Consider the following 55852-nt stretch of genomic DNA (forward strand, 5'->3'; position numbering starts at 1 on the left):
GTAGGCCGGGGTCGGCGAGCGGGTTGCGGGTGAGCGCCTGCATCAGGGCGCCGGCCACCCCGAGGGCCGCGCCGGCGAGCAGCCCGAGCAGCGTACGCGGCAGCCGCATCTGCTGCACCACCGCGTACTCGGGGGAGGTGCCGGAGACCAGGCCGTGCCACACCTCGACGAGGGTGAGCTGTTTCGCGCCGACGGCGATGCTGAGCACCGTCACGGCGACGAGCAGCAGCAGGCCCGTGCCGAGCCCGGCGGCCCGGACGCCGACGCGCCGGCGGGTCGGCGCCGTGCCCGGTGCGGCGGCGGGTGGGGAGAGGGTGGCGGACAGGGTCGGCTCCTGGGGGACGAGAGCGGCGCACGCCGGGTTGACAGTGATTTAGGTTAGGTTAACCTAACCGTGCCGTCGCGGATCGTCACGGTCCGGGCCCGATCGAAAGACGTCGCATGTTGCCTTCCTCGTCCTCACCCCGCCTGTCCCGCCGGGGGCTGCTCGCCGCCGGTGGCGGTGCGGCCCTGACCGCGTTCCTCGCCGCCTGCGGCGGGGGCGACGACCCGGCGAAGCCCGCCGGGAACGGCCCGGCCGGTCCGTGGAGTTTCACCGACGACCGTCAGCGCAAGGTCGAGGCGGCCACCGCGCCGACCCGGGTGGTCGCGTTCACCGGGGTGGCCGCCGCGCTCGTCGACTTCGGACTCGACTCCGCGCTCGTCGGGGTGTTCGGCGAGACCACCCGTACCGACGGCTCCCGCGAGCCGCAGGCCGGTGACCTCGACGTCGACAAGGTCACCGTGCTGGGCAACGTCTGGGGCGAGTTCAACGTGGAGAAGTACGCCGCGCTGCGCCCCGAACTGCTGGTCACCCACATGTACGACCCCGACGCCCTCTGGTACGTCCCGGACGAGAGCCGCGACAAGATCCTCCAGCTCGCGCCGAGCGTCGCGATTGCCACCGCGCGGACCCCGATGACCCGCCCGATCGAGCGGTACGCCGAACTGGCCCGCTCGCTCGGCGCGGACCTGTCCGCCGCGAAGGTCACCACGGCCAAGACCCGCTTCGAGGCCGCCGCCGAGCAGGTGCGGGCGGCGGTCAGGGCCAACCCGGGCATCCGGGTGATGGCCTCCTCGGGCAGCCCCGACCTGTTCTACGTCTCCAACCCGAAGGTCAGCACCGACCTGATGTACTTCGCCGAGCTGGGCGTGGACATCGTGGTGCCGACCAAACTGGAGGCCGGCGACTACTTCGAGGCGCTGAGCTGGGAGAACGCCGGCAAGTTCCCGGCCGACCTGATCCTGCTGGACAACCGCTCCACCGCGTTGCAGCCCAAGGACCTCGCGGCCAAGCCCACCTGGGCGCAGCTGCCGGCGGTCAAGGCCAACCAGGTGACCCCGTGGGACGCGGTGCCCCGCTTCTCGTACGCGGGCGCGGCCCCGCTGCTGGAGAACCTGGCCGCCGCGATCCGCTCCGCCAAGCGCCTCGGCTGACCGACCGGCGGCGGACGGCGGTGTCCCGGGGTGCCGGACACCGCCGTCCCCGTCAGGGCTTCAGCAGCCAGCGGTTGCGGTCCGGGGGCGGGACGAGGACCAGGCGCGCCGCGTCCCCCTCACCGGCCCGGTGCGCCAGCCGCCGGGGGCGAGGGGGACGGCGATCGCCGGTTCAGGCCGCTTCGACGGTACGCGCGCGCCGCGCGGGTCGAACGGGCTGCTCCCGTACGGTGCGTCGGTCGTCGACGACGCCGGTCGTCACGTCGCCGGCCATGGTCAACGCCCGGTGGGCGTTGCGCGCGGCGTCGCAGGGCCACTCCTGGTGCTCGCAGAGCAGGTTGTCGCAACGCCCGCCCTGGTCGGGATGGTGCGCGTCGATCACATCGAGGGCCATCCGCCACAGGAGCGGATCGGTCACCCCGGCGGGAACGGCGGCTCGGGTATGTCGCTGCGGGCGGTCGGTGTCGGACACGGTCTCCCCCTTTGTCGGTACCGAAGAAGAGTCTCCACCCCGCAGGCAAGCGAAACCAACCGCCCCGGGCGGGGATGACCACCGCCACGCTGCGGAACTGTCCGACAGCGTGACCGTTCGTGCCCCCATTCCGGGTAAATCCGTGTGCCGCGTTCGCGGGAAAAGACGGTGGTTGCGGGCGGGTCGGCCGGGGGAGGATGCGGGCATGCTGTTGATCGTCCCCGCCGACCCGCTGCGTCCCCGTCGACCGGACCCGCACTTCGCGGCGGAGGCGCAGGCCGCGCGGGAGGCCGGTCACCCGGTCGCCGTCGTCGGCTGAGCCGGGTCGGCGCGGGGCCCGACCCGGGGGCGTCGGCGGCCGGTGGGCGGCCCGCCCAGCCGGTGGTGATCAGCAGCAGGGCGACGAGGTAGGTGGTCATCACCCACAGCCCGTGGCCGGGCAGCCGGACGCCCGTCGCCTCGACCCCGATCAGCAGGTCGGACAGGAGGAACAACGCGCCACCGGCGGCCACCCGCCGGGACACCCCCCAGCCGGCGGCGGCCATCAGGGTCAACGCCAGGCCGTAGCCGAGCACCGGCAGCCGCAGGTCACCCAGCCGGCCCCAGAGCAGCGCGTTCGCCGCCGCCCACAGGGTCAGGTAGCCGGCCACGGCCGGCGCGGGTGGCCGCCGGTGCCGCAGGAACGCGGTCAGGAACGCCAGCTGGGTGCCGAGGAAGCACCCCATCCCGAGCAGGAACGCGGTGGTGCCGGGCACCAGCAGCGCCACGTCACCGGCGGTCGCGCAGACCAGCCCGGTCGCCACCGGGTCCCACCGCCGGCGTACGGCGAGCAGCCAGCCGAGCAGCAGCGGGGCGAGCAGCGGCTTGGCCGCCCACTGCACGGCCGGCGCGTCGAGGGCGACCCCGGTCAGCTCGACGACGGCGGCCAGCCCGAACGCCCCCAGCCACCACCGGCCGGCCCCGCCGGACGCCTGTCGGCCCCGGTCGGATCGCCGGGCGGCGCGGGTGCTGCTCATCGGGCGGGCTGCCAGCCGGGACGGCCGAGCAGGTGCCCGAGCCGGTGCCGCCACGAGCCGGCCCGCCGCACGTCGGCCCAGATCGCGGCGTACTCGTGGGTGGCCACCCGCAGCGGGTTGTAGGTGCCGATGTTCGTCGTCAGCCCGTACCGGACGGCGGTGTCCTCCGGGGCGAAGCTGCCGAAGAGGCGGTCCCAGACGATCAGGATGCCGCCGTAGTTGCGGTCCAGGTACTCGCGGTTCGCGCCGTGGTGCACCCGGTGGTGCGACGGGGTGTTGAACACCCACTCGACCGGCCGGGGCAGCCGGTCGATCCGCTCGGTGTGCAGGAAGAACTGGTACAGCAGGCTGACCGACTGCTGGAGGAAGATCATCCAGGGTGGGATGCCGAGCAGCGCCAGCGGCAGCCAGAACGGCAGCGAGGTCATCGGCGTCCAGCTCTGCCGCAGGGCGGTCGAGAGGTTGAAGTGGGTGCTGGAGTGGTGCACCACGTGGCTGGCCCAGAACAGGCGTACCTCGTGGTGGGTGCGGTGGAACCAGTAGTAGGCCAGGTCGTCGGCGAGGAACAGCAGCACCCAGGTCCCGACGCTGGTGGGGGAGAGCTGCACCGGGGCGACGGTCCACAACGCGACGTAGAGGCCGACGGTGAGCAGTTTCCACGGGAAGCCGATCAGTTGGCTGCCGGCGCCCATGGTGAGGCTGGTGGTGGTGTCCCGCAGCTCGTAGCCGCGTTCGTCGTCGTCCGGCGCGAACCGGTACGACCACGCCTCGACGGCGATGAGCAGCAGGAACGCCGGTACGGCGTAGAGCACGGCGGGGATCATGCGCGACGTTCCCTTCCGGGGGACGGGCGACGGGGGTGGACGCCCGGGACGGGTCGGCGGGTGGGGGTGGTGCGGATCGACCGGTGGGGGACGCCCGACGGTCAACCGGTCGGGCTGGTGAGGGACGCGGTGAGCAGGGTGTGTGCCTCGGTGGCGGCGTCGTCGCCCCGGCCGTCGGCGATCGCGGCGGCCAGCCGGCGGTGCCCGGCGACGTCCAGCAGTTCGGTCGCGCGTCGGGCCGGCGGCACCTCGCCGACGGCCAGCGCCCCGGCCACCAGGCTGTTGAAGGAGAGCAGGTAGGCGGTGTTGCCGCTGCCGGTGACGATGTGCCGCCACAGGATGATGTTCGCCTCGGCCATCGCGGACAGGTCCGGGGCGAGGGCGGCGAACCCCTCCACGGTGTCGACGACGACCCGGCGTACCGCCCCGGTGGCCCGGACGGCGCAGCGCCGGGCCGCGTCGACCCCGACGCAGGCGCGCATCTCCAGCATGTCCCGGACCAGGTTCTCCACCGGCAGCACGTCGCCGGACTGGGCGAGGGACAGGGCCAGGTCGAGGCCGGCGTGCTCCCGCCAGTCCAGCACCCGGGTGACGCCGCCCTGGCTGATCCGCAGCAGTCCGAGTTGTTGCAGCCGGCGTAGCGCCTCCCGGACGGCGTGCCGGTTGACGGCGAACGCGGCGGCGAGTTCGCGTTCGCCGGGCAACGGGTCACCCGGGCGGTGCCGCCCGCTGACGATGCCGTCGCGGAGCTGGCCGAAGACGTGGTCGGAGACGGAGCTGCGGGGCGCCGGGACGAAGGTCACGGCAGCAGTCTGGCGGCGTGCTGGTCAACTCGTCAACTGGTTGGACCAGCCGGATCGAAAGAGACGGCGGCCGGGTCCCGCCGACCTGACCGCCGTCCCGACGAACCTCACCGGTGGTCGTTGCCGGGGTGCCCGGCAACGGCCACGCGGACCTCAGGCCCGGCCGCGCTCCCGGCGGTAGCGGCGGATCAGCGCCGCCGTGGAGGAGTCGACGTCGGACAGGTCCGGCGCGTCCCCGGTCAGCGTCGGGGCGAGCTGGCTGGCCATCACCTTGCCCAGCTCCACCCCCCACTGGTCGAACGGGTTGATGTTCCAGACCGCGCCGCAGGTGAACACGATGTGCTCGTACAGCGCGATGAGCTGGCCCAACGTCGACGGGGTGAGCTTCGGCGCGATGATCGAGGTGGTCGGGTGGTTGCCCGGCATCACCCGGTGCGGCACCACCTCGGCGGCCGTGCCCTCCGCCTCGACCTGCTCCTTCGTCCGGCCGAAGGCCAGCGCGGCGGTCTGCGCGAAGAAGTTCGACATGAACAGGTCGTGCATCTCGCCCAGGTCGTGGTTGGGCTGGCTGAACGCGATGAAGTCCGCCGGGATCAGCACGGTGCCCTGGTGGATGAGCTGGTAGAAGGCGTGCTGGCCGTTGGTGCCCGGCTCGCCCCAGAAGATCTCCCCGGTCGGGTGGTCGACCGGCGTGCCGTCCAGGGTCACCGACTTGCCGTTGCTCTCCATGGTGAGCTGTTGCAGGTACGCCGGGAACCGGTGCAGGTACTGCGAGTACGGCAGCACCGCGTGGGTCTGCGCGCCGAGGAAGTCGACGTACCACACGTTGATCAGCCCCAGCAGCGCCGGCAGGTTCCGCTCCACCGGCGTGGTGCGGAAGTGCTCGTCGACGGCGTGGTAGCCGGCCAGCAGCTCGCGGAACCGGTCCGGCCCGACGGCCAGCATCACCGCCAGCCCGACCGCCGACGGCAGCGAGTACCGGCCACCCACCCAGTCCCAGAAGCCGAACATGTTCTCCGGGTCGATGCCGAAGTCGGCCACCCGGCCCGCGTTGGTGCTCACCGCCACGAAGTGCTTCGCGATCGCCGCGTCGTCGTCGGCGTCCAGGCCCGACAGCAGCCAGGTCTTGGCCTGCTCGGCGTTGGCCAGCGTCTCCTGCGTGGAGAAGGTCTTCGACACCACGACGAACAGGGTGGTCGCCGGGTCGAGGTCGTGGGTCTTGTCGTGGATGTCGGTCGGGTCGATGTTGGAGACGAACCGGCAGGCGATCCCGCCGTCCCGGTACGCCTTGAGCGCCTCGTACGCCATCACCGGCCCGAGGTCGGAGCCGCCGATGCCGATGTTGACCACCGTGCTGATCCGCTCGCCGGTGTGCCCGCGCCACTGCCCGGAGCGGACCCGCTCGCTGAACGCGGCCATCCGGTCCAGCACCCGGTGCACGTCGGCGACCACGTCCTGACCGTCCACGGTCAGCGCGGCGTCGCGCGGCAGCCGCAGCGCGGTGTGCAGCACGGCCCGGTCCTCGGTGGAGTTGATGTGCTCCCCGGCGAACATGGCGGCGATCCGGTCGGTCAGCCCGACCCGCCCGGCCAGCGCGGTGAGCAGCCCGACCGTCTCGTCGGTGACGAGGTTCTTGCTGTAGTCGACGTGCAGGTCGGCGACCTCGCCGGTGAGCCGCTCACCCCGTTGCCGGTCGGCCGCGAACAGCTCCCGCAGGTGGGTGCCGCGCATCGTCTCGGCGTGCTTGCGCAGCGCCTGCCATTCGTCGGTGGTGGTCACACTCGCAGCCATCGGGTCGATCTTCTCCTTCACGACGGTCGTCGGCGCGTGGTGCCGCCGACGGTTCGCGTCCCAGCCTGCCACCCGGGGCGCGGCCACGCGACGCGACCCGGCGCGGCGGGTGGCGCGGCGTGCCCCGCGACACGCCAATGCGACAGGTGTACGACACGCCGCCACGGCGAGACAGCCCGTCGTCGCTGACAGTAGGCTCGCCCGTGCCCCGCCCCCTTTCGGCCCGGGAGGAACCATGGCGACGGTGACCGGACCCCGCCGTGCGGCCGGCGCGGACGAGCCCGACGAGTCGGCCGCCGATGCCGGGCTCGACCTGCCGGAGCTGGCCGACGGCGCCTGGATGCACCACGCCACCGCGTTCGCGCACACCAGCTTCCGTGCGGTGGCCCGCCGGCTGCCCCGGCTGGTGCGCGAGGCCGTCGCGTTGGCCTGGGCCACCAGCCGGCGCGACACCCTCGCCGCGATCGGCCTGAACCTCGCCGCCGGGGTGATGACCACCCTGGGCCTGCTCGCCACCACCGGGGTGCTGCGGGAGTTGTTCGCCGCCGGCCCGACGCCGGACCGGGTCCGGGCCGCGCTGCCCGCGCTGGTGCTGGCCGCGGCGGCGGTGGCCGTCAAGGGCACCCTGACCGTCACCGCAGGCTGGGCGCAGGCCCGGCTGATCCCGCAGATCACCTACGCGGTGGAGCTGCGGCTGTTCGAGACCACCACGGCGGTCGAGCTGGCCGCCTTCGACGACGCCGGCTTCGCCGAGGAGATGGACCGGGTCCGCGACCGGGGCACGGCCGAGGCGGCGTCCATCGTCGACCACACGGTCAACCTGATCACCGGGGTGGTGGGCGTGCTGGCCACCGCCGCCGCGGTGACCGTGATCCAGCCGTTGCTGCTGCCGTGCCTGCTGCTCGCCGCGGTGCCCGAGGCGGTCACCGCGGTCAGGATGGCCCGCCGGCAGTACCTGGACATGCTGGCCCGGATCAACAGGCGTCGCCGGATGTGGATGCTGGCCAACCTGATGGCCAACCGGCACACCGCCGCCGAGGTGCGGGCCTACCAGATGCGCGACTTCCTGCTCGCCGAGTTCCGCCGGATGATGAGCGCCGAGACGGCCGCGCTGCTGCGGTTGGCCCGCGCGCAGAGCCGGACCCGGGCCGTCGGGATGTCCATCGGCGGGATCGCCGCCTTCGCGGTCTACGCCGTGCTCGGCGGGCTGCTGCTCGCCGGCCTGGTCGCGCTGGCCGCGGCGGCGACCGCGTTGCTCGCCCTCCAGTCGGCCCGCAGCAGCCTCGCCCTCGCCGTCTTCGCCACCAACAACCTCTACGAGGACGCCCTCTACTACCAGGACTACCGGGACTTCCTCGACCGCGCCGAGGGCCGGACCGGCACCGGGCCGGGGCGGCCCGCCACCGGCTTCGACACCATCGAGCTGGACCGGGTGAGCCTGCGCTACCCGGACACCGACACCCCGGCCGTCGACGAGGTCAGTCTCACCGTCCGGCGGGGCGAGGTGGTCGCGCTGGTCGGGGAGAACGGCTCCGGCAAGACCACCCTGGCCAAGCTGATCGCCGGTCTCTACCGGCCCACCGGCGGGGTGATCCGGTGGGACGGCGTCGACGTGGCCGACCTGGACCCGGCGTCGACCGCCGCCCAGGTGGCGGTGATGACCCAGGAGTGGTGGAAGTTCCCGTTCACCGCCGCGCAGAACATCCGCATCGGCCGGTACGACCGGTCCCCGGACGCGGCCGGGCCCACCGTCGAGGACGCTGCCCGGTCGGCCGCCGCGCACGACATGATCGCCGGGCTGCCGTTCGGCTACGACACCCTGCTGGCCCGGGAGTTCAAGAACGGCCACGACCTCTCCGGCGGGCAGTGGCAGCGGCTGGTGGCGGCCCGGGGCCTCTACCGGGCCGCCCGGCTGCTGATCTGCGACGAGCCGTCGGCCGCCCTCGACGCCCGCGCCGAACACGCGCTGTTCCAGCATCTGCGGCGGCGGCCCGACCGGACGGTCGTGCTGATCACCCACCGGCTGGCCAACGTCCGGCACGCCGACCAGATCTTCGTGATGGACCGTGGCCGGCTGGTGCAGCAGGGCGACCATGACGCGTTGATGGCCGTCGACGGGCCGTACCGGGAGCTGTTCGCGCTGCAGGCCAGCGGCTACCTCGCGGCGACCGACTGAGCGGCGGCCGGCCACGCCGCCGGGCCACTGCCCGCCGGCCGCTGTCGAAAGGTTTCGAGGCCGTGTCGAGCCATCGGACCGGCCGCGCTGCCTGTGCTGGTCGGGGCCGTCCCGGCCGGGGGCGCACCACGCGCGGCGACGATCGGGGATCGACGTTCGTTGAACTTTCGGAGATGTTTCGATAGCGTCACGCGGGTAACCCCTCGACCTCTGCGGTGACGGTCGAGCGACGGCACAGGCTGGCGTGGCCTCCGGGCGACCATGCCGCCTCCCCGGGCCGGTCACCGCACTCGGGCGACAGGCCGGGGCGGTGCACCCCCTCACCGTTGTGGAAAGGCGTCTGCCATGAACCATGTCTCCGCCCGCGGCAGCGGGCGTCGGACACCAGCACGGCTGCGTGCCGCCCTGGTCTCGATCGCCAGCGGCGTGGTCGCCGTCGGCACCACCGTCGCCCTCGCCTCCAGCGCCAGCGCCGGCACCACCCTCGGTGCCGCCGCCGCCGAGACGGGCCGCTACTTCGGCACCGCGGTGGCGGTGAACAAGCTCTCCGACTCCGTCTACGTCGGCATCCTGAACCGCGAGTTCAACATGGTGACCGCCGAGAACGAGATGAAGTGGGACGCCACCGAGCCGAACCAGAACCAGTTCAACTACTCCAGCGGCGACCGGCTGGTCAGCCACGCCCAGGCCAACGGGATGCGGGTCCGCGGTCACGCGCTGGCCTGGCACCAGCAGCAGCCGGGCTGGGCGCAGAACATGTCCGGCACCGCGCTGCGCAACGCGATGATCAACCACGTCACCCAGGTCGCCACCCACTACCGGGGCAAGATCTATGCCTGGGACGTGGTGAACGAGGCGTTCGCCGACGGTGGCGGCGGTGGGCGTCGTGACTCGAACCTCCAGCGCACCGGTAACGACTGGATCGAGGCGGCGTTCCGGGCCGCCCGGGCCGCCGACCCGGGCGCGAAGCTCTGCTACAACGACTACAACACCGACGGGCAGAACGCGAAGAGCAACGGCGTGTACGCCATGGTCCAGGACTTCAAGGCCCGGGGTGTGCCGATCGACTGCGTCGGCTTCCAGTCGCACTTCAACAGCCAGTCGCCGGTGCCGTCGGACTACCAGGCGAATCTCCAGCGGTTCGTCAACCTCGGCGTCGAGGTGCAGATCACCGAGCTGGACATCGAGGGTTCCGGCAGCTCCCAGGCCGACAGCTACTCCCGCGTCGTCCGCGCCTGCCTGGCGATCTCCCGCTGCACCGGCATCACCGTGTGGGGCATCCGGGACACCGACTCCTGGCGGGCCAGCGGCACGCCGCTGCTCTTCGACGGCAACGGCAACAAGAAGGCCGCGTACACCTCCACGCTGAACGCGCTCAACGCCGGCGGCACCACCGTCCCGCCGACCACGCCGCCGCCGACCACCACCCCGCCGCCGCCCACCACGACCCCGCCGCCCACGACCCCGCCGCCCACGACCCCGCCGCCCACGACCACCCCGCCGCCGACCACGACCCCGCCGCCCGGTGACGGTGACTGCACCGCGTCGGTGTCGTTGAACTCCTGGCCCGGCGGCTTCGTGGCCACCGTCAAGGTCACCGCCGGCCCGGCCGGGCTCAACGGGTGGGTGGTCAACCTGACCCTGCCGTCGGGGGCCACCGTCACCAACGCGTGGAGCGCGCAGAACACCGGCACCTCCGGCGCCGTCAGCTTCCGCAACGTCAGCTACAACAGCACCGTCGGTGCGGGGGCCAGCACCGAGTTCGGTTTCCAGGGCACCGGCAACGGTCCCACCGGCACGGCGACCTGCGCCCGCGCCTGACCGGACCCCGACCCCACCCCGGCGCGGCGGCGGCGACCGTCGCGCCGGGGCGGTCCGGCCGCCCGTCGCACCCGGGCGGCCGACACCCCGGTCAGAGCGCCGTCACCGGATGCCGGACCACCCCGTCGAAGAGGTACCCGAGGTCGTTGACCCCGGCCCGGTCGGGCTGGCCGCGACCGGTCACGTCCACCGCGCGGGCCCGCAACGTCCACCGGCCGGCGGCCGGCGGACACCAACGCGTCGACCACCGCTGCCAGGGTCCGCCCCGGTCCGCCCCGACCAGGGTGGCCGGCCGCCACCCGTCGCCCGTGTCGACCTCCACCCGGTCGATCGGGCCGGCCCCGGACCAGGACCGGCCGGTCAGCGTGGTCTCGACGCCGGCCGGCAGCCGGGCGTCCCAGGGCAACTCGAACGCGCTCTTGACCGACTGCGTGTCGGCCGGCCCACCGTCGGCCGGCTGGCCGGGGCCGAACATCCGGTAGAGGCCGGTGTTCCACGGGGAGAACAGCGGCGTGGTGGAGACCTCGATCGCGCCGACCCACTTCACCGAGGAGATGCCGATCCAGCCGGGCACCACCACCCGGACCGGGAAGCCGTGGTCCGCCGGCAGCGGCACCCCGTTCATCTCGTACGCGAGCAGCACGTCGTCGAGGGCCTTGCCGATCGGCAGCGGGCGACGGACCCGGCCGAGGTCGACACCCCCGGTGACGTACGGCGGGTCCAGGCCCTCCGGCATCACGTCCACCGCGTCGGCGGTCAGCCCCGCGTGCCGCAGCACGGTGGCCAGCGGCACCCCACGCCAGCGGGCCACCCCGACGCCCCCGAGCCGCCACTGCACCCCGGAGACCGGGGTGTCCTGCTGGCTGGCGAAGAAGTGCCGCCCGTTGCCGGCGCACTCGACCAGGGCGGGCAGCTCGACGGCGGGCAGCGCCCGCAGGGTGGCGTAGTCGAGTTCGACCGGGGCGTCGCGGGTCGGCGCATCGCGCAGGCCGTCGCCGTACAGCCGCAGCCGCCACGTGCCGGCGTCGATGCGCGGGGTGTGGGTGTGGTTGCGGACGAAGAACCTGTCGTTCGGCACCACGTAGCCCTGCCCGGCCATCGCCTCCCAGCGCAGCTCGGCGTTGCCGTCCAGCGGGGTGAGCAGCGCGGGGTCGAGCGGCTTGACGATGCCCGGGTCCACCCCGACCGGCTCGGCGGCGAGCGCGACCGGCTCGCGTCCGTCGTCGGCGGCGGCGAGGGCGCTCATCGCCGTGCCCAGCGCGATCAGCTCGGCGCGGGACACCCCGGGGTCCCGGGCCTGGCCGGCCAGCCACTGCCGGGCCCGGCGGGCGTCGTGGTCTGCCTCGTCGTACGACACAACGGTGGACACCGGGGGCTCCTTCGGCTCGGCGGGTAACTCCTATTGAATCAGTAGGAGTTGCCCGCCGGGCAGGGCCACTGGTCGACCCGGGCCGGGGCCATTCGGTCAGATCGCCGCAGCCAGCGTCACCACCCCCGCCGCCACCAGCACCCCGGCCCACAGCCGGTCCACGTTGAACCAGGCCCGACGCAGCACCCCGACGCCCAACACCCCGTACACCACCAGCGCCACGGTCAGCGCGACGCCCAGCATCGCCACGGTGTGCACCCCGGCGGCGGCCAGTCCGGTGAGCGCGCCGGCCGGGGCCGCCGCCAGGTGCCCGGCGTGCCCGCCGGTCGGCGGGTCGGCCAGCAGCACCGGCAGCAGCATCAGCCCGGCACCGTGCGCCGACGACATCAGGAACGACCAGCCGGCGACCTGCGCCGTCGACAGCCGCATCCCGGCCCAGCGGAAGTGCCGCTGCGACAGCAGCCGCCACAGCCCGAACCCGACCAGCACCGCCCCGCCGGCCACCGTCAGCGCGGTGCTGGCGGTGACCGACCGGGTGGCGGTGACCAGCGCGGCGACCACCGCCACCGAGGCCAGGTGACCCGCCGCGACCGGAGGCAGCGCGGCCAGCAGCGCCGCCCGGCGGCGCTCCTGCAACCCCCGGGCCACCGCGAAGAGCCAGCCCATCGCCGGATTCAGCCCGTGGAACGCGCCGAGCGCCGCCACCGCCAGCAGGGTCCGCCCGGTCACGGGAAGCAGTACGAGTCGGAGCTGGCGTCGCCGCCCTGCAACCGGGTCTGGTGCACCCGCAGCCCCCGGAACTGCTCGCCGTGCGGGAAGAACCGCTCGTCCGGGGTGAGGCCGCCGTGTTCCGGGTCGACGTCCAGCTTGGCCAGCCAGGCACCGACCCCGTCGGGATAGAACTGGTCGTCCCAGGAGCCGTAGAGCGAGTTGCTGACGTAGACCCGTCGGCCGTCCCGGCTGACCTCCACCATCTGCGGGCCGCCGGCGAGCGGCTCGTCCGGGGCGGCCGGGTGGGCGGCGCGGGCCACGATGCCGCCGAGCCGCACCGAGCCGACCAGCACCGGGTGGAAGGGGTCGCTGACGTCGTACCGGCGCAGCTCTCCGGTGCCCCAGCAGGAGACGTAGAGGAACCGGTCGTCCACCGACAGGTCGATGTCGGTGACCAGCGGGGGCACCGCGCCGAACGGCTTGAGCAGGTCCGGCAGGTCCGCCGGGTCGGCCGGCTCGGCGGGGATGTCGATCACCCGGGTCACCGCCCACGGGGCGTCCGCGCCGTCGCCGTCGCGGTGCCACAACCAGACCGACGCCGACAGGTCCTCGACGCTGATCACCACCCCGACGAAGCCGTACGACCGGGTCGGGTCGTGCGCCGGGCGCAGCTCCAGCGGCATCTGGTACTGGTCGCCGAGGTCTACCCGCTGCACGTGCCGGCGCTTGGCGAGGTCCCAGAAGTGGATCGCGTGCCCGTACTTCCGGCCCAGCAGCAGCTCGCCGACGATCCCGTCCTCGATCATCGACGGGGTACCCCACTCGCTGGTGACCAGCACGTCCTGGGTGAGGTGCCACCACACGTCGTACGCCAGGAACTGCGGGCCCCGGTCGGCCTCCCAGGCACCACGGACGGCGAAGGTGGTGTGGTCGAGCACGGCGATGCCACCGGGCCCCTCGGCACCGTCGACGCCGCCGAGCGCCGACAGGTAGATGCCGTCCGGGCCGCAGTGCACGGTGTGCGGGCGGGAGTAGCCGGCCTTCTCGGCCAGTTCCTCCGCGCCGATCACCTTGACCAGGTGCGGGGCGCGCGGGTCCGGCCGGGTGTCGAACACGTGGGTGCGCGACGACCGCAGCCCCGGCACGATCAGGTAGCGCCGCTCGACGTGCGGGTGGGGAGCGGTCGGGCAGAGCGCGCTGCTGCACGCGTTCCACCCGAAGTGGTGCAGTTCGTCGCCGGTGTGCGGCAGGTCGGTCCAGCCCACCACCTGGCCGTAGTCGGCGGACTCGGGATCGGTGTCGAGCACGACGATCGCGTCGGGCCGTTGCGCCGTACGGTCGAACGCCGCGACGTAGGCCAGCTTCTCGGCGGGCGCGACGGCCGCCTCGCGCGGGGAGGGGTAGAAACTCGGGTCGGGTGTCCAGCGGGTCATCGTCTTCTCCGGGGTCAGACGGCGGGTACGCCGAGGCGGTCGAGCAGCCGGCGACGCAACGCGCCGAAGGCGGGCTGCTCGGGGGAGCGGGCGGGGCGGTCGGCGGCGCGCCCGGCGGGGTCCAGGTCGACGGTGATCTCCTCGGCGATGACGCCCCCGTCGAGCAGCAGGATGCGGTCGGCGAGCAGCAGCGCCTCCTCGACGTCGTGGGTGACCAGCAGGGCGGCGAAGCCGTGCTCGGCGCGCAGCCGCCGCAGCAGGGACTGCATCCGTAGCCGGGTCAGCGCGTCGAGCGCCCCGAACGGCTCGTCGAGCAGCAGCAGGTCCGGCTCGCGGACGAGCGCGCGGGCCACCGCGACCCGCTGCGCCTGGCCGCCGGAGAGTTCCGCCGGCCAGGCCCGACGGCGGTCGGCCAACCCCACCTCGGTCAGTGCCCGGTCCACCCGGGCGCGCACGTCGGGGCCGGTCAGTCCCAGCGCGACGTTGTCGCCGACCCGTTTCCAGGGCAGCAGCCGGTGTTCCTGGAAGACCACGGCTGCGGTGCCGCGCAGCCGGGTCCCGCCGGTGGCGTCGGCGTCGAGGCCGGCGAGGACCCGCAGCAGGGTGCTCTTGCCGGAGCCGCTGCCGCCGAGCAGCGCCACCACCTCACCGGCGGCGATGCTCAGGTCGACCCCCGCGAGCACCGGCCGGCCGTCGAAGGCCCGCCGTACCGCGTGGGCGGTGAGCACCGCCGTCCCGGCGGTGGCCTCGTCGGTCAGGTCGCGCGCAGGCCGCGTCGCCATGTCAGGGTCCTCCTCTCCAGCATCCGCAGGGCGAGGTCGGACAGCAGCCCGAGCAGCGCGTAGACGACCAGGCCGAGCACCACCACGTCGGTCTGGCTGAACTCGCGGGCCTCCATCATCAGGAAGCCGATGCCGGTCTGGGCGTTGACCTGTTCGCCGACGACGAGGCTGAGCCAGGCCGCCCCGATCGCCAGCCGCAGCCCGAGGAACAGCGACGGCAACGCCCCGGGCAGCACCACGTGCCGCAGTCGGGCGGCGGGCCCGAGGCCGCAGGCGCGGGCCGCCTCGACGAGTCGTTCGTCGATGTCCCGGATGCCGGCGTAGGTGTTGAAGTAGATCGGGAAGAACACGCCGAGCGCGACCAGGGTGATCTTCAACGACTCGCCGATCCCCACCCAGATGATCAGCAGCGGGACGAGCCCCAGGTGGGGCAGCATCCGGGCCATCTGCACCGGCGGGTCGACCAGGTCGTCGCCGAGCCGGAGCAGGCCGGCGGCGGCGCCGAGCACCAGCGCCAGCAGCCCGCCGAGGAGCAGCCCGACGCCGGCCCGGGTGAGCGAGTCGAGCAGGTGGACGCCGAGGGTTCCGTCGGCGGACAGCCGTACGCCGGTGGCGAGCACCCGGCTCGGTGCGGGCAGCTTGTCCGGGGCGAGCAGCCCGGCGCGGGCGGCGGCCTCCCATCCGGCGACCAGCAGGACCGGGCTGACCAGTCGTCGCCAGCGTCCGCCGGTCCGCCGTCGCGGCCCGGCGTCCGGCGGGGCCGCCACGGCGGTCGGCGGCGTGGTGACCACCACGGTGGTGCTCACTGGAACACCGCGCTGAACCGGTCGTCCACCCGGCCGGCGATGTCGACCGGGCCGGGGACGAGGTCGAGGGCGGTGAAGCCGTCCGCGATGGCCTGGAGTTCCGCGCCGACGGCGGGGGTGACCGGGGCCAACGGTCGGGCGCTGCGGGCCAGCGCCCGGGTGGTGACGTCCAGCGGGATCTTCAGTTCGGGGGCGAGCACGGTGGCGCGTTCGGCCGGGTTGGCGATCCCCCAGTCGGTGACCTTCCGGTACGCGGTGAGGAAGTCGCGGACGTCGTCGGTGCGGTCCCGGACCACCTCGGGGGAGGCCAGCACGTACTCCCGGTTGCCGGCCAGGCCGGTGGCGTCGGCGAGTACCCGCACCCCGGGCTGCTCGGCGAGGGCGAAGTACGGGTCCCAGATGATCCAGGCGTCGATCTGGCCGTTGTCGAACGCGGGCCGCCCCTCGGCCGGCTTGAGGTACTTGACGGTGATGTCCTTCAACGTCATGTTGTTCGCCGCCAGCAGCCGGACCAGCAGCCAGTGCACGTTGCTGCCCTTGTTCAGCGCCACCGTCCGGCCGCGCAGGTCGGCGAAGGTCTTCAGGCCGCTGCTCTGCTTGACCAGCACCGCCTCGCCCTGCGGGATCGGGGCCGAGGTGCCGATCACCGAGAAGGGGATCTTCGCGGCGGCGGCGAAGACCGGGGGCGCCTCGCCGACCTGCCCGATGTCGATCGCGCCGGCCTTGAGCGCCTCGGTCAGGGCCGGGCCGCTCTCGAACAGCGACCACTGCGCGTCGGGTGCGGCGTTGCGGGCCTTGACCAGGCTCAGCCCGCCGAAGCGCTGGTAGCCGATGCGCAGTGGGCCGTCGCCGGCCCGCGCGTCGGCGTCGTCGGCGCAGCCGGTGACCCCGCCGACGGCAACCAGGGACAGGGCGGTGAACAGGGCGGTGGTCAGCCGGCGCAGGCTCCTCGGCGGGGTGGGCATGTCGGCTCCTCGGGAGTGGACGATGGGGCTCGCGACGCCGGAGGTCGGCGGCGCGCAGTAACCTACCAAGCCGATAGGATTTATGGGTAGCCTGTCGTGGTCGTCGTCCCATCCCTCAGGAGGACCCCCGATGTCGCTGACCTTCCACTGGTTCCTGCCCACCTACGGCGACAGCCGCGACATCGTCGGCGGCGGCCACGGCGTCGCGGTCGGCACCGCCGGTGGGGCCCGCCCCGCCACCGTCGCCTACCTCGGGCAGATCGCCCGCAGCGCCGAGCAGCTCGGCTTCGTCGGTGCGCTCACCCCGACCGGGGCGTGGTGCGAGGACGCCTGGCTGGCCACCGCGATGCTGGCCGAGGTCACCGAACGGCTGAGGTTCCTGGTCGCGTTCCGCCCCGGGCTGCTCTCACCCACCCTCGCCGCCCAGATGGCCGCCACCTTCCAGCGGCTTTCCGGCGGCCGGCTGCTGCTCAACGTGGTCACCGGCGGTGAGTCCGCCGAGCAGCGCGCCTACGGCGACTTCCTCGACAAGGACGCCCGGTACGCCCGCACCGACGAGTTCCTGCACGTCGTGCGGTCACTGTGGCGGGGCGACACCGTCGACCACGCCGGGGAGCACCTGCGCGTCGAGGGCGCCCGGCTGACCCGGCTGCCCGACCCGGTGCCGCCGGTCTACTTCGGCGGCTCGTCCACCGCCGCCGGCCCGGTCGCCGCCCGGCACGCCGACGTCTACCTGACCTGGGGCGAGCCGCCCGCCCAGGTGGCCGGCAAACTCGACCACATCCGCGCCCTCGCGGCCGACACCGGCCGGACGCCGCGCTTCGGCATCCGGTTGCACGTCATCGCCCGGGACACCGCCGATCAGGCCTGGGCGCAGGCCGGCCGACTGCTCGACGGCATCGACGAGGCCGACATCCGGGCCGCCCAGGAGGGGCTGCGGCGCAGCGAGTCCGAGGGGCAGCGTCGGATGCTGGCCCTGCACGGCGGCAGCCGCGACGGGCTGGAGGTCGCCCCGAACCTCTGGGCCGGGGTGGGGCTGGTCCGGGGCGGGGCCGGCACCGCCCTGGTGGGCAGCCACACCGAGGTCGCCGACCGGATCGCCGAGTACCACGCGCTCGGCATCGACGAGTTCATCCTCTCCGGCCACCCGCACCTGGAGGAGGCGTACTGGTTCGGCGAGGGGGTGCTGCCGATCCTGCGGGCCCGGGGGCTGTGGCGGCACCCCGCTGGTGAGCCGGCCCCCGACCCGACGCCGAGCGTCCCGTTCGCCCCGCAGCCCGCCCGGGTCTGACCCGGCACCTCCGGCGGGCCCGGCGGGTGAGGTCCTCGCCGGCCGGACGTGGCGGGGTCAGTGCCGGCCGGCGAGGAAGTCGGCCAGCACCCGGGTGTGGGTGGAGAAGGCCAGCTCGACCGGCTCGGTGAGGACCAGCCACTCGGTGGCCTCCTCGGTCGGCGTCGACGGGGGGAGCTGCGCGGCCGGCCGCTCCGGCAGCACCCCGAAGATCATCATGGTGCCGCCGTGCGGGGCGCCGTACACCGCGAACAGCCGGGCCCGCTGCGCCTCGTCGACCAGCCCCGTCTCCTCACGCAGCTCCCGCACCAACGCCTCGGACCACTCCTCGCCGTACTCGACGAACCCGCCGGGCAGGGCGAGCTGGCCCCGGGCCGGTTCGATGTCCCGGCGCACCACCACCAGGCCGAGCCCGGCGTCGGTCCGTACCGGCAGCAGCGCCACCGCGACCGGGGTGGGGTTGCGCCACACCGTCTGGCCGCAGGTCGCGCAGAGCCGGGGCCAGCCGGCGTCCGGCGGATAGGCCGCCCCGCAGTAGTGACAGTGCGCGTACGGCAGGACGGTCATGCCGCCGCACGTTACCGCCCCCGGGCCGCCCGGCTCAGGGCAGGTCCGCCGTCGGCCCGGGGCCGGGCGGCCCGCCGTCGCGCAGGATCTCGCGGGCCTCCAACAGGGCGAAGCCGAGCAGGTTGAGCCCACGCCAGCGGGCCGGGTCCTCGGCGCGCGGGTCGTCGGGGGCCAGCCCGACCCCCCACACCCGGTCGACCGGGCTCGCCTCCACCAGCACCCGGTCACCGGTGCCCAGCAGGTACGCCCGCAGGTCGGCGTGCTGGCCGAACTTGGCCAGGCTGCCGGCCAGCACGACGGCGTACCGCTCGGCCTCCCACACCGCCGGGTCGAACCGGCGGACCTGGCGGCCGACCGCCTTGGCCTGCTGCGGGTGACCGGCGGCGAGCACCCGCTCACCGGCCTCGACGTCGTCGAAGAGCAGCGCCTTGCGCCACATCATCCAGTGTTCGGCGGTGGGGAAGTGCCGCCCGTCGACGGTGAACGACGCCGGCCACCACTGGCTCAGGCAGCCGCGGCCGACGGTGCCGTCCCGCTGTGGCCGGTGCCCCCAGAAGCAGAGGTAGCGCACCCGGTGCCCGGCGCGGTGCAGGGCGAGGACGTCTTCGGCGCGGCGCATCGACATGCCGCCCAGTGTCGCTGCCGGCACCGACAACCCGCGCCCGGGTTTCTCGCCGGGCCCGGTGCGGGTGCCGGGGTCAGGCCGGCGACGCGCCGGTGTACGCGGCGATGGTCCGGGCGGCGGCGGCCCGCGCGGCCTGCGGTTCGGTGCCGCCGGCGATGTCGGCCTCGGCCCACGCCTCGCCGCTGAGCGTCATGAAGCGTCGCCCGTCCTCCGAGCCGATCCACTCGGCGGCCTGGTCGGGGGTGACGCCCCCACCGTCGGCGTCGAGGTGGCTGGCCAGGCCGAGCAGGCCCGAGTCCCAGCCGACGCCGACCGCGCCGGGGCCGTACTCGGTCCACCGGACGTCGTCGACGTGGGCGACGTGTTCCAGGGTGAACCGGGTCCGCTCGTCGCCCTCCGGGGTCAGGTGCACCTCGATCCAGCTGATCTCGTCGCCCATCTCCCAGGTGGCGGCGAAGCTCTTCGGCGGGTCGCAGCGTTGCACCACGCCACCGGCGTTGCCCTCGAACTGGTAGCGGCCGTGCAGTCGCAGGTCGCCGGAGACCGGCAGGAACCAGCGCGGGATGCGTTCGATGCTGGTGCAGGCGTCCCAGAGGTCGTCCAGCGTCGTCGGGTACGTCTGGCTGATGGTCAGCACACGTGCCTCACCCGCTTCGAGGGTGCGGCTGCCCACGGTGCGTCGTACGGCGCTGATCTGGTGGCTGGTCTCGATCATGAGGTGCTCCGGTGTTCGGTCGGGTCGTCCGTCGTGGTGTGCGCCCGCCGTTCGCGCCGACCCCGGGCGATCTCGGTGGCCAGGGCGTCCAGGGCCGGCGTCCAGAACCGGCGGAACCCCTCCAGCCACTGGTCGACCTCCCGCAGTGGGGCGGGATCGACCGCGTAGAGCCGACGGGCGCCCTGCGGGCGGACCGTGGCGAACCCGTTGTCCCGCAACACCTTGAGGTGTTGCGAGACGGCGGGCTGGGTGATCCCGAACTCCTCCTGGATGACCGCGCAGACCCCACCGGCGCTCCGCTCGCCCTGCGCGAGCAGTTCGAGGATGCGCCGGCGTACCGGGTCGCCGAGGACGTCGAAGGCGTGCACGGTCCCCTTTGTATCAGGCATCACTTATATAAGCAATCAACCAAGTCGAGCGGCGACGGCGGAGCGTAGTTCGGGCAGCCGGTCGTGCAGCAGGCCGGGGCACTGGGTGCTGGCGAAGTTCTTGTGGCCGTAGATCTGGCTGGCCGGGATGCCGTACTGCTGGCAGGTGAACGCGCAGAACACCACCAGGCTGTCCCAGAGTGCCTGCGGCGGCTGCACGTCGACGTAGATCCCGTCGTTCTCGATCCCGATGGCCTGGCTGTTCTGCCCCACGCAGTGCGCGCCCTGCACCATCGTCTGGCCGTGCAGCAGCGCGTACAGGCTGCCGTGCCGGCCCTCGGTGAGCTGGCCGCCCCGGCTGTTGGTGAAGTGCTGTCCGGAGTCCAGCCAGCCGTTGCCGTCCATGTGCAGGTTCTGGATCGCCCGCGAGTTGGCGTACGCGTGGGCCAGGCTGTAGTCCGTCGAGTTCGGGAACGCCGTGTGGTGCACGATGATCTTGTTGGGTCGGTTCTCGACCACGCTCACCGGCGACGACGGCGGCCGGGCCCCCCAGGTGGCACAGTTGGCGATCACCGGCTGGTCGACCCGGCCGAGGGCGGTGGTCGGGGTGCTGCCGGTGGTCGGTGGGGCGGCGACGGCGGCGGGTCCGCCGAACGGGGTCGGCGCGAGCGCCCCGGCGGTGCCGAGCAGGACCGCGCCGCGCAGCACGCTGCGCCGGGACACGGGTACGGACATGGCGGGCTCCTCGGGTGCTCCGGGGGTGGGCGGGGTCAGCACGGGCCGTTGCAGGCCAGCACCCGGAGCCGGTCGAGGGTGCCGTTCCAGACGTTCTGGTCGCCCGGGAAGGTGCCCGACGACGCCCACTGCCAGAAGGAGTACGTGGCCCAGCCGGCCGGCAGCGTGCCCACCGTGCCGGCGTACCGGGCGAGCCAGAGCGGGTTGGTGGCGGCGAAGCCGCTGTAGTTGCCGGTGCAGGTGGTCCACCAGTCGGTGGTGGTGTAGATCGTCGCCCAGCGCCCGGTGCGGGCGTAGTACTGGTTGACGAAGGAGGCGATCCAGGTGCGCATCGCGCTCTGGCTCAGCCCGTAGCAGGTCGCGCCGTAGGGGTTGTACTCGATGTCGAGCGCGCCGGGCAGCGTCCGGCCGTCCTTCGACCAGCCGCCGCCGTGGTCGACGAAGTAGTTGGCCTGGGTGGCGCCGGTCGTGGTGTCCGGCCGGGCGAAGTGGTACGAACCCCGGATCATCCCGACGGAGTACGACCCGTTGTACTGCTGGGCGAAGTACGGGTTCGTGTAGTAGGTGCCCTCGGTGGCCTTCACGTAGGCGAACCGGGCACCGTTGTTCCAGGCGGCGGACCAGTTGACGTTGCCCTGGTAGCTGGAGACGTCCATGCCGGGCAGACCGGCCGGGGCGGCGGCGGCCGGGGTGACGACGCCGAGGGTGGCGGCGGCGACCATGGTGGCGGTCGCCAGCAGCGTGCCCGTGACCGCACGGAGACGGTTCATCTTTCCTCCCTGGGAGATGCCGCGTGGTTACGGCGGGAGCGACGAAAGGAACTGTCAGGTATTAGGTCACGGCCGGAGATAGTTTTCAATAGATAGAATCAAGATTATCTATCAATGGGTGGGCGGGTGCCGTCAGGCGGCGGGATCGGCGAGGACCTCGGCCGCCGCCCGCTCGCCGGCCAGCACCGCGCCCTCCAGGTAACCGGCCCACCGGGTCGCCGTCTCGGTGCCCGCCCAGTGCACCCGCCCCACCGGTCGGCGCAGCTCGGGACCGTGGTCCCGCCACGAACCGGGGGTCAGCGCCCCGCAGAAGCAGCCCCGGGTCCACTCGTCGGCCGACCAGTCGTGTTCGACGAGGTCGTCGGGCCTGGCGGCGGCCGGACCGACCAGCTCCACCAGCGCGGCCAGCACCTCGGCCCGTCGCCGCCCCGGCGACAGCCGGCGCAGCTCCCGGGCCTGCCGGCCGTAGCTGAACGCGGTCAGCACCCCGCGCGGCGAACCCGGCGTCGAGTTGTCCACCGTCTCGGTCAGCGGCCCGTCGGCCGACGTGGTCACCCCGGAACACCCGTCGGCCCGCCAGAACGGCGTCGGGTAGACCGCGTGCAGCTTCAACGCCGAGCCCATCGGCATCCGCTGGGTCAACGCGTCGCGCAGGGCCGGCAGCGCCGGTGCGTACGCGATCCGGCCCGCCAGCGCCGGGGCCACCGCCACCACCGCGGCCTCCGCCCGGTACGCCCCCTCGTCGGTGTACGCCACCACCCCGTGACCGTCCTGGTGGACCGCCCGTACCGGCGCTGCGGACCGTACCGTCCCCGGAGGCAGCGCCGCCGCCATCCGCTCCGCCAGCAGGGCCGGCCCACCCACCAGCCGATCCTGCTGGGCGCCCCCGGCCATCCCCAGCAGCAATCCGCTCCCGCCGCCGCTGCGCAGGTAGAACAGCACCTGCAACAGCGACACCTCGTCCGGGTCGACCGCCAGCAACCCGCCGGCGATCAGCCGACCCACGTACCGGGCGGTCACCGGATCGGGCGCGGCGGTGCTCAACCAGCCGCCGAGGGTGAGCCGGTCCCACTCGTCCGCCCGCGCCGCCCGCCACGGTGCCGCCGGGTCCACCCCGGCGGCGAGGTCGTCCAGCAGATCCACCGTCTGCCGGACCGACTCCGGCGGTGTCTCTCGCAGCCGCCCGTTCCAGCGCACCACCGGCCGGCCCTGCGCGGCCGACGGGAACGTGGTCAGCCCGTGCTCGGCCACCAGGGCGGCCATCCGGTCCTGGGTGGGGCCGATCCACTGCGCGCCCAGGTCCAGCGCGGTGCCGTCGGCCAACCGCCGGGTCGCCACCCGCCCCCCGACCCGTTCCCGGGCCTCCAGCACCACCACCCGCGCCCCGCCCCGGCACAACGCCGCGGCCGCGGCGAGCCCGGAGAACCCCGCACCGACCACCACCACCCGCACCGACCGCGCATACCCCGCCCCCGACCGCCTACGCCCAGCGCGGTCCCATGATCGAATCGCCGACCGCGCGGGGCCGGTGGGCTGCGCGGATGGTGGGAGTCAGTCGCGCAGGGTGCGCAGGATGCGGGTGAGGTCGGCGTGGTCGGCGGGGGAGAGGTGACCGAAGAAGCGTTCCGCCTCGGCCGCGCGGGCCGTCCGGATGGCCGCGCCGACCCGCGTACCCTCGTCGGTCGGCGCGACCAGGGTCGCCCGCCGGTCGGCCGGGTCGGGGTGGCGCGCGACGAGCCCGCGTTCCTGGAGGCCGTCGACGACCTCGGTGGTGGAGCGGGGCGCGATGTGCAGGTGCTCGGCGAGCGCGCTGAGCCGCATCGCGCCGTGCCGGGTGAGCACCGCGAGGGCGCGGGCGTGCCCGGGGTTGACGTCCCAGGGTTCGAGGGTACGTCGGGACTGGCGTCGCAGTTGCCGGGCCACCGCCCAGAACAGTTCGGCCAGGCTCTCCTCGGCCGGGTCGGCCGGCGGCCCGGCGCAGCGTGCGGACGGATCGGCTGGCGGGTCGGATGGCGCACCGGTCACCGGAATACGGTAGCAGGATTCGCTGTTGCTCCCTCATGATGAGGTAACCTCAGCAAATATCCCCCGAACGGAAGAAGGACCCCCTTGGACACCACGCCAACCCACCGGGAGGGCCGCGGCGGCGCCCCCCGGACCGTCAGTGCCGCCGAGAAGTCCCAGGCCCGTGCCGTCTCGCTGCGCCGCATCGGCCGGCTGTTCACCGCGTACCGTGGGCAGTTGGCCGTGGTCACCGCGATCATCGTGGTGTCGTCGATCGTCGCGATGGCCTCGCCGTTCCTGCTGCGGGCGGTGATCGACCGGGCGTTGCCGGAACGCGACCTGACCCTGCTGGTCTGGCTGGTCGTCGGCATGATCGCCGTCGCTGCGGTGACCGCCGTGCTCGGCGTGGCGCAGACCTGGATCTCCACCCGGGTCGGGCAGCTGGTGATGCACCGGCTGCGCACCGACGTCTTCGCCCACCTGCACCGGCAGTCGATCGGCTTCTTCACCCGCACCCGCACCGGCGAGGTGCAGTCGCGGATCACCAACGACATCGGCGGCATGCAGACCGTCGTCACCTCCACCGCCACCTCGATCGCGTCCAACCTGACCACCGTGGTGGCCACGCTGGTCGCCATGGTGGCGCTGTCCTGGCGGCTCACCCTCGTCTCGCTGGTGGTGCTGCCGCCGGCCATCTGGCTCACCCGCCGGGTCGCCGCGATGCGCCGCGAGATCACCGCCCAGCGCCAGCGGGAACTGGCCGACCTCAACGTCACCATCGAGGAGGGGCTGTCGATCAGCGGCGTACAGCTCAGCAAGACCCTCGGTGCGGGCGGCGCGCTGATCGACCGGTTCACCACCTCGTCGGCCCGCCTGGTCGACCTGGAGCTGCGCTCGGAGCTGGCCGGCCGGTGGCGGATGGCCACCATGACGATCATCTTCGCCGCCATCCCGGCGGTGATCTACCTCGGCGCGGGCCTGCCCGGCACCGCCGGCACCCTCAGCATCGGCACCCTGGTCGCCTTCACCGCCCTCCAGGGCGGCCTGTTCCGGCCGCTGATGGGGCTGCTCAACGTGGGCGTCACCCTGACCGCCTCGCTGGCGCTGTTCGCCCGGATCTTCGAGTACCTCGACCTGCCGGTGGAGGTGGACGACCCGGCCCGGCCGGTGACCATCGACCCGGCCCGGGTGCGCGGGCACCTGCGCGTCGAGGACGTCACCTTCAGCTACCCGGGCAGCGACACCGCTGCCGTCGCCGGCATCACCCTGGACGTCCCGGCCGGCAGCAGCCTCGCCCTGGTCGGCGAGACCGGCTCCGGCAAGAGCACCCTCGCCGCCCTGGTCAGCCGGCTGCACGACCCCGACGCCGGTCGGATCACCATCGACGGCGTCGACCTGCGCGACCTGCGACTGACCGACCTGGCCGCCGTCGTGGGCGTGGTCAGCCAGGAGACCTACCTGCTGCACACCACCATCCGGGAGAACCTGCGGTACGCGCGCCCCGACGCCACCGACGCCCAGCTTGAGGACGCCGCCCGCGCCGCGCAGATCCACGATCTCATCGCCGCCCTCCCGGACGGGTACGACACGGTCGTCGGCTCCCGGGGCCACCGCTTCTCCGGCGGCGAGAAGCAGCGCCTGGCGATCGCCCGTACGCTGCTGCGCGACCCCCGGGTGCTGGTGCTCGACGAGGCGACCAGCGCGCTGGACACCGAGACCGAGCGCGCCGTGCAACGGGCCTTCGACACCCTCGCCGAGGGGCGGACGGTGATCACCATCGCGCACCGGCTCTCCACGGTGCGCCACGCCGACCAGATCGCGGTCCTCGACCACGGCCGGATCGTCGAGTCCGGCACCCACGAGACGCTGCTGGCCCGCGCCGGCCGGTACGCCACCCTGGCCGGCTGACCGGGGCCGACCGGGCGGGCGGAGAACCCCCGATCTGCACAACGTGAATCCCCGATCATCGGTGGCTAGAGTGACGCCGTGCAAAATGGTGTACGGGCGCAGGTGCCGGTGCTGTACGTGGCGGACGCCGACGCGGCCCGACGGTTCTACGAGATCTTCGGCTACACCGAGATCCGGGCCGGCGGCGACGGTGGATCGCGCTGGTCGTACCTGCGGTGCGGGGAGTTGACGCTGCTGCTGGCGGCGGTCACCCCCCGCCTGGTCACCGTCGAGTTGCCCCTGCTCGTCTACCTGTACGTCGACGACCTGACGGCGACCGCCGAGCGGCTCGCCGCCGCCGGGCACCCCGTGCAGAAGGCCGGCTACCCGGAACACGCGCCGGGTGGTGAGTGCCGGGTCACCGACCCCGACGGCAACGTGGTCGCCTTCGGGCAGCGGCGGGCCGTACCCCAGCAGGAGCGCGACCCGCAGGCGGGCGGCGAGGCGCGGTTCTCGCTGATCCGGGAGGCCGCCGAGGCGGTCGGCCGCCGGGGTGGCGCACCCGCCCGCTGCCAGATCGGCGGCCGGCGCGGCGAGCCCTGCACCGAGCCGGCCGAGGTCAAGCTCGCCGACTCGTGGGGCGACACGGCGTGGGGCTGCATGGCGCACGCCGACGAGACGCTGTTGACCGCACGCGGCGCGTTCCTGGCCACCGAGGACGGAATGGGCCTCGGCCCGTTCCTGCGCGCCCGCCGGGGTCAGCCGGAACGGCATCCTGCCGAAGACGCGGCCGACGCCTGACCGCCGGATGCCGCCCGGGGAGCGCCCGCCGGAGACCCGCCCTCACCGACGGGCCCCGTCGGGCCCGGCCGCCTGGCGGTCGGCGCGCCTGTCGACGCCCGGTGGGCCGGCGGTGCGTCGACCGGCGCGGGGCGATGGCGTCGTGGCGGCGGGCCGCAGGCCGGCGAGCCGGACGAAGACCTCCCGCCTGGCGGTCGCCTCGCCGCGCCGGTCGAGCACGTAGCCGGTCAGCCACACCCACCCGTCGTAGGTCGGCCGGTCGGACACCGACACCACCCGCAGCCGCAGGGCACGCTCCCCGGTGAACTGCACCGAGGCGGCCCGGTCGACGATCAGCAGTTCGCCGGGCCGGGGGCGCTCGTTCACCAGTGCCCGCCGTTGGTGGGCGGGCAGTCCCGCGCGTGCCGGGCCTGCCAGTCGCGCAGGGCCCGCGTGAGCCGGTCGTTCTCTTGGGCGAGGGCGTGGATCTCCTGGTGCAGCGTCGCGAGCTGGTCGGCCAGCCGGGACTGGAACCGGCGTACCTCGACGGGGTCGACGCCGCGTCGACGCGGCGCGAACTCGTGGGTGCGTACCTCGTGGGGGGTCAGTAGGGCCGGGTGACCGGTCCCGTAGGGCTGGCTACCGCGATACACCTGGGCCACGGGGGTCCTTTCCGGTGCTGGAGGGCGGAGGGGTCCTTTCGGCGGTGCTGGAGGGCGGGTCGTCCGCCGCCGGCTGCGGACGACCCGCCCGCTCGGCGGTCGCAGCCCACTTCGGCGGTACGACGACAGGGCAGCCGGACGGGGTCGGGGCGGGCGCACACCCGCCCCGACCGGGGGAAACCCCTCTCTCGTTGCCACGCGAGGAGCGGTTCGGTGTCCAACATATCTAGACATGCTGGATGAGTCAACGCTGCTTGTTAGGTGCGTCGCGGTGTGATCGAATCGGGTTGCCACGCGAGGAGTGCCATGCGAGAAGTGCCGGACTACTGGCGCATCGCCGATGATGTGATCGCCGACGTCAGAGCCAAGCGGCTGAAGGCGGGGGACAAGCTGCCCTCGATCGCCGAGCTGCGCCAGAAGTACGAGGTCAGCCACGGCACCGTGCAGATGTCCTACGCCCGGCTGGAAGCGCTGCGGATCATTCGACGGCAGCAGGGCAAGGGCGTCTTCGTCAACGACCCGAAGCTCTGGATGCGCGAACCCTGACCCGCCGCCCTGCTCCGCTCCGCCCGATTCGATCTGCCCGGGTGATCAAGAAGTTTGTGTCAATTTTGATCTCCCTGATGACGCGAACCTCTTGATCACCGGGCGCATGGCGGGTTCGCACGCGCCGTAAGTCGTCCACGCCTCACTTTCGCCTGGCGGCGCTTGCCCGCCTCGGGCGGCGTGCCCGGTGATCAAGAAACTTGCGTCGTTCGGGAGGTCGAGCTTGATCGCACGGCCTCCACGTGTCGCCCCCGTGGACGCCACCCCCTTTGTGGGCGGGCCCCCACGTGCTCCGGGGCTCTGCCACGAAGCGCCAAGATCGTATTGCGATTTGTCGCACCCTGCTCGGCGTGTCGTCTGCATTTCGGCAACTTGATCATGAGTGGGGCTGGTTGAGCTGGGCAGGCGTCTCGATCAGCGGGGCGGAGTCGAGAAGGAGTCGGAAAAGTGGGGGGAGCCGTGGGGGGTCTGGGGGCGTCCAAGGGGTATGACGAGTTTTCGAGGTGTGTGGGTGGCGGTCGTGCCGGTGCTTCTGCTCACTGCTGCCTGTGCGGGGCAGGACGGGGCGGGCATCGCGCCCGATGCGGCACCGACTTCTCTTCCCGCCAACGTGCCGGTGCTGCGGATCGACCAGACGGGCGGCTTCGTGCGGCCCGAGACGAACGTGACCCGGCTGCCGTCCGTCAGCGTCTACGCCGACGGCCGGGTGATCACGCAGGGGCCGACCGTCCTCAGTTATCCGGGACCGGCGCTGCCCAACGTCCAGGTCCGTACGATCAGCAAGGCCGAGGTGGCGAAGCTGGTCGAGCAGGCCCGCGCGGCCGGGGTGGGCAGTGCGGTCGACGTGGGCACGCCGAAGATCACCGACGTGACCACCACCCGGTTCACCATCCGGGGAACGGTCGGCAGCGAGCAGCTGGAGGTCTACGCCCTGGGCGAGGCGACCGGTCCCGAGGCCGGCCTGACCCCCGCCCAGCAGGCCGCCCGGGAGAAACTGCGGACCTTCGCCGACAAGCTGACCGACCCGGGGAACGCGGCGACGCAGCCGTACCAGCCGACCGCCATCGCGGCGGTGGCCGGGCCGTGGGTCGCCACCCCGGAGACCGCGAAGCAGCCCAGGATGGAGTGGCCCGGCCCGGTGCTGCCCGGGGCCAGCCTCGGCGAGGGTCTCGACCTCGGTTGTGTGACGGTCACCGGTGCTGCCGTGCAGCAGTTGATCGCCACCGCCGGCAAGGCCAACGCCGCTACCCCGTGGACCTCCGGCGGGAAGCCCTGGACGGTCACCCTCCGCCCGCTGCTGCCCGACGAGACGGACTGCGCCAGCCTCTCCGCTGGTCGCTGAGCTTGTACCCGGCCGGTCGATCCGATCGTGTCGACCGGCCGGGGGTCCCCGGAGCTGTGGACTGTCAATTCCCGAGATGGCCGTTCGGTTGGTGGCGGCGAGATCATCTTCGGTGAATCCTCTTCGGTGTGAAGGCATTCGTCGGGGTGACGGACGAGAAGTGGTATCGCTACCTGGCTGCGCGTCCGGGCCTGACCGAAGTCAACTTCTGGCGGCCGTCGGGCGGGGGGTTCCGGGCGCTGACCGTAGGTGAGCCGTTCTTCTTCAAGGCTCACTACCCGCTCAACCGGGTGGTCGGCGGAGGCTTCTTCAGCGGATTCACGCAGTTGCGGATCTCGGAGGCGTGGGAACTGTTCGGCGAGGCCAATGGAGTCGCCAGCCTCGATGACATGCGTCGCAGTGTCGGGCGTTACCGACGTCAGCCGATCGGCCTCGACGAAGACCCGGTCATCGGCGGCATCTTCGTCCGGGACGCGGTCTTCTTTCCCGACGACTCGACCGTCGACCCGCCACCCGGTTTCGCCTCCAACGTGGTGCAGGGCAAGACGTACGACCTGGCCGACGCCGCGGTCACCGGATACTTCGAACTGTTGATCCACCGTCTCATCGGCACCACCGTCGAACTCGACCTGGCGGCACCGTGGCACCGGCCTGGCCCGGTGTACGGCGACCCCCGACTGGTGCCGCAACGTTTGGGTCAGCAGTCGTTCAAGGCGGTGGTGCTCGGTGCCTACGAACGACGGTGCGCCATCACCGGTAACCGGGTGCGACCGGTCCTGCAGGCGGCGCACATCCGGCCGCTGCCGGTGGGTGGGGAGCACCGCGTCGACAACGGGCTGTTGCTCAAGTCGGATGTCCACATCCTGTTCGACAGGGGTTACCTCGGCGTGGATCCGAAATACCGACTGCTGGTCAGCCCTCGGCTGCGCAGCGAATTCGGCAACGGCGACCAGTTCTACGCCAGGGCGGGCACGCAGATCGGTGTGCCCGAACGGCGCGGTGACCGACCCCGCGCCGAGTTCCTGGAGTGGCACCTCGACACGGTCTTCAAAGCCGCCTGACCTGCCGGCGGAGAGTGGAGAATATGGGGAAATCGCAGCAGGTGATGGAGGTAGCGTGATTTCTTCGGTGACGGTGTGCAGCAGCTCGAAGTTCTACGATCTGGCACGGCGCGCCGCCGATGCGTTGCAGGCGGTGGGACTCACCGTCTACACCCCGCGATTCGACTACAACGAGGAGCACGTCGTGGTCGGGGAGGCGGACAAGTTCCGGCTGACCCATGAGTTCCTCGCCAAGGTCGCCAGGTCCGATGCGGTCTACGTGATCGCGAGTGGTGGCTATACCGGAGTCAGTGTCTGCATCGAGGTGGGCTACGCGCATGCCCTGGGCAAGGCGGTGCTCTGCTCAGAGCAACCGACCGAGTTTGCCGTGCGCGCTCTGGTGGATGCCGTCGTACCCGTCGACGAGATCAGCGGGAGGGCCCGGTTGATCGGCCACCGGCGCACCTCGACGGTGGACTTGTTTCCATAGGCAACCATCACTACATTGGGTCCGGGTGCCGCTCTGTTGCCGGGCGGCTGTTTGGCCTGAGCCGGGCTGTTGTCCACGTGCCGACACGGCGCGTCGACGCGCGAGCGACGTCACTGCTCCCGCGCCGTCGGTCCACACCGACGGCCAGCCGGAAGGACCCCTGTGAGGATCTCCCGTACCCGTATCACCGCCGCCGTGGCCGCCACCGTCACGGTGGCGGCGGCCGTCACCACCGTGCTCGCCGGCACCGCCTCGGCCGCCCAGGGCTGCCGGATCGACTACCAGCCCAACGAGTGGACCGGCGGCTTCACCGCCAACGTCCGGGTCTCCCCGGGCGACACCGCCCTGAGCAGTTGGACCGTCACCTGGTCCTACCCGGGCGGGCAGCGGATCACCGGCGGCTGGAACGCCACGGTCAGCCAGTCCGGTACGACGGTCACCGCCCGCAACGCCGCCTGGAACGGCAGCGTCCCGGCCGGCGGTTCCACCGAGTTCGGCGTTCAGGGCACCAGCACCTCGGGGGCCGGCGCGCCGACCGGGTTCGCGCTCAACGGCGTACCGTGCAACGGGGCTCCGCCGCCGACCAGCACGCCGCCGCCCACGACCCCGCCGCCGACCACGCCCCCGCCCACCACGCCGCCCCCGACGACCCCGCCGCCGACCACCCCGCCGCCGCCGACCACCCCGCCCCCCACGACGCCGCCGCCGACCACCCCGCCGCCGGCCGGGTGTGCCGGTGCGGTGCTTTGCGACGGTTTCGAGAACCAGACCGGCAGCACGCCGGCCGGCGACTGGAGCGTGGTCAACCCGGACTGCTCGGGGACGGGCCGGGCGGCGGTGGACACGGCGACCGCGCACAGCGGCAGCCGCTCGCTGCGCATCGACGGCGCGCAGGGCTACTGCAACCACGTCTTCGTGCGTTCCACCAAGGATCTCAGTGCGGTGGGCACCGTCCGGTACGGCCGGATCTGGCTGCGCCACACCACCGCCCTGCCGACCCAGCACGTCACCGTGATGGCCATGACCGACGCCGCCGACGGCAACAAGGACCTGCGGATGGGCGGCCAGAACGGCGCGTTGCAGTGGAACCGGGCCTCGGACGACGCGACCCTGCCTGAGCAGAGCCCATCCGGTGTGGCGCTGAGCGTGCCGCTGCCCACCGGCCGTTGGACGTGCCTGGAGTTCATGGTCGACGGCAACCAGGGGCAGTTGCGTACCTGGCTCGACGGCACCGCCGTCACCGGGCTGACCGCCGACGGGGTGCCCACCCACGACATCGACGGACAGTGGTACAACCGCACCTGGCGTCCCCGGCTGACCGACCTGAAGCTGGGTTGGGAGAGCTACGGCGAGGGCGCGGACACCCTCTGGTACGACGACGTCGCCCTGGGCGCCAGCCGGATCGGCTGCTGACCCGACCGGGACCGGGCGGCCGACGGGGCCGCCCGGTCCCGGCTGCGTCCACCGGGCATTTCAGCCGGCGGTGGCGTGCCGATCATGGTGCGTTCATCCACGGTTGCCAGGCTGACCTCTGGTCGGCGGGGTTCGCCTCCCGCCAGAATGTGGCTGATCGGGATAACCATCCTGATCGATGCATTCCTGTCGGCCCCCGCGACCCGGAGGACCCGTTGAGCACTCCCGCGAACCCCGTCACCCCCGCCACCGCCCCGACCTCGCGCCCCCGGCCCCGCCGCCTGCCGGGCATCCTCGCGCTGCTGACCGCCCTGGTCGCGACGCTGCTCGTCGGGCCGTCCGTGGTGACCCCGAGGCTGACCGACTCCGCGTCGGCGGCGGTCTACGGCTCCTGCACGATGTCCCGCTGCGCGGACGCCCGTACCGCCCGCTCCGGCTGGTCGGCCAAGGGATTCCCGACCAGCCGGGGCTGGTACGCCTGGAGCGGCGGCCTGTCGAACTTCGCCGGCGGCCAGTTCCACAACTACGAGGGGCAGCTCCCCGCCGGCGCCACCTACTACGAGTACGACGTCTACCCGCGGGTCTCCGGCGCGGCGCGGGACGCGTACCGCATCGTGGTGAACAAGAGCAGCGGGGCGACCTGGTTCTCCCCCGACCACTACGCGAACTTCTACCGGATCTGACCGAGGACCACCCGGGGCGGGCCGGTCCGCCGGTCCGCCCCGTCGAGCAGGAGGATGCACCATGACCGGACAGCGCCAGCCGGGCTGGCTACGGGTGACCGACGAGGCCCGCCCGTCGGGGCATCCGACGCCGTCGGTCACCGTGGCCGGGGCGGCGGCCCGTACCCGCCCCGCGCTGTTCGACGCGCTCACCGACGCGCTCGACCTGCCCGGCCACTTCGGCCGCAACTGGGACGCGCTCGCCGACGTGCTGGCCGACCGGCTCGACGCCGGCCCGCTCACCCTCGAGGTGACCGACGCCGGACTGCTGCTGGCCGACGAGCCGCCCGGTCAGCTTGGGACGCTGCTCGACGTGGTGGGCGGGGTGGCGGCCGGCGCCCGGGAGCCGGTCTGCCTGCTGCTGCGGGACACCCCGCAGCGGCTGCCCGACCTGCGGCACCGGCTGCACGCCGTCCTCGGTGGCGGCGGGGTGGCCGTCCCGCCCGGCGGCGCGCTGCGCTGAGCGTCCGCGCCGCCAGCGGCGCGGCGGGGGCGGGGTCAGTTGGGGCGGTCGAGGATCGCGCTGAACCGTTCCTCGGCCAGGTCGAGCTGGCCGAAGATGTGCCGCTTCACCGGTGCCGACAGCGGGGTGTCCGGCCGGGCGATCAACTCCCGGTAGACCGGCACCAGCGGCCGGTACTTCGCCGCCGAGCGGGCCACCTTCGGTCCGACGGCGTAGACCACGCCCACACCGTTGTCGGTGAAGTCGGAGACCTTGATGACCCGGGCCCAGGGTTCCCGGTCCAGGCTGGCCGCGACGTGCTCGCGGTACTGCACGTGCGGGTCCCGCTCCGGGTCGTACACCGGGTTGGTGACCGCGGCGACCAGGCGGGCCACCCGGGCGCCGAACCGGTCGGCCAGCGCGGCCAGCGCCGCCGCCGTCGGGTCGGCGGCCCCCGCGCCGGCCAGCTCGCCCGGATGGTCCTCCACCGCGTCGTGCAGCAGCCCGGCGACGATCACGTCGGGGTCGCGCACCTGGTAGTGGTGCATCATCCGGATCGCCACCCGCAGCAGGTGGTTGAGGTACGGCTCGCGGGACCGCCGGTCGTCGCGGTGCAGCTCGGCGGCCAGGTCGAGGGCTTCGGTCAGCCGGTCCCGGTCGGCGGTGGCGAAGGCCGGCAACTCCAGCCGGAACCGGGCCAGCAGGCCCGGTTCGCCGTGCAGCTCGGTGATCGCGTGCATCGGCATGGTGGCGAGGTACGGCGGGAACTCCATCGCCTACTTATAGCCGATCTTCACTGTCGGTCCGACCCCGTCGTCGGGCATGTGACCGCCTCACTGCTGGCCGGGAAAGCTGCTTGACCAGGCGAACCGTTGTCCCGTCGGGGGTGCCGTCGAGCTGTGCCTCGTCCATCAACCGCGCCATGATCAGTCGTCCCCGGCCCCGGTCGCGTCCCTGCGACGGGCCCTCGCGCCAGCCGCCGGTGTCGCGGATCTCGACCTCCAGCCGCTCGGCCCGCAGCCGGGCCGACACCGTGACGCTCGCCCCGGGCGCGAACCGGTAGCCGTGCTCGATGGCGTTGGCGCACGCCTCCCCGACGGCGATCAGCACCACCTCCACGTCCGCCTCGTCGACCCCGGCCCCGGTGAGCCACGCGCGCAGCGCCTCCCGGGCGGGGGAGAGTTGGGCCGGATCGGCGGCCAGCGCGGCCCGGAACGCCGACGGCGCACCGCCCTCGGACGTGCCGCCCCGCGCCGCCGGGTCGACATACGGTGCGGTGCCGGCCGTCGGGTCGGGCCGGTCCGCGTCGACGTCGCGTCCACCGGCCACCCGGGTCCACCTCCCGCTGATCATCGTCGTCCGGGGTCGGCAGCCCGACCGTACCCGGGTCATTGTCCCTGTCCCGGCCCGCCGCCGAGCACCACCCCTGGGTGGGGTGCCCTCAGGGGCGGCCCCCCGGGAGGCGACGGGGCTACGAGGCCAGCCGCTCGCCGGGGTCGGGCACGGCGATCCCGCCGTCGGACTGGTTGATCTCCGACCAGACCGCGTCGAGGGAGAGGCCGAGGACGTCGGCGAGCACCGCGATGGTCGGGAACGCCGGGGTGGCCACCCGACCGGACTCGATCTTCCGCAGGGTCTCCGGGGACAGCCCGGCGGCCAGCGCGGTGCCGAGCATCGACCGTTGTCCCCGGGCGCGGCGCAGCAGGGCGCCGAGGCGTTGCCCGCGGGCGACCTCGGCGGGGGTGAGCGGCAACCTGACCATGGCTGCGATTCTAGTACCGGGATAACATGGCCGGGATACTTATTGGTGGTCGACGGAAGGCGCCGCATGATCGAGATCCTCAACCCCAGCGACGTGCGGCGCGCACGGGACACCGGCGCGCTGGTCGCCGAGATCCTCCAGACGCTCAAGAGCCGCAGCGTGGTCGGCACCAACCTGCTGGAGATCGACGCCTGGGCGCAGCGCATGATCGTCGACGCCGGGGCGACGTCCTGCTACGTCGACTACGCGCCGTCCTTCGGCCGGGGACCCTTCGGCCACTACATCTGCACCTCGGTCAACGACGCGGTGCTGCACGGGCGGCCGTACGACTACCACCTCGCCGACGGCGACCTGCTCTCCCTCGACCTCGCCGTCTCCCTCGGCGGCGTGGTCACCGACTCGGCGATCAGCTTCCTGGTGGGCGACAGCCGCCCCCCGGAGAGCGTCGCGCTGATCGACGCCACCGAGCGGGCGCTGCGCGCCGGGATCGCCGCCGCCGGACCGGGCGCACGCGTCGGCGACCTCTCGCACGCCATCGGCACGGTCCTGCACGCGGCGGGATACCCGATCAACACCGAGTTCGGCGGGCACGGCGTCGGGTCGACCATGCACCAGGACCCGCACGTGTCCAACACCGGCCGGCCCGGTCGCGGCTACCGGCTGCGTCCCGGCCTGCTGCTGGCCCTGGAACCGTGGGTCATGGCCGACACCGCCACCCTCGTCACCGACGCCGACGGCTGGACGCTGCGCAGCGCCACCGGCTGCCGCACGGCACACAGCGAACACACCATCGCCATCACCGCCGAGGGCGCGGAGGTGCTCACCCTGCCGAGGTGACCCCGCCGGGCGGTCGGGCCGCACCCGGGAAGGCACGGCCCGACCGGAGGCGGCTCACAACGGCAGTCGACCGGCCCCGGCGAACGGCCCCACCACGAGCGGCACCAGCGGCGCGGGCACCGCCTGCGGCGCGCGCAGGGTCGGCGTCCACCCGGCGTCGCCGCCCAGGTCCGGGTCGTGGCTCGCGTTGTAGGCGGCCACCAGGTCGACCGGGCGGGGCAGCGCGCGGTCGGCGTCCACCCAGTTGCCCCGGGTGGTGACGGCGGTGCCACCCCAGTCGTACAGCAGGTCACCGGCGGCGATGCCGACGCCGAGGGTGAAGAAGTTGTTCTCCACGTACGCGGCGGACTGCACACCCACCCCGATCGCGTACACGAAGTCGTCGCCGGCCAGCCGGTACCAGTTGTTGTAGACGTCGACCTGGCCGAACCGGACCCGGGGCAGCCGCTGGAGCACCCGGTCGAACAGGTTGTGGTGCAGCGTCACCTTCAACCGGCCCACGTCCGGCCCGACCGTGTTGGACGAGCCGATCAGCATCAGCTTGTCCCTTCCGGTGAACCGGTTGTACGAGGCGGTCACCAGGCTGGCGGTGTGCGTGATGTCCAGCGACCCGTCGTGCACCTGGTAGGGCCGGCCGAAGTACACCGGCTGCCCGCTGTCCGGGTTGTCGCCGTCGGTGAAGGTGTTGTGGTCGACCCAGACGTGCTCGCTGCGGCGTACCGAGACCTGGTCGTACTGGGAGTTCCAGTTGCCGGTCGCGCCGTCGGTGGGCGACCACGCCGGGAAGCAGTCCCGGGCGTCGTCGAAGGTCAGGTTGCGGACGATGACGTTGCTGGCCCCGTCGATCATCAGGGTCAGCCCGGTGAGGACCGCCCCGCGCCGGCCGACGATGGTGGTGTTGGGGCCGACGTTGATCTGCGTCTGCCGGGTCTGGTTGGCCACCGACCGCACCCGGGCGGCCTCCAGCGCCCCGGTCGGCGGCACCATGCCCCACACCACCGGGTCGTACGCGGCCAGGTAGGCGGGCAGGCTGTACTCCGGGTCGGCCAGGTCGGCGCAGCCGAGCAGGTGGCCGTCGTCGGCGGCGAACCCGTCGACGGTGCCGTCCACGACGATCACCTTCGGGGTGGCGTTGCTCCGGTTGGTGGCGTTGTCGCCGCCCAGCGCCCGGACCAGGTCGGCCCGGCTGCGCACCAGGTGGACCTGGTCCGGGCCGGCCGCCGCGCCGCCGGTGGTGCCGGGGCCCTCGGCCGCCCAGCCGTCGCCGGCCGGCAGGGTCTGCCGGGCGAGCCGCTCGACGGCCCGGGACGGCCCGTCGGGCGGCGCGGCGGACGCGGCGGTGCCCGGGGTCAGCAGGAGGGACAGGGCGACCAGGGCCGCCCCGGTGGTGCGTGGACGCATGGGACTCTCCGGAAGGTGGTGGTGGGTGGGTCAGTCGTCCTGCGCCGCCAGGGGGACACGCACCGGCGGCACCGCCCACGGCACCGCCAGCTCCGACAGCAACGCGCCCTGTTCGGCGGCGCGGCGCAACGCGGCGGTGATCCCGGGTACCGTCACCACCCGCTCCGGCCCGCTGCCGGTGACCGTGACCAGGTCGCCGCCGAGCAGGGTCGGTTCGGGGGCCTGCCGCACCTGTTCCAGCACGGCGGTGAACGGCGCGGTGCGGGCCAGCGGGGCGATCAGCGGGATGCCGGCCGGGTCGGCCCGGTGGGCGAGCAGGTTCTCCAGCAGCCCCCGCCGCCCCGGCACCTCCCGGGGTTGCGGGTCGCCGGGCAGCAGCAGCCGGTCGGTGGGGTACTCCAGCACCGCCCGCCCGAGGGTGCCGGTCACGATCACCTCGCCGGCGACGAAGTCCTCCCCGGCCAGCGTCACCGCCGCCACGATCGGCGGTCCGCCCGGGGTGACGATGCGCAGGGTGGCGGTGTCGTCGACCTCGATCGGCCGGACCCGGTAGCGCTCCAGTTCGATCCGCGCCGGCCGGACCGGCGCACCGGTCACCGTCCCGGCGACCGCCAGGCACTGCATCACCGCGTGCGCCAGCGGGTTGGCCAGCGCGCCGTCGAGCACCGGCCGGCCGTGCAGGCTGCGCCGGCCGGCCCACGGGGACCGCGCGTAGTAGCCGTCGGGCCGTTGCCAGCAGGCGACCGTGCCGATGCCGGTGACGGTGCCCAGCCGGCCCTGCCCGAGGGCGGTCGACAGTTCGGCCAGCGCCATCGAGCCGAGCGCCTGGAAGCCGACCTGGCAGGCCCGGCCGGTCGCGGCCAACGCCCCGGCCAGCGTCCGGTGTTCGGCGGTGGACAGCACCGGCGGCTTCTCCAGCAGCAGGTCCGCCCCGGCGGCGAGCACGTCCAGGGCGATCGGCAGGTGGGTGTGCGGCGGGGTGCAGACGATCACCACGTCCGGGCGGGCGGCGGCGAGCATCTCCCGGTGGTCGGTGTGCACGGTCGTCCCGGGCGGCACCGGCGCGGCCGGCTCGTTCTCGATCGGCCGTACGTCCACCAGCGCCACCAGCCGCAGCCGTCCCGCCGCGTGCAGCGGGGCGACGCTGCGCCGGTGCCAGCGGCCGTGCCCGTTCGCGCCGACGATCGCCACCCGGGGCACCGCCGTCGCGTCGGCCCCGGCCGGGGCGCGCGACGGCGTCGCGGCGGGGGCCGCCGGGGCACCCCGGGCGGCGAGCCCACCGGCGGCGGTCGGCGGCACCGGGCCCGTCACGCCGCACCGGCCAGGACCGCCGCCACCCCGTGGCTCCGCAGCGCGCCCAGCCAGCCGGCCACGTCGGTGCGGAACCCGTCGTCCTCGGCGAGCGCGGCCGGGAACACCTCGGACAGGGCGAACACCGCCCCGACCGCGCCGTCGGCGGTGCCGTCGGCGGCGGCGAGCACGGCGGTGATCCGGTCGGCCAGCGGGTCGTCCAGCGGCAGCGCCGTGCCGTCGTCGGCCCGCCCGTCGAGGAACCGCAGCCAGGCCGCCACGACCAGCGCCGACCAGTACGCCGGACGGCCCTGCGCGCGCAGGTCGACGGCGGTGTGCAGGACCCGCTGCGGCAGCTTCTGCGACCCGTCCATCGCCACCTGGAGGGTGCGGTGCCGGATCGCCGGGTTGGCGAACCGGGCCAGCGCCTCGTCGCCGTACCCGGTGACCGTCGTCCCCTCGGGTGGGGTGAAGCTCTCGGCCACGTCGTCGGCGACGAACCGGCGCAGCACGTCGATCAGGCCGGGCAGCGCCAGCGTGTCCGCGATCGTCTCGCGGCCGGCCACCGCCCCCAGGTAGGCCACCGCCGAGTGGACGCCGTTGAGGCCGCGCAGCTTCAGCCGCTCCCACGGGCCGGCGTCGGTGGTCAGCACCGCGCCGGCCTGCTCCCACCGGGGCCGGCCGCCGGGGAAGTCGTCCTCGATGACCCACTGGAGGTACGGCTCGGCGGCCACCGCCGCCAGGTCGGTCACCCCCAGCGCGGCGCGGGCGTTCGCCAGCGTCTCGCCGGTGCTGGCCGGGACGATCCGGTCCACCATCGTGCCGGGGAAGCTCACCTGCCCGGCGAGGGCGTCCTGGACGGCGTCCGGCACCCCGGCCAGCGCCAGCGACTGCCGGACCAGGCCGCGCAGCCGACGCCCGTTGGACGGCAGGTTGTCGCAGCTGACCAGCGCGATCGGCCCCGCCTGGGCGGCGGCGCGGGCGAGCAGCCCACGGACCAGCAGTCCGGGCACGGTGACCGGGGGCCGGTCGGTGGTCAGGTCGAGGGTCAGCTCGTCGTCGCTGCGCAACGCCCCGGAGACCGGGTCGAGCCGGTACGCCTTCTCGGTCACCGTCAGCGTCACCACCCGGATCGCCGGGTCGGCGAGCAGCGCGACCACCGCCGCCGGGTCGCTGGCGGCGTGCCGGACCCCGGCCAGCGCGCCGACCACCCGGGTCGCCGACCGGTCGGCGGCCAGCGTGGTGACGCTGAACAGCGCGTCCTGTGCCGCGAGGGCCTCGACCAGCGTGGTGCTGCGCGGGGCGACCCCGACGATGCCCCAGTCGCCGCCGGCCGCGCCGATCGCCGTCTCGGTGCAGACCGCCTGGTGGGCCCGGTGGAACGCGCCCAGTCCGAGGTGGACGATGCCGGCCGGCACGGTGCCCGGCCGGACCAGCGGTCGGCTCTGCTCGGGCAGCCGGCGCAGGGTGGCCAGGCCCAGCCGGTCGGTGCCCCCGTTCACCGCCACACCGGGCCGTCCGGGAACCGGAACCGCGCGATCGACTCGGGGCGCATGGTGGCGCTGTAGCCGGGGGCGGTGGGCAGCAGGTACCGGCCGCCCCGGGTGCGGACCGGGTCGACGAAGTGCTCGTGCAGGTGGTCGACGTACTCGACCATCCGCCCGTCCAGGCTGGCGCCGACCCGCAGGTAGTCGAAGATCGCCAGGTGCTGCACGTACTCGCAGAGGCCGACGCCGCCGGCGTGCGGGCAGACCGGCACCCCGAACTTCGCCGCGAGCAGGATCTCGGCCAGCACCTCGTTGACCCCGGCGACCCGGCAGGCGTCGATCTGCATCACCCCGATCGCCTCGGCCTGGAGCAGCTGCTTGAAGATGACCCGGTTGGCGGCGACCTCGCCGGTGGCGACCCGGCACCGGCCGTCGGTCAGCCCGGTCACCGCGCGGGCGATCCGGGCGTGGCCGAGGATGTCGTCGGCGTGCGTCGGCTCCTCGATCCAGTACGGGTCGACCTCGGCCAGCGCGGTCATGTTGGTGATCGCCTCGTCGACGTCCCACACCTGGTTGGCGTCCATCATCAGCAGCGCGTCCGGGCCGATCTCGGCCCGGATGATCCGGGCCCGGCGCAGGTCGTCGGCGGGCGGGCCGCCGACCTTCATCTTCATCGCCCGCCACCCCTGGGCGTACGCCTCGCGGGTCAGCGCCCGCACCTTGTCGTCCGGGTACCCCAACCACCCCACGGACGTGGTGTACGACGGGAAACCCTCCTGTTCCAGCACGGCGAGCCGCTCCGCCGCCCCGGCCAGCCCCTTGTCCAGGAGGGTGGCGGCCTCGTCGGGGGTGAGCGCGTCGGTGATGTGGTGGAAGTCGACGTTGGCGACCAGTTCGTCGGTGGGCAGCTCGGCGAGGTAGCGCCACATCGGCTTGCCGGCCAGCTTGGCCCGCAGGTCCCAGACCGCGTTGACCAGCGCGCCGGAGGCCATGTGGATGACCCCCTTCTCCGGCCCCAGCCAGCGCAGCTGCACGTCGGCGGTGAGGGACCGCCAGAACGCCACCGGCTCGGCGGCGATCTCCTCCACGGTGCGGCCCCGGACGTGGTGGGCGAGGGCCTCGATCGCGGCGCAGGTGATCTCGTTGCCCCGGCCGTTGGTGAAGGTGAACCCGGCGCCCGTCGGGCCGCCGTCGGTGCGCAGCTCGACGTAGCTGGCCGAGTAGTCACCCCGGTTGATCGCGTCGGAGCCGTCGCCGGCCGCCGCGGTGGGGAACCGGACGTCGTGCACGTCGACGTCGGTGATCGTGGTGCTCATGCGGACCCCCCGAACTTGAAGACCTTCTTGGGCAGCCGGTACGCCAGGTCGACGACCGTCTCGGCGGCCTCGTCCTCGGTCAGCCGGTGCTCGGCGACGAGGCGGGCCAGGAACCCGGCGTCGATCCGGCGGGCCACGTCGTGGCGGACCGGGATGGAGCAGAACGCGCGGGTGTCGTCGACGAACCCGGCGGTGTTGTAGAACCCGGCGGACTCGGTGACCGCCTCCCGGAACCGGCGCAGCACCTCCGGGGAGTCCAGGAACCACCAGGGCGCGCCGAGGTAGAGCGCGGCGTAGCCGCCGGCCAGCGGGGCCAGCTCCCGGGTGAAGGTGTACTCGTCGAGGGTGTAGAGCACCACCCGCAGCCGCGGGTCGTTGCCGTACGCGTCGAGCAGCGGGGCCAGCGCGTGCACGTACTCGGTGGCGTGCGGGACGTCCCCGCCGACGTCGCGGCCGTGGGTGGCGTACAGCCGGCGGTTGTGGTTGCGCACCGCGCCGGGGTGCAGTTGCAGCACCAGCCCGTCGTCGAGCGACATCCGGGCGAACTCCACCAGCATGTGCGCCCGGAACGCCTCGGCGTCGGCGGCGTCGGCCAGCCCGCGCCGGCCCCGGTCGTAGAGCCGCGCCGCCTCGTCGGCGTCGAGCGCCAGCGTCCGGGCGGTGGGATGGCCGTGGTCGGAGGAGGTCGCGCCGGCCGCGACGAACGCCGCCCGGCGGGCCCGCAGCGCGTCCAGGTAGCCGGCGTAGGTGCCGGTGTCGACGCCGGCCACCTCGCCGAGCCGGGCCACGTTGTCGGCCCAGCCGTCGAACTCCATGTCGACGACGTTGTCCGGGCGGAACGTGGTGACCACCCGGCCGCCCGGCCCGCCCCAGCCGTCGGCGGCGAGCTTGGCGTGCGCGGCGAGGTCGTCCAGCGGGGACTCGGTGGTGGCGAGCACCTCGATGCGGAATCGGGTGAACAGTGCCCGGGGCCGGAACTCCGGCTCGGCCAGCCGGGCGGCCAACTCGTCGTAGACGGCGTCGGCGGTGGCCGGGGTCAGCGCGGTGTCCACCCCGAACACCTCGCTGAAGGTGCGTTCCAGCCACAGCCGCGACGGGGTGCCCCGGAACAGGTGCCAGTGGTCGGCGAAGCGTCGCCAGATGGTCCGGCCGTCGGTCTCCACCGGGCTGCCGTCGACGCTGGGCACCCCCAGCGTGGCCGGGGGCACCCCCTGGCTGAGCAGCATCCGGGTGAGGTAGTGGTCAGGCACGATGAGCAGCCGGGCCGGGTCCGGGAAGGGCCGGTCCTCGGCCAGCAGCGCCGGGTCGACGTGCCCGTGCGGCGAGATGATCGGCTGCGGGCCGGCGAGGGCGTACAGCTCGCGGGCGATGGCCCGGACGCCCGGGTCGGTCGGCAGGAGCAGGTCGGGAGAGGTCGGCACGTCGGGGGACTCCTCGGGTACGGGCGGAGGGTCGGCGGTTCGGGGCGGGCGCGGGGACGGCGGGTGGCCGGCCGCCGGTCAGGGCAGGGTGAGCAGGTCGGCGACGCGGACCGGTTCGCCGGTGTCGAAGGACCGGTTGGCGGCCAGCCCGGTGAGCAGGGCCAGCGCCCCGTCACGGGCGGTGGCGGCCCGGTCCAGCGGGTCCGGTTCGCCGCCGAAGATCACCCGGGTCATCCGGACGTCCGCGCCGCCGTGGCCCTGCCGGGTGTAGCCCTCGACCGGTATCCGGGTGGGCGGGGCCCAGAACGGACGCAGGGTGAGGGTGGCCGCGCCGTGTTCGGCGGCGGCCTCGTCGCCGTGCAGGGCGGCCCCTTTGAGCGCCCCGGCGGCGGCCGGGCTGACGAAGTCGCTCTCGGTCACCTCCAGTTCCAGCCGGCCCCGGCTGCCGTTGACCATCACCCGGTAGCCCTCCCAGGGGGCGTAGGCGGTGAGGTGGTAGGTCATCGTCGCGCCGGTGGAGTAGCGGGCCAGCACCGCCATGTCGTCCTCGATGCTCACCCCGGGGGCGAAGACGTTGCGGTCGCGCCGGTAGCCGTCCTCGCCCTCGGCGTCGAGGTACAGCTCACGCAGCCGGGGATGGTCGGCCAGCCGCAGGGCGAACGGGTCGTCGGCGGCGGCGGGGGAGTCGTGCGCCCGGTCGTAGTCGCGGGCGTAGCCGTGCCGGCGGCCCGTGTCGCCGTAGAAGAACAGCCGGCCGGCGGCGTACACCTCGACCGGGGTGGCGTCGAGCCACCAGTTGACCAGGTCGAAGTGGTGGCTGGCCTTGTGCACCATCAGCCCGCCGGAGCTGGCCTTGTCCCGGTGCCAGCGGCGGAAGTAGTCCGCGCCGTGCCGCACGTCGAGCAGCCACTCGAAGTGCACCGAGCCGATCTCGCCGACCGCGCCGTCGGCGAGCAGCCTCCTGACCTGCTCGTGCAACGGGTTGTAGCGGTAGTTGAAGGCGACGGTGACCTGCCGGCCGGTCTCGGCGACCGCGTCGAGGATGCGCCGGCAGCGGGCCGCGTCGACGGTCATCGGTTTCTCGGTGACCACGTCGCAGCCGGCCCGCAGGGCCGCCACTATGTACTCGTCGTGGGTGACGTCGACGCTGGTCACCAGCACCACGTCGACCCGTTCCTTGGCGAGCATGGCGGTGAAGTCGGCGGCCGGGTACGTCGGCACGGCCGGATGGCCCAGCTCGGTCAGCCACCGGTTGTGGGCGTCCATCCGGGTCTGGTTGACGTCGGCGAAGGCGACCAGCTCGGCGGTGTCGGCGTGCGCGGTGACCAGGGCCCGGACGAACATCTCCGCCCGCGCCCCGGTGCCGACGAGGGCGTGCCGTCGACGCGGCGTGGCTGGTGGTGACATCCGTGGACCTCCCGTGGCTGCAAAGGTTTGCAGTGAAGAAACCACGTCGGTGAAGAGCACGTCAACGATCGATGCCAATCCCGTGGCATAGATCCCGGTTCATGCGCTTAAGGGGGCATGGCAGGAGCGCCCCCGCAATCGACCTGTAACAATCGCCCGTTGACAGTGGAGCAACCGTTTGCATTAATTGGCGGCACCCACGTGACCCCGACCACACCATCGACGAGAGGGCCGCCCGTGCCAGCCACCATCCGCGACGTCGCGCGGGCCTCGGGCGTGCACATCTCCACGGTGTCCCGCACCTTCTCGGCGCCGCACCTGGTCAACCCGGAGACCCGGGGCCGGGTGCTGGCCTGCGCCGAGGACCTCGGCTACCGACCCAACCGGGCCGCCCGCGCCCTGATCACCGGCCGTACCCACAACATCGGCCTGATCATCGCCGACATCGCCAACCCGTTCTTCCCGCCACTGATCAAGGCGGCCGAGGGGCAGGCCCGGCACCGCGACTACCACGTCTTCGTGGCCGACACCAACGAGGACCCGGCCGCCGAGGAGGAACTGGTCCACGCGCTGGCCAAGCAGGTCGACGGGGTGCTGCTGTGCAGCCCCCGGATGAGCAACGGCCTGATCGAGCAGGTCAGCCGGGAGGTGCCGGTGGTGGTGATAAACCGGCAGGTCACCGGCCTGCCCTGCGTGATGATGGACGTCGGTCAGGGGGCGCGCGCCGCGATCGAGCACCTGCTCGGCCTCGGCCACCGGCGGCTCGCCCTGCTCGGCGGGCCGCGCGGCTCCTGGACCAACCAGCAGATGCGTCGGGCGGCCGGCGCCGCCGCCCGCTCCGGCGGGGCCGAGCTGACCGTGCTCGGGCCCAACCCGCCCACCGAGACCGGCGGCGGCGAACTGGCCGCCCAGGTACGCGACAGCGGCGTCACCGCCGTGCTCGCCTACAACGACCTGATGGCGATCGGGCTGATCGAGGGGCTCGACCACCTCGGTATCCGGGTGCCGCAGGACGTCAGCGTGGTCGGCGTCGACGACATCGCGCTGAGCCGACTCACCCGCCCCAAGTTGACGACGGTGGCCACGCCAACCGCGGCCGCCGGCCGGACGGCCGTCGACATGCTGCTGCAACACGACTCCGACCCGCGCCCGCGCGGCGCGGGACGGGCAGCGGCCGTCGGTGACCGTCGTACCACCGCACAGGTAATGCTCCAGACCGAACTGGTCATTCGCGACTCGACCGGACCCGTACCCGGTCGATCCCGTCCCGGTTCCGATCCGGATGGCCCGGGTCCGCATCGCCTTGCGGACCCGGGCGGCCCGACCGTGACCACCGGTGGCGTCGTCGCCTCCTAACCCGAGGAGTGAGCGCATGCACCCCGCAACGTCCCCCACCGCCGGCACGCCGGCCGAACCGCACCACCGTACCCCCGTGCCCCGTCGTCGATTCCTGCGCGGCGTGGTCGCCACCGCCGTCGCCGTGCCGCTGATGTTCGGCGCGGCGGCCTGCGGCGGCGACGACTCCGCCGGTGACGACGGGCAGGTCAAACTCTCCGTCTTCTGGTGGGGCGGTGAGGCGCGCGCCAAGCTCACCGAGGACGCCCTCGCCCTCTACACCAAGAAGCACCCGAACGTGACGTTCGAGAAGACCTGGCAGGCCAACCAGGGCTACTTCGACAAGCTGGCCACCCTCACCGCCGGCGGCAACCCGCCGGACCTGTTCCAGATCGACGACAACTACCTGGCCGAGTACGCCGGCCGCAGCACCGTGCTCGACCTCAAGAGCTACCAGGACTCCGGCAAGCTCGACGTGTCGAAGTTCCCCAAGAGCCTGCTGGAGTACGGCGTCGTCGACGGCAAGCTGGCCGGGGTGGCCTCCGGCGAGAACACCCAGGGGCTGGTCTACAACAAGACCCTGCTGACCAGCAACGGCCTGCCCGAGCCGACCACCGGCCAGAGCTGGGAGGAGCACATCGCCTGGGCCGAGCAGGTGGCCAAGAAGACCAAGATCCCCGGCACCCAGGACCCGAGCGCCGACTACAAGGCGTTCTGGGTCTGGCTGCGCCAGCAGGGCAAGGACCTCTACAACGGCAAGGACCTCGGCTTCACCGCCGAGGACGTGACGAAGTGGTTCACCCTGTGGAAGGGCGCCCGGGACCGGGGGGCCACCCCCACCCCCGACGTGATCCACGAGGGCAACGCCAGCGACGTGACCAAGCAGCTCGTGGTCACCGGCAAGGCCGCCACCTCCTGGGTCTGGGTCAACCAGATGCCGGACCTGAAGAAGAACACCAAGGACGAGCTGGGGGTGGTGGCCTACCCCGGCGACCCGAGCGCCCAGTGGGCCCGCGCCTCGATGTACTGGTCGGTGTTCAAGGGCAGCAAGCACCGGGACACCGCCGTCGACGTGATCAACTTCCTGGCCAACGACCCGGAGGCGGTGGCGCTGCTCGGCACCGACCGGGGCCTGCCGTCCAACATGGACCTGCGGGCCACGGTCAGCGAGACGGTGACCGACCCGGCCATGAAACAGTCCATCCAGGTCGAGTCCGAGCTGGCGCAGAAGTTCGGCCAGTCGCCACAGGTGCCCATCAAGGGACACAGCAAGGTCAAGTCCGAGCTGGTCAAGGCCGCCGAGAACGTCCAGTACCAGCGGGCCACCCCGGAACAGGCCGCCGAGCAGTTCCTCGCCGCCTGCAAGTCCGCGATCGCCTGACCGGCGCACCACGGACGACGAAAGGAGCCGGCCCCGTGGCCCTCACCACGGCGCCCGGCCGGACCGGACGCACCGGTCCCGCCCGCCCCCGCGCCACCCGGCGTCGGGGCGGGCGGGACCGGCACGCCGAAGGTCTGGCGGGCTACGTATTCCTCTCGCCCTGGCTCATCGGACTGATGGGCGTCACGGCGATCCCCATGCTGCTCTCGCTCTGGCTGAGCTTCACCAACTACGACATCCTCACCCCGCTGTCCGAGGTGGAGTGGGTCGGGCTGGCCAACTACGAGCGGATGTTCACCGCCGACCCGTCGTACTGGCACGCGGTGCGGGTGACGGTGACCTTCGCCCTGGTGGCCGTACCGCTGAAGCTGGCCGCAGCCCTCGGGGTGGCGCTGCTGCTCAACCGGGCGTGGCGGGGGGTGGGCCTGTTCCGGGCGCTGTTCTACCTGCCGTCCCTGCTCGGCGGCAGCGTCGCGCTGGCCATCGTCTGGGTCAACATGTTCAACCGGGACGGCGCGTTCAACTCGTTCCTCGCGCTGTTCGGCATCGAGGGGCTGCCCTGGGTCAGCGACCCGGACTGGGCGCTGCAGACCCTGATGGTGCTGGCCATCTGGCAGTTCGGCGCACCCATGGTGATCTTCCTGGCCGGGTTGAAGCAGGTCCCCACCGAGTTGTACGAGGCGGCCTCCGTCGACGGCGCCGGCCGGTTCTCCCAGTTCTGGCACGTCACCCTGCCGATGCTCTCCCCGGTCATCTTCTTCAACCTGGTGCTGGAGACCATCAACGGCTTCCAGGGCTTCACCGCCGCCTTCGTGCTCAGCAACGGCACCGGCGGCCCGGTCGACTCCACCCTGATGTACACCCTGAAGCTCTACATCGCAGGCTTCACCGACCTGGAGATGGGCTACGCCTCCGCGATGGCCTGGGTGTTCCTGATCGCGATCGGCCTGATCACCGTGGTCTTCTTCAGCACCGGGCGGTTCTGGGTGCACTACTCCGACGGGGAGAAGTAATGGTGGCGGTGACCTCGACGGCGCGGCGGCCCGGCCGTCGCCGGCAGGGCGGCCGGCAGGCCGTCCGGCTGCTGGTGCTGATCGTGATCGTGGCGGTGGTGCTCTACCCGCTGCTGTGGATGGTGGGCACCTCGGTCAAGTCGCAGGAAGAGATCGTCAACAACGTCGGCCTGCTGCCCGAACGGTTCACCCCGGGCAACTTCACCGCCGGCTGGGGCAACTTCGACCTCAGCTTCGGCACGTTCTTCCTCAACAGCGCCATGGTCAGCCTGTTGACCGTGGTCGGCAACGCGGTCTCCTGCCTGCTCGCCGCGTACGCCTTCGCCCGGTTGCGGTTCCGGCTGCGGGGGATCTGGTTCGCCGTCATGATCGGCACCCTGCTGCTCCCCGGCCACGTGCTGATCGTGCCGCAGTACATCCTGTTCCGCAGCCTCGGCCTGGTCGGCGGGGACTGGCCCTACCTGCCGCTGCTCATCCCGCAGTTCCTGGCCACCGAGGCGTTCTTCGTGTTCCTGATGGTGCAGTTCATGCGGGGCATCCCGCGCGAACTCGACGAGGCCGCCAAGATCGACGGCGCCAGCCCGTACGGCATCTTCCGGCACGTCATCCTGCCGCTGAGCCGCCCGGCGCTGGTCACCACCGCGATCTTCTCGTTCATCTGGACCTGGAACGACTTCTTCCGGCAACTGGTCTTCCTGTCCAGCCTGGACGACTACACGGTGCCGGTGGCGCTGACCCTGTTCATCGACTCCACCAGCCAGAGCGCGGTCGGCCCGATGTTCGCCATGTCGGTGCTGTCGCTGCTGCCGGTCTTCCTGTTCTTCCTGGCCTTCCAGCGGATGCTGGTCGAGGGCATCAACACCAGCGGGCTGAAGGGATGACCGCCGCCCCGTTGGCGTCCGACGACGCCGTACCGGCCCGCCGGGACTGGCGGGACACCCTGCGCGACGCCACCGACCTGGCGCTGCTCGGATTCGCCGTGACGCTGGCCGCGCTGCCGGTGCTCACCCTCGCGCCGGCCGTGGCCACCGCCAGCGCCGCCGTGCACGACCGGCTGACCCTCGGCGGCTGGCCGGACCTGCGTACCACGCTGTCCCGGTTCGGTCGGGCCCTGCCGGCCGGGCTGGCCGCCAGCGCCGTCGGGCTGGCCGTCGCCGTCGCGCTCGGCGTCGACCTGGTCGCGCTGGCCACCGGCCGGGTGCCCGGGGGTGGCGTCGCGCTGGCCGGCACCGCCGTGGTCACCGCCGCCCTGGCCGGGTACGCCGGGCTGACGGTGGTGGCGATCGGCCGTACCGGCGGGCGGGGCTGGCGGGCGGCGGCCCGGGTCGCCGGCCGTACCGGCCTGGCCCGGCCGGGGACCTGGGCGGCGGCCGGTGGGGTCTGCGCGGTGGCCGGGTTGTTGGGGATACTGGTCACCCCGGTGGCGGTGCCGATCCTGGCCGGCTACGCGTTGGCCGCCCTGCACGCGGTCGCCGCCCGCCGGCCCACCGCCCGGATGGAGGCACCGTGACCGGTCACCCCCACCCCGTCCCGGCCGGCCCCGGCCCGGCCCCGACCCGCGCCGCCCCGCAACCGTCCGGGGCGGCCGTCCGGCCCCGACCCCCCGCCCCGGAACCGGGCGACGACGATTCCCGGCTGCACGTCGGCGACGTCGAGGTGGCCCGCTACGTGCTGCGCCCCGACCTGGACCCCCGGCACGGCCCCCGCCCCTACCTGCACCCGGTACGGACGCTGGCCGGCACCCCGGTCACCGACGCCCTGCCCGCCGACCACGTCTGGCACCTCGGGGCGTCGCTGGCCGTGCAGGACGTCGACGGCACCAACCTGTGGGGCGGCCGGACGTACGTCCGGGACACCGGCTACACCTGGCGCGACGACCACGGCGTCATCGCGCACACGCACTGGCGGGAGCGCGCGCCGGACCGGCTGGCACACGCGTTGCAGTGGCGCGACCGCGACGGCGGGGTGCTGCTCACCGAGCACCGCCGGCTCGCCGCGACCCCGGTGGCCCCGGACGCCTGGGCGCTCGACGTCGACTACACCCTCACCGCCCCGGCCGGGCGCGACGTCCACCTGGGCAGCCCCGCCACCAACGGGCGGCCCGGCGGGGCCGGCTACGGCGGCTTCTTCTGGCGGGCCGTCGCCGACGGCGAGCCGGTCACGTTCACCGCCGACGCCGACGGCGAGCAGGCCGCCAACGGCAGCGCCGCCCGCTGGGTCGCGCTCACCGGGGTCGCGCCGGGCGGTGGGGCGTACACCCTGGTCTTCACCGGGCTGGGGCTCGGCGACCGGTGGTTCGTGCGGACGGCGATGTACCCGGGCGTCTGCGTGGCCTTCGCCTTCGACCGGCCGGCGGTGGTGCCCGCCGGGGGCCGGCGGACCGGCCGGCACCGGGTGCTGGTCGCCGACGGGGTACGCGACCGGGCCGGCGTCACCGCCCTGCTCGCCGCCACGGAGCCGGGGTGACCGGCGCGACGCCGCCCGGCCCGGAGGTGGCCACCGTCGGCGAGTCGATGGTGGTGCTCGGCCCCGACCCGACGGGGCCGCTGGACCGGGCCGACCGGCTGGGCGTCTCGGTCGGCGGCGCGGAGTCCAACGTGGCGTGCGCGCTCGCCGCGCTCGGCCACCGGACGGCCTGGGTCAGCCGGGTCGGTGACGACCCGTTCGGCCGGCGGGTCCGGCGGCACGTCGCCGCCACCGGGGTGGACACCAGCCTGGTCACCGTCGACCCGACCGCCCCGACCGGCGTCTACCTCAAGGACCCGACGCCCGACGGCACCGCCGTGCACTACTACCGGTCCGGGTCGGCGGCCTCCCGCCTGCACCCGGGGGTGCTGGACGATCCGGCGCTGGCCGGGGTCCGGCTGCTGCACCTGTCCGGGGTGACCGCCGCCCTCTCGCCGTCCTGCGCGGCCCTGGTCCGCCGGGCGGTCACCGACCGGCCGCTGCCCGCCGCCCGGGTCAGCTTCGACGTCAACCACCGGGCCCGGCTCTGGTCGGCGGCGACCGCCGCACCGGTGCTGCGCGCGCTGGCCGACGCCGCCGACGTGGTCCTCGTCGGCCTCGACGAGGCGCACACCCTGTGGGGGGTCACCGAGCCGACCGCCGTCCGTGACCTGCTGCCCGGCCCGGAACTGGTGGTGGTCAAGGACGCCGCCGTCGGGGTCACCGCGCTGCCCCGCAGCGCGGCGGCCGTCTTCGTGCCGGCGCTGCGGGTGCCGGTGCACGAGCCGGTCGGGGCCGGCGACGCCTTCGCCGCCGGCCTGCTGTCGGGGCTGCTGCGCGGCCTCGACCTGGACCGCTGCCTGCGGCTCGGGCACCTCTGCGCGGCCCCCGCCCTGACCGTCGCCGGGGACACCGCCCCGCCGCCACGGCGGGCGCTGGCCGATCGGCTCCTCGCGTTGCCGGCGCAGGACTGGGCGAGCCTGGACCTGGTCGACGCCGGCCTGCTCCCCACCCCCGCCACCGGAAGGAACGGTCGATGACCGCGCACGACTTCGCGCCCCTGTTCGGCACCGCACGGGTGATGGTGATCCTGCGGGACCTGCCGCCGACGGAGACCGTCCGGCTCGCCGAGCGGGCCTGGAACCTCGGCATCGACGTGGTCGAGGTGCCGATCCGTACGCCGGACGCCACGCTGTCCCTGCGGGCGGCGGTGGAGGCCGGCAAGGACCGGGGCCGCCGGGTCGGGGCCGGCACGGTGCGCACCCCCGCCCAGGTACGGCAGGCCGCCAGCGCCGGCGCGGCGTTCACCGTGGCCCCCGGGCTGGACCTGGCGGTGGCCGACGCGGCGGTCAGCTACGGCATCCCGCACCTGCCCGGGGTGGCCACCCCCACCGAGGCGCAGCTGGCGCTCGACCACGGGCTGGTCTGGCTCAAGGCGTTCCCGGCGGTCAGCCTGGGCCCCCAGTGGTTCAAGGCGATGGCCGGCCCGCTGCCGGAGCTGCGGTTCGTGGCGACCGGGGGGATCGACGCGGGTAACGCCGCCGACTTCCTCGCCGCCGGGGTGCGGGTGGTGGCGGTGGGGTCGGCGCTGTCCGACCCCCGGCAGATCGACCGGCTCGCCGAGCTGGCCGCCACGCCGGCCTGAGCCGCCGCGTGCCGACCGTCGACCCGCGACGGGCCGGGGGTCCGGCCCCGGCGCGACGTCGTGCCGGGGGCCGCCGGTCAGGCCGGGGCGGGGCCGAGGCTGTCCCGGACGACCAGGGTGGCCGGCAGCACCTCGACCCGGGACCGGTCGGCGGCCGGGCCCAGTGCCAGGGTCATCGCCCGCGCGCCCAGCTCCACCAGGGGCAGCCGGACGGTGGTCAGCGCCGGGGTGACGTCGGCGGCGACCGGCATGTCGTCGAAGCCGACCACCGACACCTGCCCGGGGACCGGCACGCCCCGGGCGCGCAGCAGGGTCAGCGCGCCGACGGCCATCGAGTCGTTCAACGCCACCAGCGCGGTCAGGCCGGGGACGGCGTCGAGCAGCTCACCGGCGGCGCGGGCACCCCCGTCGCGGTCGAAGTCGGCGTACCGGACGCGTTCGGCGGGCAGCGGGTGGCCGCCCTCGGCGAGCGCGGCGCGCAGCCCGTCGAGCCGGTCGGTGATGGTGGTCAGCACCTGCGGGCCGGCGACCACCCCGATCCGGGTGTGCCCCCGGCGCAGCAGCTCCGCGCCGAGCAGCCGGCCCCCGTCGGTGTTGGCCGGCATCACCGCGTCGCCGGGGTGCTCGTGCCGGCCGACCACCGCCACCCGGCCGCCGGTCGCCTCGTAGGCGGCCAGCTTCTCGGCGAGCCGGGCGGTGAAGGTGGCGTCGTGGTAGCCGGAGCCGGCCAGCACGATCGCGGCGACCTGCTGGGCGCGCAGCATCTCCACGTACTCCAGCTCGCGTTCCGGGTCGCGGTAGCTGTTGCAGATGATGACCAGCCGGCCGTGGTCGGTGGCGACCCGTTGCAGCCCCCGGGTCAGCTCGGCGAAGTACGGGTCGGAGACGTCGTGCACCACCACGCCGACGACGCTGCGCTGCGGCCGGGCCAGCAGCTGGGCGTGCGCGTTGGGCACGTACCGCAGGTCGGCGACGGCCCGCAGCACCCGTTCGCGCAGCTCGTCGGCGACCGGTTTGCTGCTGCCGTTGATCACCCGGGAGGCGGTGGCGGGGGAGACCCCGGCGCGGCGGGCGACATCGGCCAGCGTCGCCATGGGCACCCCCGAAAGTGTCCGGGCCCGGTCGGGGCCGCGCGGTAGCGGACAGGTTACCGCAACGGTCGGTGGTGGCCTCTTGCCCGTGGTGGGGCGGCCACCTAGGCTGCTAGGAAAGCGCTTACCTATGCGATGTGCAAAGGGGAAGGACGACCATGACCCGAAGGTCGATCGGCATCATCGTCAACGGCGTCACCGGTCGGATGGGCTACCGCCAGCACCTGGTCCGCTCCCTGCTCGCCCTGCGCGAGCAGGGTGGCCTGGCGTTGGGCGACGGCACCCGGATCTGGCCCGAGCCGATCCTGGTCGGCCGGGACGAGACCCGGCTGCGGGCGGTCGCGGAACGGCACGGCCTCACCGACTGGACCACCGACCTCGCCGCCGCCCTCGCCCGCGACGACGCGGAGATCTACTTCGACGCCCAGGTGACCCAGCAGCGGGAGAAGGCCATCCGCCAGGCCATCGACGCCGGCAAGCACATCTACACCGAGAAGCCGCTCGCCGAGTCCAGCGCCGCCGCGTGGGAACTGGTCCGGGCCGCCGATGCCGCCGGCATCCGCACCGGCGTCGTCCAGGACAAACTCTTCCTCCCCGGGCTGCGCAAGCTCAAGCGGCTCATCGACGGCGGGTTCTTCGGCCGCATCCTCTCCGTGCGCGGCGAGTTCGGCTACTGGGTCTTCGAAGGCGACTGGCAGCCCGCCCAACGCCCCTCCTGGAACTACCGCGCCGAGGACGGCGGCGGCATCGTGATGGACATGTTCCCGCACTGGCAGTACGTGCTGGAGGAACTGTTCGCCCCCGTCCGGGCGGTCACCTGCGTCGCCGCCACCCACGTCCCGCAGCGCGTCGACGAGGCCGGCCGGCCCTACCCGGCCACCGCCGACGACGCCGCGTACGGCATCTTCGAACTCGACGGCGGGATCATCGCCGCGCTCAACTCGTCCTGGACCACCCGGGTGCACCGCGACGAACTGGTCGAGTTCCACGTCGACGGCACCGAGGGCAGCGCCGTCGCCGGGCTGCGCCGCTGCCGGGTCCAGCACCGGGCGGTCACCCCCAAACCGGTGTGGAACCCCGACCTGCCCGCCACCGAGGACTTCCGGGCCCAGTGGACCGAGGTGCCCGACAACGAGGAGTTCGACAACGGCTTCAAGGTGCAGTGGGAGGCGTTCCTGCGGCACGTCGTCACCGGCTCCCCGTTCACCTGGGACTTCCTGGCCGGCGCACGCGGCGTGCAACTCGCCGAGCTGGGGCTGCGCTCGGCCCGGGAGGGCCGCCGGGTCGAGGTGCCGGAGCTGTCCCGGTGACCGCCGTCGTCCGGCTGCCCGACGGCGGCACCCACCGGCTGCGCGGGGGCGCGGGCCACGAGCGCCCCGCCGGCCCGTCGACCACCCGGACGGCGTACGCGGCGGCGCACGTCGTCGCCGACCCGCGCGCGGAGAACGTCCCGGGCGCCCCGGCCGCCGTCGACTGGGACACCACCCTCGCCTTCCGGCGGCACCTCTGGTCGTACGGGCTGGGGGTGGCGGAGGCGATGGACACCGCCCAGCGCGGCGCGGGCCTGGATTACCCGGCCACCCGGGAGCTGATCCGGCGCAGCGCCGCCGAGGCCCGGGCGGTCGGCGGCCGGATCGTCGCCGGGGTCGCCACCGACCAGCTCCCACCCGGACCGGCCACCATGGACCGGGTGACCCGGGCGTACGCCGAGCAGCTCGCCGACGTCACCGCCGCCGGCGCCCGCCCGGTGCTGATGTGCAGCCGCCACCTGGCCGCCGCCGCCACCGGCCCCGACGACTACCTGCGGGTGTACGACGAACTGCTCACCGCCGCCGACGAACCGGTGGTGCTGCACTGGCTCGGTGACATGTTCGACCCGGCGCTGGCCGGCTACTGGGGCTCGGCCGACCTCGACGAGGCCACCGAGACGGTGCTGCACCTGATCAAACAGCACCAGCGGAGGATCGACGGGATCAAGGTGTCCCTGCTCGACGCCGACCGGGAGATCGCGTTGCGTCGCCGCCTGCCCGCCGGGGTACGCCTCTACACCGGCGACGACTTCCACTACCCGGAGCTGATCCGGGGCGACGCGCAGGGCCACTCCGACGCCCTGCTCGGTGTCTTCGCGGCCATCGCGCCGGCCGCCGCCGCCGCGCTCGCCGCCCTCGACGCCGGTGACCTGGACCGCTACGACGCGGTGTTCGCCCCGACCCTGCCGCTGGCCCGGCACCTGTTCGCCGCGCCGACCTGGTTCTACAAGACCGGCATCGTGTTCCTCGCCTGGTTGGCCGGGCACCAGGAGCACTTCACCATGCTGGCCGGGCAGCAGTCCGGCCGGTCCCCGGCGCACCTGGCCCGGTTGCTCGTCCTCGCCGACGCCGCCGGGCTGCTGCCCGACGCCGACCTGGCCGCCGCGCGGGCCCGGGCCTACCTCACCGTGGCCGGGGTGCCCCAGTGACCGCCCCCACGCCGTCCGGTGCCCGCCCGGCACGGCCCGACGACGCGGCCCGGGTGGTGGCGGCGCCGGGGCTGGAACGGTTCTCGTTCAACCAGGCCACCGCCCAGCACTGGCCGCTGGAGGCGGCCGTCGCCGGCTGCGCGGCGGCCGGGGTGCCCGGCATCGGCCTGTGGCGGGAACCCGTGCAGGAGTACGGGCCTGACCGGGCCGCCCGGCTGGTCCGCGCCGCCGGGCTGACCGTCACCTCGCTGTGCCGGGGCGGGTTCTTCACCACCCCCGACTGGTGGGACGAGAACCGGCGGGCCATCGAGGAGGCGGCCACCCTCGGCACCCGCGAACTGGTGCTGGTCTCCGGTGGACTCCCACCGGGCAGCCGCGATGTCGACGGGGCCCGCCGGCAGGTCGCCGACGCCGTCGCCGCGCTCGCCGACGAGGCCACGGCGGCCGGGGTGCGGCTCGCCATCGAACCCCTGCACCCGATGTTCAGCGCCGACCGGTGCGTCATCGCCACCCTCGGCCAGGCCCTCGACATCGCCGAACGGTTCGACCCCGCCGTGGTCGGCGTGGTGGTGGACACCTACCACGTCTGGTGGGACGACACGGTGTACGCGCAGATCGCCCGCGCCGGCGACCGGATCGCCGCGTTCCAGGCGGCGGACTGGGTGACCCCGCTGCCGGAGGGGGTGCTGCTGGGCCGGGCGCTGCCCGGCGAGGGCTGT

The 55852-nt window shown here is 73.6% G+C and carries 57 protein-coding genes (2 of these 57 only partly in view); 25 read left to right on the plus strand and 32 right to left on the minus strand.

Going from position 1 to position 55852, the window contains the following annotated elements:
• Positions 1-373, minus strand: partial view of an iron ABC transporter permease gene (locus tag FJK98_RS15825; RefSeq protein WP_145919706.1) — the 5' portion only. It extends 704 nt beyond the left edge of the window; the window shows 373 of its 1077 coding nt (coding positions 1-373); the start codon lies at positions 371-373; its stop codon lies off the left edge, out of view.
• Between the two features lie 68 nt (positions 374-441).
• Here FJK98_RS15825 and FJK98_RS15830 point away from each other — a divergent pair, with 68 nt between their 5' ends.
• Positions 442-1476, plus strand: coding sequence for an ABC transporter substrate-binding protein (locus tag FJK98_RS15830; RefSeq protein ID WP_145919707.1), 1035 nt, complete (start codon positions 442-444; stop codon positions 1474-1476).
• A gap of 172 nt (positions 1477-1648) precedes the next feature.
• On the opposite strand, the gene FJK98_RS15835 is transcribed toward FJK98_RS15830, so the two are convergent.
• The 5 genes from FJK98_RS15835 to pgi all read right to left on the minus strand — a co-directional run bounded on the left by FJK98_RS15835 (position 1649) and on the right by pgi (position 6382).
• Positions 1649-1894 carry a hypothetical protein gene (locus FJK98_RS15835; protein ID WP_370517058.1) on the minus strand — a complete coding sequence of 82 codons (246 nt, stop codon included), beginning with the start codon at positions 1892-1894 and terminating at the stop codon, positions 1649-1651.
• Entirely contained in the window at positions 1891-2964 is a 1074-nt protein-coding gene (locus FJK98_RS34075) for a lysoplasmalogenase (protein ID WP_168222485.1), read from the minus strand. The genes FJK98_RS15835 and FJK98_RS34075 overlap by 4 nt, the downstream gene beginning before the upstream one ends.
• The gene (locus FJK98_RS15845) at positions 2961-3788 is read right to left on the minus strand and encodes a sterol desaturase family protein (protein ID WP_145919709.1); all 828 of its coding nucleotides are present in this window, start codon (positions 3786-3788) and stop codon (positions 2961-2963) included. The genes FJK98_RS34075 and FJK98_RS15845 overlap by 4 nt, the downstream gene beginning before the upstream one ends.
• Positions 3789-3889: 101 nt before the next feature.
• Positions 3890-4591 (minus strand): FadR/GntR family transcriptional regulator, encoded by a 702-nt coding sequence (locus FJK98_RS15850; RefSeq protein WP_145919710.1) that lies wholly within the window; start codon positions 4589-4591, stop codon positions 3890-3892.
• Between the two features lie 153 nt (positions 4592-4744).
• Entirely contained in the window at positions 4745-6382 is a 1638-nt protein-coding gene (pgi, locus tag FJK98_RS15855) for a glucose-6-phosphate isomerase (RefSeq protein ID WP_145919711.1), read from the minus strand.
• A gap of 235 nt (positions 6383-6617) precedes the next feature.
• Here pgi and FJK98_RS15860 point away from each other — a divergent pair, with 235 nt between their 5' ends.
• Both FJK98_RS15860 and FJK98_RS15865 read left to right on the plus strand, forming a co-directional pair.
• Positions 6618-8558: an ABC transporter ATP-binding protein gene (locus tag FJK98_RS15860; RefSeq protein ID WP_145919712.1), complete on the plus strand. Its 1941-nt coding sequence runs from the start codon at positions 6618-6620 to the stop codon at positions 8556-8558.
• Between the two features lie 345 nt (positions 8559-8903).
• Entirely contained in the window at positions 8904-10379 is a 1476-nt protein-coding gene (locus tag FJK98_RS15865) for an endo-1,4-beta-xylanase (RefSeq protein ID WP_145919713.1), read from the plus strand.
• Positions 10380-10470: 91 nt separating this feature from the next.
• On the opposite strand, the gene FJK98_RS15870 is transcribed toward FJK98_RS15865, so the two are convergent.
• From FJK98_RS15870 to FJK98_RS15895, 6 genes are all read right to left on the minus strand, one after another.
• Positions 10471-11748 carry a sulfite oxidase gene (locus FJK98_RS15870; RefSeq protein ID WP_205789464.1) on the minus strand — a complete coding sequence of 426 codons (1278 nt, stop codon included), beginning with the start codon at positions 11746-11748 and terminating at the stop codon, positions 10471-10473.
• A 96-nt stretch (positions 11749-11844) separates the two neighbouring features.
• The gene (locus FJK98_RS15875) at positions 11845-12477 is read right to left on the minus strand and encodes a hypothetical protein (RefSeq protein ID WP_145919714.1); all 633 of its coding nucleotides are present in this window, start codon (positions 12475-12477) and stop codon (positions 11845-11847) included.
• Positions 12474-13892: a selenium-binding family protein gene (locus FJK98_RS15880; protein ID WP_145919715.1), complete on the minus strand. Its 1419-nt coding sequence runs from the start codon at positions 13890-13892 to the stop codon at positions 12474-12476. Before FJK98_RS15880 ends, FJK98_RS15875 begins: the two co-directional genes overlap by 4 nt.
• Positions 13893-13906: 14 nt before the next feature.
• Positions 13907-14674, minus strand: a complete 768-nt coding sequence (locus FJK98_RS15885; protein ID WP_145919716.1) for an ABC transporter ATP-binding protein — start codon at positions 14672-14674, stop codon at positions 13907-13909.
• The gene (locus tag FJK98_RS15890; protein ID WP_145919717.1) at positions 14647-15480 is read right to left on the minus strand and encodes an ABC transporter permease; all 834 of its coding nucleotides are present in this window, start codon (positions 15478-15480) and stop codon (positions 14647-14649) included. The genes FJK98_RS15885 and FJK98_RS15890 overlap by 28 nt, the downstream gene beginning before the upstream one ends.
• Positions 15477-16445, minus strand: a complete 969-nt coding sequence (locus FJK98_RS15895) for an aliphatic sulfonate ABC transporter substrate-binding protein (protein WP_145919718.1) — start codon at positions 16443-16445, stop codon at positions 15477-15479. Before FJK98_RS15895 ends, FJK98_RS15890 begins: the two co-directional genes overlap by 4 nt.
• 130 nt (positions 16446-16575) lie before the next feature.
• Between FJK98_RS15895 and FJK98_RS15900 the strand changes: the two genes are divergently transcribed.
• On the plus strand, positions 16576-17736 hold the full coding sequence (locus tag FJK98_RS15900; RefSeq protein WP_145919719.1) for an LLM class flavin-dependent oxidoreductase: 1161 nt from the start codon (positions 16576-16578) through the stop codon (positions 17734-17736).
• Positions 17737-17793: 57 nt separating this feature from the next.
• On the opposite strand, the gene FJK98_RS15905 is transcribed toward FJK98_RS15900, so the two are convergent.
• From FJK98_RS15905 to FJK98_RS15940, 8 genes are all read right to left on the minus strand, one after another.
• Positions 17794-18303, minus strand: a complete 510-nt coding sequence (locus FJK98_RS15905) for an NUDIX domain-containing protein (protein ID WP_145919720.1) — start codon at positions 18301-18303, stop codon at positions 17794-17796.
• A 34-nt stretch (positions 18304-18337) separates the two neighbouring features.
• Entirely contained in the window at positions 18338-18928 is a 591-nt protein-coding gene (locus tag FJK98_RS15910) for an NADAR family protein (protein ID WP_145919721.1), read from the minus strand.
• Between the two features lie 73 nt (positions 18929-19001).
• Positions 19002-19643, minus strand: coding sequence for an SRPBCC family protein (locus FJK98_RS15915; protein ID WP_145919722.1), 642 nt, complete (start codon positions 19641-19643; stop codon positions 19002-19004).
• Positions 19640-20011, minus strand: coding sequence for a helix-turn-helix transcriptional regulator (locus FJK98_RS15920; protein ID WP_145919723.1), 372 nt, complete (start codon positions 20009-20011; stop codon positions 19640-19642). Before FJK98_RS15920 ends, FJK98_RS15915 begins: the two co-directional genes overlap by 4 nt.
• Positions 20012-20047: 36 nt before the next feature.
• Positions 20048-20746 carry a peptidoglycan recognition family protein gene (locus FJK98_RS15925; RefSeq protein ID WP_145919724.1) on the minus strand — a complete coding sequence of 233 codons (699 nt, stop codon included), beginning with the start codon at positions 20744-20746 and terminating at the stop codon, positions 20048-20050.
• A 35-nt stretch (positions 20747-20781) separates the two neighbouring features.
• Positions 20782-21516 (minus strand): lysozyme, encoded by a 735-nt coding sequence (locus FJK98_RS15930; protein ID WP_145919725.1) that lies wholly within the window; start codon positions 21514-21516, stop codon positions 20782-20784.
• Positions 21517-21648: 132 nt separating this feature from the next.
• Positions 21649-22968 carry an FAD-dependent oxidoreductase gene (locus FJK98_RS15935; RefSeq protein WP_145919726.1) on the minus strand — a complete coding sequence of 440 codons (1320 nt, stop codon included), beginning with the start codon at positions 22966-22968 and terminating at the stop codon, positions 21649-21651.
• A gap of 99 nt (positions 22969-23067) precedes the next feature.
• Positions 23068-23460, minus strand: coding sequence for a MarR family winged helix-turn-helix transcriptional regulator (locus FJK98_RS15940; protein ID WP_228543780.1), 393 nt, complete (start codon positions 23458-23460; stop codon positions 23068-23070).
• A 165-nt stretch (positions 23461-23625) separates the two neighbouring features.
• Between FJK98_RS15940 and FJK98_RS15945 the strand changes: the two genes are divergently transcribed.
• On the plus strand, positions 23626-25428 hold the full coding sequence (locus tag FJK98_RS15945) for an ABC transporter ATP-binding protein (protein WP_145919728.1): 1803 nt from the start codon (positions 23626-23628) through the stop codon (positions 25426-25428).
• 78 nt (positions 25429-25506) lie between these two features.
• Entirely contained in the window at positions 25507-26208 is a 702-nt protein-coding gene (locus tag FJK98_RS15950) for a glyoxalase/bleomycin resistance/extradiol dioxygenase family protein (protein ID WP_145919729.1), read from the plus strand.
• Between the two features lie 42 nt (positions 26209-26250).
• On the opposite strand, the gene FJK98_RS15955 is transcribed toward FJK98_RS15950, so the two are convergent.
• Complete coding sequence (locus tag FJK98_RS15955; RefSeq protein ID WP_240762886.1) at positions 26251-26574, minus strand: hypothetical protein; 324 nt, start codon at positions 26572-26574, stop codon at positions 26251-26253.
• Positions 26571-26849, minus strand: a complete 279-nt coding sequence (locus FJK98_RS33235; RefSeq protein WP_240762888.1) for a DivIVA domain-containing protein — start codon at positions 26847-26849, stop codon at positions 26571-26573. The genes FJK98_RS15955 and FJK98_RS33235 overlap by 4 nt, the downstream gene beginning before the upstream one ends.
• A gap of 306 nt (positions 26850-27155) precedes the next feature.
• Between FJK98_RS33235 and FJK98_RS15965 the strand changes: the two genes are divergently transcribed.
• The 7 genes from FJK98_RS15965 to FJK98_RS15995 all read left to right on the plus strand — a co-directional run bounded on the left by FJK98_RS15965 (position 27156) and on the right by FJK98_RS15995 (position 32865).
• Complete coding sequence (locus FJK98_RS15965; RefSeq protein WP_088646881.1) at positions 27156-27395, plus strand: winged helix-turn-helix domain-containing protein; 240 nt, start codon at positions 27156-27158, stop codon at positions 27393-27395.
• A 487-nt stretch (positions 27396-27882) separates the two neighbouring features.
• The gene (locus tag FJK98_RS15970) at positions 27883-28737 is read left to right on the plus strand and encodes a hypothetical protein (protein ID WP_145919732.1); all 855 of its coding nucleotides are present in this window, start codon (positions 27883-27885) and stop codon (positions 28735-28737) included.
• 128 nt (positions 28738-28865) lie between these two features.
• Positions 28866-29798: an HNH endonuclease gene (locus tag FJK98_RS15975; protein WP_088646883.1), complete on the plus strand. Its 933-nt coding sequence runs from the start codon at positions 28866-28868 to the stop codon at positions 29796-29798.
• A 55-nt stretch (positions 29799-29853) separates the two neighbouring features.
• Positions 29854-30267, plus strand: coding sequence for a hypothetical protein (locus FJK98_RS15980; RefSeq protein ID WP_145919733.1), 414 nt, complete (start codon positions 29854-29856; stop codon positions 30265-30267).
• 162 nt (positions 30268-30429) lie between these two features.
• The gene (locus FJK98_RS15985) at positions 30430-31680 is read left to right on the plus strand and encodes a cellulose-binding domain-containing protein (protein ID WP_240762892.1); all 1251 of its coding nucleotides are present in this window, start codon (positions 30430-30432) and stop codon (positions 31678-31680) included.
• Between the two features lie 281 nt (positions 31681-31961).
• Positions 31962-32363, plus strand: coding sequence for a ribonuclease domain-containing protein (locus tag FJK98_RS15990; RefSeq protein WP_145922793.1), 402 nt, complete (start codon positions 31962-31964; stop codon positions 32361-32363).
• Between the two features lie 61 nt (positions 32364-32424).
• Positions 32425-32865 carry a barstar family protein gene (locus FJK98_RS15995; protein ID WP_145919734.1) on the plus strand — a complete coding sequence of 147 codons (441 nt, stop codon included), beginning with the start codon at positions 32425-32427 and terminating at the stop codon, positions 32863-32865.
• Positions 32866-32900: 35 nt separating this feature from the next.
• Here the strand turns inward: FJK98_RS15995 and FJK98_RS16000 are convergent, their stop codons facing one another.
• The 3 genes from FJK98_RS16000 to FJK98_RS16010 all read right to left on the minus strand — a co-directional run bounded on the left by FJK98_RS16000 (position 32901) and on the right by FJK98_RS16010 (position 34606).
• On the minus strand, positions 32901-33617 hold the full coding sequence (locus FJK98_RS16000; RefSeq protein ID WP_145919735.1) for an HD domain-containing protein: 717 nt from the start codon (positions 33615-33617) through the stop codon (positions 32901-32903).
• 7 nt (positions 33618-33624) lie between these two features.
• A complete protein-coding gene (locus FJK98_RS16005) occupies positions 33625-34173 on the minus strand; it encodes an ATP-binding protein (protein WP_240762894.1) in 549 nt (182 codons plus the stop codon).
• 142 nt (positions 34174-34315) lie between these two features.
• Positions 34316-34606: a helix-turn-helix domain-containing protein gene (locus FJK98_RS16010; RefSeq protein WP_145919737.1), complete on the minus strand. Its 291-nt coding sequence runs from the start codon at positions 34604-34606 to the stop codon at positions 34316-34318.
• A 66-nt stretch (positions 34607-34672) separates the two neighbouring features.
• Between FJK98_RS16010 and map the strand changes: the two genes are divergently transcribed.
• On the plus strand, positions 34673-35443 hold the full coding sequence (gene map, locus FJK98_RS16015; RefSeq protein ID WP_145919738.1) for a type I methionyl aminopeptidase: 771 nt from the start codon (positions 34673-34675) through the stop codon (positions 35441-35443).
• 54 nt (positions 35444-35497) lie between these two features.
• On the opposite strand, the gene FJK98_RS16020 is transcribed toward map, so the two are convergent.
• From FJK98_RS16020 to FJK98_RS16045, 6 genes are all read right to left on the minus strand, one after another.
• Complete coding sequence (locus tag FJK98_RS16020; protein WP_145919739.1) at positions 35498-36844, minus strand: polysaccharide lyase family 1 protein; 1347 nt, start codon at positions 36842-36844, stop codon at positions 35498-35500.
• A gap of 30 nt (positions 36845-36874) precedes the next feature.
• Positions 36875-38044 carry a Gfo/Idh/MocA family protein gene (locus FJK98_RS16025; RefSeq protein WP_145922794.1) on the minus strand — a complete coding sequence of 390 codons (1170 nt, stop codon included), beginning with the start codon at positions 38042-38044 and terminating at the stop codon, positions 36875-36877.
• Positions 38045-38151: 107 nt separating this feature from the next.
• A complete protein-coding gene (locus tag FJK98_RS16030; RefSeq protein WP_145919740.1) occupies positions 38152-39642 on the minus strand; it encodes a mannitol dehydrogenase family protein in 1491 nt (496 codons plus the stop codon).
• A complete protein-coding gene (locus tag FJK98_RS16035; protein WP_145919741.1) occupies positions 39633-40937 on the minus strand; it encodes an enolase C-terminal domain-like protein in 1305 nt (434 codons plus the stop codon). The genes FJK98_RS16030 and FJK98_RS16035 overlap by 10 nt, the downstream gene beginning before the upstream one ends.
• Entirely contained in the window at positions 40934-42358 is a 1425-nt protein-coding gene (gene uxaC / locus FJK98_RS16040) for a glucuronate isomerase (protein WP_145919742.1), read from the minus strand. Before uxaC ends, FJK98_RS16035 begins: the two co-directional genes overlap by 4 nt.
• A 78-nt stretch (positions 42359-42436) precedes the next feature.
• Entirely contained in the window at positions 42437-43765 is a 1329-nt protein-coding gene (locus tag FJK98_RS16045) for a Gfo/Idh/MocA family protein (RefSeq protein ID WP_145919743.1), read from the minus strand.
• A gap of 237 nt (positions 43766-44002) precedes the next feature.
• Between FJK98_RS16045 and FJK98_RS16050 the strand changes: the two genes are divergently transcribed.
• Genes FJK98_RS16050 through FJK98_RS16085 form a run of 8 tightly spaced genes read left to right on the plus strand, consistent with a single transcriptional unit; the run spans position 44003 to position 51584 of the window.
• Positions 44003-45121, plus strand: a complete 1119-nt coding sequence (locus FJK98_RS16050) for a LacI family DNA-binding transcriptional regulator (protein WP_145919744.1) — start codon at positions 44003-44005, stop codon at positions 45119-45121.
• A 16-nt stretch (positions 45122-45137) separates the two neighbouring features.
• Positions 45138-46481 (plus strand): ABC transporter substrate-binding protein, encoded by a 1344-nt coding sequence (locus FJK98_RS16055; protein ID WP_145919745.1) that lies wholly within the window; start codon positions 45138-45140, stop codon positions 46479-46481.
• A gap of 35 nt (positions 46482-46516) precedes the next feature.
• A complete protein-coding gene (locus FJK98_RS16060) occupies positions 46517-47494 on the plus strand; it encodes a carbohydrate ABC transporter permease (protein WP_145919746.1) in 978 nt (325 codons plus the stop codon).
• Entirely contained in the window at positions 47494-48375 is an 882-nt protein-coding gene (locus FJK98_RS16065) for a carbohydrate ABC transporter permease (RefSeq protein ID WP_145919747.1), read from the plus strand. Before FJK98_RS16060 ends, FJK98_RS16065 begins: the two co-directional genes overlap by 1 nt.
• Positions 48372-49004, plus strand: a complete 633-nt coding sequence (locus FJK98_RS16070; protein ID WP_145919748.1) for a hypothetical protein — start codon at positions 48372-48374, stop codon at positions 49002-49004. Before FJK98_RS16065 ends, FJK98_RS16070 begins: the two co-directional genes overlap by 4 nt.
• Positions 49001-49960 carry a PmoA family protein gene (locus tag FJK98_RS16075; protein WP_145919749.1) on the plus strand — a complete coding sequence of 320 codons (960 nt, stop codon included), beginning with the start codon at positions 49001-49003 and terminating at the stop codon, positions 49958-49960. Before FJK98_RS16070 ends, FJK98_RS16075 begins: the two co-directional genes overlap by 4 nt.
• Positions 49957-50979, plus strand: coding sequence for a sugar kinase (locus FJK98_RS16080; protein ID WP_240762896.1), 1023 nt, complete (start codon positions 49957-49959; stop codon positions 50977-50979). The genes FJK98_RS16075 and FJK98_RS16080 overlap by 4 nt, the downstream gene beginning before the upstream one ends.
• Positions 50976-51584 (plus strand): bifunctional 4-hydroxy-2-oxoglutarate aldolase/2-dehydro-3-deoxy-phosphogluconate aldolase, encoded by a 609-nt coding sequence (locus FJK98_RS16085; protein WP_145919750.1) that lies wholly within the window; start codon positions 50976-50978, stop codon positions 51582-51584. Before FJK98_RS16080 ends, FJK98_RS16085 begins: the two co-directional genes overlap by 4 nt.
• Positions 51585-51661: 77 nt before the next feature.
• On the opposite strand, the gene FJK98_RS16090 is transcribed toward FJK98_RS16085, so the two are convergent.
• Positions 51662-52678, minus strand: a complete 1017-nt coding sequence (locus tag FJK98_RS16090) for a LacI family DNA-binding transcriptional regulator (protein WP_145922796.1) — start codon at positions 52676-52678, stop codon at positions 51662-51664.
• 155 nt (positions 52679-52833) lie between these two features.
• Here FJK98_RS16090 and FJK98_RS16095 point away from each other — a divergent pair, with 155 nt between their 5' ends.
• The 3 genes from FJK98_RS16095 to FJK98_RS16105 all read left to right on the plus strand — a co-directional run.
• On the plus strand, positions 52834-53985 hold the full coding sequence (locus FJK98_RS16095) for a Gfo/Idh/MocA family protein (protein WP_145919751.1): 1152 nt from the start codon (positions 52834-52836) through the stop codon (positions 53983-53985).
• Positions 53982-55133: a dihydrodipicolinate synthase family protein gene (locus FJK98_RS16100; protein WP_145919752.1), complete on the plus strand. Its 1152-nt coding sequence runs from the start codon at positions 53982-53984 to the stop codon at positions 55131-55133. Before FJK98_RS16095 ends, FJK98_RS16100 begins: the two co-directional genes overlap by 4 nt.
• Before the next feature lie 71 nt (positions 55134-55204).
• On the plus strand, positions 55205-55852 hold the 5' portion of the coding sequence (locus tag FJK98_RS16105) for a sugar phosphate isomerase/epimerase (RefSeq protein WP_145922797.1). 150 nt of this gene lie beyond the right edge of the window; the window shows 648 of its 798 coding nt (coding positions 1-648); it begins with the start codon at positions 55205-55207; its stop codon lies beyond the right edge, outside the window.

Origin of the sequence: Micromonospora sp. HM134 (assembly GCF_007833915.1) — a bacterium.
GTDB classification, from domain to species: Bacteria; Actinomycetota; Actinomycetes; order Mycobacteriales; family Micromonosporaceae; genus Micromonospora; species Micromonospora wenchangensis.

Bases quoted from the DNA above. Each gene is read 5' to 3' on its own strand.
- FJK98_RS16070 (WP_145919748.1), top strand. From the start codon at position 48,372: ATGACCGCCGCCCCGTTGGCGTCCGACGACGCCGTACCGGCCCGCCGG.
- FJK98_RS16055 (WP_145919745.1), top strand. From the start codon at position 45,138: ATGCACCCCGCAACGTCCCCCACCGCCGGCACGCCGGCCGAACCGCAC.
- FJK98_RS15970 (WP_145919732.1), top strand. From the start codon at position 27,883: ATGACGAGTTTTCGAGGTGTGTGGGTGGCGGTCGTGCCGGTGCTTCTG.
- FJK98_RS16090 (WP_145922796.1), bottom strand. From the start codon at position 52,678: ATGGCGACGCTGGCCGATGTCGCCCGCCGCGCCGGGGTCTCCCCCGCC.
- FJK98_RS16020 (WP_145919739.1), bottom strand. From the start codon at position 36,844: ATGCGTCCACGCACCACCGGGGCGGCCCTGGTCGCCCTGTCCCTCCTG.
- map (WP_145919738.1), top strand. From the start codon at position 34,673: ATGATCGAGATCCTCAACCCCAGCGACGTGCGGCGCGCACGGGACACC.
- FJK98_RS16065 (WP_145919747.1), top strand. From the start codon at position 47,494: ATGGTGGCGGTGACCTCGACGGCGCGGCGGCCCGGCCGTCGCCGGCAG.
- FJK98_RS15880 (WP_145919715.1), bottom strand. From the start codon at position 13,892: ATGACCCGCTGGACACCCGACCCGAGTTTCTACCCCTCCCCGCGCGAG.
- FJK98_RS16035 (WP_145919741.1), bottom strand. From the start codon at position 40,937: ATGAGCACCACGATCACCGACGTCGACGTGCACGACGTCCGGTTCCCC.
- FJK98_RS15910 (WP_145919721.1), bottom strand. From the start codon at position 18,928: ATGTCGATGCGCCGCGCCGAAGACGTCCTCGCCCTGCACCGCGCCGGG.
- FJK98_RS16085 (WP_145919750.1), top strand. From the start codon at position 50,976: ATGACCGCGCACGACTTCGCGCCCCTGTTCGGCACCGCACGGGTGATG.
- FJK98_RS16045 (WP_145919743.1), bottom strand. From the start codon at position 43,765: ATGTCACCACCAGCCACGCCGCGTCGACGGCACGCCCTCGTCGGCACC.
- FJK98_RS16000 (WP_145919735.1), bottom strand. From the start codon at position 33,617: ATGGAGTTCCCGCCGTACCTCGCCACCATGCCGATGCACGCGATCACC.
- FJK98_RS16095 (WP_145919751.1), top strand. From the start codon at position 52,834: ATGACCCGAAGGTCGATCGGCATCATCGTCAACGGCGTCACCGGTCGG.
- FJK98_RS15925 (WP_145919724.1), bottom strand. From the start codon at position 20,746: ATGTCCGTACCCGTGTCCCGGCGCAGCGTGCTGCGCGGCGCGGTCCTG.
- pgi (WP_145919711.1), bottom strand. From the start codon at position 6,382: ATGGCTGCGAGTGTGACCACCACCGACGAATGGCAGGCGCTGCGCAAG.
- FJK98_RS15915 (WP_145919722.1), bottom strand. From the start codon at position 19,643: ATGATCGAGACCAGCCACCAGATCAGCGCCGTACGACGCACCGTGGGC.
- FJK98_RS15900 (WP_145919719.1), top strand. From the start codon at position 16,576: ATGTCGCTGACCTTCCACTGGTTCCTGCCCACCTACGGCGACAGCCGC.
- FJK98_RS15830 (WP_145919707.1), top strand. From the start codon at position 442: ATGTTGCCTTCCTCGTCCTCACCCCGCCTGTCCCGCCGGGGGCTGCTC.
- FJK98_RS15965 (WP_088646881.1), top strand. From the start codon at position 27,156: ATGCGAGAAGTGCCGGACTACTGGCGCATCGCCGATGATGTGATCGCC.
- FJK98_RS34075 (WP_168222485.1), bottom strand. From the start codon at position 2,964: ATGAGCAGCACCCGCGCCGCCCGGCGATCCGACCGGGGCCGACAGGCG.
- FJK98_RS15905 (WP_145919720.1), bottom strand. From the start codon at position 18,303: ATGACCGTCCTGCCGTACGCGCACTGTCACTACTGCGGGGCGGCCTAT.
- FJK98_RS15895 (WP_145919718.1), bottom strand. From the start codon at position 16,445: ATGCCCACCCCGCCGAGGAGCCTGCGCCGGCTGACCACCGCCCTGTTC.
- FJK98_RS15845 (WP_145919709.1), bottom strand. From the start codon at position 3,788: ATGATCCCCGCCGTGCTCTACGCCGTACCGGCGTTCCTGCTGCTCATC.
- FJK98_RS15885 (WP_145919716.1), bottom strand. From the start codon at position 14,674: ATGGCGACGCGGCCTGCGCGCGACCTGACCGACGAGGCCACCGCCGGG.
- FJK98_RS15995 (WP_145919734.1), top strand. From the start codon at position 32,425: ATGACCGGACAGCGCCAGCCGGGCTGGCTACGGGTGACCGACGAGGCC.
- FJK98_RS16010 (WP_145919737.1), bottom strand. From the start codon at position 34,606: ATGGTCAGGTTGCCGCTCACCCCCGCCGAGGTCGCCCGCGGGCAACGC.
- FJK98_RS15865 (WP_145919713.1), top strand. From the start codon at position 8,904: ATGAACCATGTCTCCGCCCGCGGCAGCGGGCGTCGGACACCAGCACGG.
- FJK98_RS15930 (WP_145919725.1), bottom strand. From the start codon at position 21,516: ATGAACCGTCTCCGTGCGGTCACGGGCACGCTGCTGGCGACCGCCACC.
- FJK98_RS15860 (WP_145919712.1), top strand. From the start codon at position 6,618: ATGGCGACGGTGACCGGACCCCGCCGTGCGGCCGGCGCGGACGAGCCC.